At 51.2% G+C, this 50,150-nt stretch carries 49 protein-coding genes; 28 read left to right on the forward strand and 21 right to left on the reverse strand.

Features of this window, described 5'->3' with window-relative positions:
• Positions 1 to 153: 153 nt before the first annotated feature.
• Positions 154 to 663 carry a Crp/Fnr family transcriptional regulator gene (locus DFR42_RS27365; RefSeq protein ID WP_110258254.1) on the reverse strand — a complete coding sequence of 170 codons (510 nt, stop codon included), beginning with the start codon at positions 661 to 663 and terminating at the stop codon, positions 154 to 156.
• Positions 664 to 869: 206 nt separating this feature from the next.
• Entirely contained in the window at positions 870 to 1,793 is a 924-nt protein-coding gene (locus DFR42_RS27370) for an AraC family transcriptional regulator (protein ID WP_110258298.1), read from the reverse strand.
• A 276-nt stretch (positions 1,794 to 2,069) separates the two neighbouring features.
• On the opposite strand from DFR42_RS27370, the gene DFR42_RS27375 reads away from it, so the two are divergent.
• The 7 genes from DFR42_RS27375 (at position 2,070) to DFR42_RS27405 (ending at position 9,190) form a co-directional block, all read left to right on the forward strand.
• The gene (locus DFR42_RS27375) at positions 2,070 to 2,528 is read left to right on the forward strand and encodes a (2Fe-2S)-binding protein (protein WP_110258299.1); all 459 of its coding nucleotides are present in this window, start codon (positions 2,070 to 2,072) and stop codon (positions 2,526 to 2,528) included.
• A gap of 14 nt (positions 2,529 to 2,542) precedes the next feature.
• Positions 2,543 to 4,789, forward strand: a complete 2,247-nt coding sequence (locus DFR42_RS27380; RefSeq protein ID WP_110258255.1) for a xanthine dehydrogenase family protein molybdopterin-binding subunit — start codon at positions 2,543 to 2,545, stop codon at positions 4,787 to 4,789.
• Positions 4,790 to 4,822: 33 nt separating this feature from the next.
• The gene (locus tag DFR42_RS27385) at positions 4,823 to 5,869 is read left to right on the forward strand and encodes an XdhC family protein (protein ID WP_110258256.1); all 1,047 of its coding nucleotides are present in this window, start codon (positions 4,823 to 4,825) and stop codon (positions 5,867 to 5,869) included.
• A 229-nt stretch (positions 5,870 to 6,098) separates the two neighbouring features.
• Positions 6,099 to 7,655 carry a tyrosinase family protein gene (locus DFR42_RS27390; RefSeq protein ID WP_110258257.1) on the forward strand — a complete coding sequence of 519 codons (1,557 nt, stop codon included), beginning with the start codon at positions 6,099 to 6,101 and terminating at the stop codon, positions 7,653 to 7,655.
• 2 nt (positions 7,656 to 7,657) lie between these two features.
• Entirely contained in the window at positions 7,658 to 8,404 is a 747-nt protein-coding gene (locus tag DFR42_RS27395) for a copper chaperone (RefSeq protein WP_110258258.1), read from the forward strand.
• A gap of 98 nt (positions 8,405 to 8,502) precedes the next feature.
• On the forward strand, positions 8,503 to 8,718 hold the full coding sequence (locus tag DFR42_RS27400) for a VF530 family protein (protein ID WP_110258300.1): 216 nt from the start codon (positions 8,503 to 8,505) through the stop codon (positions 8,716 to 8,718).
• 232 nt (positions 8,719 to 8,950) lie between these two features.
• Positions 8,951 to 9,190, forward strand: a complete 240-nt coding sequence (locus tag DFR42_RS27405; protein WP_211324435.1) for a hypothetical protein — start codon at positions 8,951 to 8,953, stop codon at positions 9,188 to 9,190.
• A gap of 402 nt (positions 9,191 to 9,592) precedes the next feature.
• Here DFR42_RS27405 and DFR42_RS29570 read toward each other — a convergent pair whose 3' ends face one another.
• Positions 9,593 to 9,808 carry a hypothetical protein gene (locus tag DFR42_RS29570; protein WP_110258261.1) on the reverse strand — a complete coding sequence of 72 codons (216 nt, stop codon included), beginning with the start codon at positions 9,806 to 9,808 and terminating at the stop codon, positions 9,593 to 9,595.
• Between the two features lie 23 nt (positions 9,809 to 9,831).
• Between DFR42_RS29570 and DFR42_RS27420 the strand changes: the two genes are divergently transcribed.
• The gene (locus tag DFR42_RS27420; RefSeq protein ID WP_110258262.1) at positions 9,832 to 10,461 is read left to right on the forward strand and encodes a hypothetical protein; all 630 of its coding nucleotides are present in this window, start codon (positions 9,832 to 9,834) and stop codon (positions 10,459 to 10,461) included.
• Between the two features lie 172 nt (positions 10,462 to 10,633).
• Positions 10,634 to 11,344 carry an SMI1/KNR4 family protein gene (locus tag DFR42_RS27425; RefSeq protein ID WP_110258263.1) on the forward strand — a complete coding sequence of 237 codons (711 nt, stop codon included), beginning with the start codon at positions 10,634 to 10,636 and terminating at the stop codon, positions 11,342 to 11,344.
• 45 nt (positions 11,345 to 11,389) lie between these two features.
• Here the strand turns inward: DFR42_RS27425 and DFR42_RS27430 are convergent, their stop codons facing one another.
• The 5 genes from DFR42_RS27430 to DFR42_RS27450 form a co-directional block, all read right to left on the reverse strand.
• A complete protein-coding gene (locus DFR42_RS27430) occupies positions 11,390 to 11,917 on the reverse strand; it encodes a hypothetical protein (RefSeq protein ID WP_110258264.1) in 528 nt (175 codons plus the stop codon).
• Positions 11,918 to 11,956: 39 nt separating this feature from the next.
• A complete protein-coding gene (locus DFR42_RS27435; RefSeq protein WP_110258265.1) occupies positions 11,957 to 12,433 on the reverse strand; it encodes a hypothetical protein in 477 nt (158 codons plus the stop codon).
• A gap of 198 nt (positions 12,434 to 12,631) precedes the next feature.
• On the reverse strand, positions 12,632 to 13,411 hold the full coding sequence (locus DFR42_RS27440; RefSeq protein WP_110258266.1) for a hypothetical protein: 780 nt from the start codon (positions 13,409 to 13,411) through the stop codon (positions 12,632 to 12,634).
• A 76-nt stretch (positions 13,412 to 13,487) separates the two neighbouring features.
• The gene (locus DFR42_RS27445; RefSeq protein ID WP_110258267.1) at positions 13,488 to 14,705 is read right to left on the reverse strand and encodes an energy transducer TonB; all 1,218 of its coding nucleotides are present in this window, start codon (positions 14,703 to 14,705) and stop codon (positions 13,488 to 13,490) included.
• Positions 14,706 to 15,026: 321 nt separating this feature from the next.
• Complete coding sequence (locus DFR42_RS27450; protein ID WP_110258268.1) at positions 15,027 to 16,655, reverse strand: SulP family inorganic anion transporter; 1,629 nt, start codon at positions 16,653 to 16,655, stop codon at positions 15,027 to 15,029.
• 1,033 nt (positions 16,656 to 17,688) lie between these two features.
• Here DFR42_RS27450 and DFR42_RS27455 point away from each other — a divergent pair.
• Positions 17,689 to 18,663, forward strand: a complete 975-nt coding sequence (locus DFR42_RS27455) for a DUF535 family protein (protein ID WP_211324436.1) — start codon at positions 17,689 to 17,691, stop codon at positions 18,661 to 18,663.
• Between the two features lie 62 nt (positions 18,664 to 18,725).
• Here DFR42_RS27455 and DFR42_RS27460 read toward each other — a convergent pair whose 3' ends face one another.
• From DFR42_RS27460 to DFR42_RS27475, 4 genes are all read right to left on the reverse strand, one after another.
• Complete coding sequence (locus DFR42_RS27460; RefSeq protein ID WP_146218989.1) at positions 18,726 to 20,075, reverse strand: hypothetical protein; 1,350 nt, start codon at positions 20,073 to 20,075, stop codon at positions 18,726 to 18,728.
• A gap of 276 nt (positions 20,076 to 20,351) precedes the next feature.
• Positions 20,352 to 21,266, reverse strand: coding sequence for a hypothetical protein (locus DFR42_RS27465; RefSeq protein ID WP_110258271.1), 915 nt, complete (start codon positions 21,264 to 21,266; stop codon positions 20,352 to 20,354).
• A gap of 14 nt (positions 21,267 to 21,280) precedes the next feature.
• The gene (locus DFR42_RS27470; RefSeq protein ID WP_146218990.1) at positions 21,281 to 22,360 is read right to left on the reverse strand and encodes a hypothetical protein; all 1,080 of its coding nucleotides are present in this window, start codon (positions 22,358 to 22,360) and stop codon (positions 21,281 to 21,283) included.
• 114 nt (positions 22,361 to 22,474) lie between these two features.
• Positions 22,475 to 23,125 (reverse strand): NBR1-Ig-like domain-containing protein, encoded by a 651-nt coding sequence (locus tag DFR42_RS27475; RefSeq protein ID WP_110258273.1) that lies wholly within the window; start codon positions 23,123 to 23,125, stop codon positions 22,475 to 22,477.
• A gap of 455 nt (positions 23,126 to 23,580) precedes the next feature.
• Here DFR42_RS27475 and DFR42_RS27480 point away from each other — a divergent pair, with 455 nt between their 5' ends.
• The gene (locus tag DFR42_RS27480) at positions 23,581 to 27,621 is read left to right on the forward strand and encodes a response regulator (RefSeq protein ID WP_170133719.1); all 4,041 of its coding nucleotides are present in this window, start codon (positions 23,581 to 23,583) and stop codon (positions 27,619 to 27,621) included.
• A 124-nt stretch (positions 27,622 to 27,745) separates the two neighbouring features.
• Positions 27,746 to 28,690: a diguanylate cyclase gene (locus tag DFR42_RS27485; protein ID WP_110258301.1), complete on the forward strand. Its 945-nt coding sequence runs from the start codon at positions 27,746 to 27,748 to the stop codon at positions 28,688 to 28,690.
• 153 nt (positions 28,691 to 28,843) lie between these two features.
• Here DFR42_RS27485 and DFR42_RS27490 read toward each other — a convergent pair whose 3' ends face one another.
• Both DFR42_RS27490 and DFR42_RS27495 read right to left on the reverse strand, forming a co-directional pair.
• A complete protein-coding gene (locus tag DFR42_RS27490; protein ID WP_110258275.1) occupies positions 28,844 to 29,257 on the reverse strand; it encodes a hypothetical protein in 414 nt (137 codons plus the stop codon).
• Between the two features lie 82 nt (positions 29,258 to 29,339).
• Positions 29,340 to 29,666 carry a hypothetical protein gene (locus DFR42_RS27495; protein WP_110258276.1) on the reverse strand — a complete coding sequence of 109 codons (327 nt, stop codon included), beginning with the start codon at positions 29,664 to 29,666 and terminating at the stop codon, positions 29,340 to 29,342.
• Between the two features lie 424 nt (positions 29,667 to 30,090).
• On the opposite strand from DFR42_RS27495, the gene DFR42_RS27500 reads away from it, so the two are divergent.
• Both DFR42_RS27500 and DFR42_RS27505 read left to right on the forward strand, forming a co-directional pair.
• Positions 30,091 to 30,429, forward strand: a complete 339-nt coding sequence (locus tag DFR42_RS27500; RefSeq protein WP_110258277.1) for a hypothetical protein — start codon at positions 30,091 to 30,093, stop codon at positions 30,427 to 30,429.
• A gap of 73 nt (positions 30,430 to 30,502) precedes the next feature.
• Entirely contained in the window at positions 30,503 to 31,153 is a 651-nt protein-coding gene (locus DFR42_RS27505; protein ID WP_110258278.1) for a site-2 protease family protein, read from the forward strand.
• 108 nt (positions 31,154 to 31,261) lie between these two features.
• Here DFR42_RS27505 and DFR42_RS27510 read toward each other — a convergent pair whose 3' ends face one another.
• From DFR42_RS27510 to DFR42_RS29575, 4 genes are all read right to left on the reverse strand, one after another.
• Entirely contained in the window at positions 31,262 to 31,744 is a 483-nt protein-coding gene (locus DFR42_RS27510) for a hypothetical protein (protein WP_110258279.1), read from the reverse strand.
• 79 nt (positions 31,745 to 31,823) lie between these two features.
• Entirely contained in the window at positions 31,824 to 32,156 is a 333-nt protein-coding gene (locus tag DFR42_RS27515) for a hypothetical protein (RefSeq protein WP_110258280.1), read from the reverse strand.
• A gap of 415 nt (positions 32,157 to 32,571) precedes the next feature.
• The gene (locus DFR42_RS27520) at positions 32,572 to 33,015 is read right to left on the reverse strand and encodes an ExbD/TolR family protein (protein WP_110258281.1); all 444 of its coding nucleotides are present in this window, start codon (positions 33,013 to 33,015) and stop codon (positions 32,572 to 32,574) included.
• Between the two features lie 5 nt (positions 33,016 to 33,020).
• On the reverse strand, positions 33,021 to 33,272 hold the full coding sequence (locus DFR42_RS29575) for a hypothetical protein (RefSeq protein ID WP_211324437.1): 252 nt from the start codon (positions 33,270 to 33,272) through the stop codon (positions 33,021 to 33,023).
• 67 nt (positions 33,273 to 33,339) lie between these two features.
• Here DFR42_RS29575 and DFR42_RS27525 point away from each other — a divergent pair, with 67 nt between their 5' ends.
• From DFR42_RS27525 to DFR42_RS27535, 3 genes are all read left to right on the forward strand, one after another.
• Positions 33,340 to 33,804, forward strand: coding sequence for a hypothetical protein (locus tag DFR42_RS27525; RefSeq protein WP_146218991.1), 465 nt, complete (start codon positions 33,340 to 33,342; stop codon positions 33,802 to 33,804).
• A gap of 149 nt (positions 33,805 to 33,953) precedes the next feature.
• Complete coding sequence (locus DFR42_RS27530) at positions 33,954 to 34,556, forward strand: DUF4240 domain-containing protein (protein WP_110258283.1); 603 nt, start codon at positions 33,954 to 33,956, stop codon at positions 34,554 to 34,556.
• 208 nt (positions 34,557 to 34,764) lie between these two features.
• Positions 34,765 to 35,061, forward strand: coding sequence for a hypothetical protein (locus DFR42_RS27535; RefSeq protein ID WP_110258284.1), 297 nt, complete (start codon positions 34,765 to 34,767; stop codon positions 35,059 to 35,061).
• A gap of 210 nt (positions 35,062 to 35,271) precedes the next feature.
• Here DFR42_RS27535 and DFR42_RS27540 read toward each other — a convergent pair whose 3' ends face one another.
• Positions 35,272 to 36,270: a LysR family transcriptional regulator gene (locus tag DFR42_RS27540; RefSeq protein ID WP_110258285.1), complete on the reverse strand. Its 999-nt coding sequence runs from the start codon at positions 36,268 to 36,270 to the stop codon at positions 35,272 to 35,274.
• A gap of 245 nt (positions 36,271 to 36,515) precedes the next feature.
• Here DFR42_RS27540 and DFR42_RS27545 point away from each other — a divergent pair, with 245 nt between their 5' ends.
• Positions 36,516 to 36,797 carry a DUF4148 domain-containing protein gene (locus DFR42_RS27545; protein WP_110258286.1) on the forward strand — a complete coding sequence of 94 codons (282 nt, stop codon included), beginning with the start codon at positions 36,516 to 36,518 and terminating at the stop codon, positions 36,795 to 36,797.
• A 261-nt stretch (positions 36,798 to 37,058) separates the two neighbouring features.
• Here DFR42_RS27545 and DFR42_RS29580 read toward each other — a convergent pair whose 3' ends face one another.
• Positions 37,059 to 37,223, reverse strand: a complete 165-nt coding sequence (locus DFR42_RS29580) for a hypothetical protein (RefSeq protein ID WP_211324438.1) — start codon at positions 37,221 to 37,223, stop codon at positions 37,059 to 37,061.
• Between the two features lie 597 nt (positions 37,224 to 37,820).
• Between DFR42_RS29580 and DFR42_RS27550 the strand changes: the two genes are divergently transcribed.
• From DFR42_RS27550 to DFR42_RS27565, 4 genes are all read left to right on the forward strand, one after another.
• Positions 37,821 to 38,171: an energy transducer TonB gene (locus DFR42_RS27550; RefSeq protein WP_170133720.1), complete on the forward strand. Its 351-nt coding sequence runs from the start codon at positions 37,821 to 37,823 to the stop codon at positions 38,169 to 38,171.
• Positions 38,172 to 38,264: 93 nt separating this feature from the next.
• Positions 38,265 to 39,125 (forward strand): SpoIIE family protein phosphatase, encoded by an 861-nt coding sequence (locus DFR42_RS27555; protein WP_110258288.1) that lies wholly within the window; start codon positions 38,265 to 38,267, stop codon positions 39,123 to 39,125.
• Between the two features lie 232 nt (positions 39,126 to 39,357).
• Entirely contained in the window at positions 39,358 to 40,164 is an 807-nt protein-coding gene (locus DFR42_RS27560) for a hypothetical protein (RefSeq protein ID WP_110258289.1), read from the forward strand.
• A gap of 51 nt (positions 40,165 to 40,215) precedes the next feature.
• On the forward strand, positions 40,216 to 40,962 hold the full coding sequence (locus tag DFR42_RS27565; RefSeq protein WP_110258290.1) for a carbon-nitrogen hydrolase family protein: 747 nt from the start codon (positions 40,216 to 40,218) through the stop codon (positions 40,960 to 40,962).
• Here the strand turns inward: DFR42_RS27565 and DFR42_RS29050 are convergent.
• The gene (locus DFR42_RS29050) at positions 40,955 to 41,335 is read right to left on the reverse strand and encodes a hypothetical protein (protein WP_170133721.1); all 381 of its coding nucleotides are present in this window, start codon (positions 41,333 to 41,335) and stop codon (positions 40,955 to 40,957) included. The genes DFR42_RS27565 and DFR42_RS29050 overlap by 8 nt on opposite strands.
• 386 nt (positions 41,336 to 41,721) lie before the next feature.
• Here DFR42_RS29050 and bufA2 point away from each other — a divergent pair, with 386 nt between their 5' ends.
• From bufA2 to DFR42_RS27600, 6 genes are all read left to right on the forward strand, one after another.
• Complete coding sequence (bufA2, locus tag DFR42_RS27575; protein WP_110258292.1) at positions 41,722 to 41,991, forward strand: BufA2 family periplasmic bufferin-type metallophore; 270 nt, start codon at positions 41,722 to 41,724, stop codon at positions 41,989 to 41,991.
• A 74-nt stretch (positions 41,992 to 42,065) separates the two neighbouring features.
• Positions 42,066 to 42,908 (forward strand): MNIO family bufferin maturase, encoded by an 843-nt coding sequence (gene bufB / locus DFR42_RS27580; protein WP_110258293.1) that lies wholly within the window; start codon positions 42,066 to 42,068, stop codon positions 42,906 to 42,908.
• Between the two features lie 36 nt (positions 42,909 to 42,944).
• Entirely contained in the window at positions 42,945 to 43,709 is a 765-nt protein-coding gene (locus DFR42_RS27585; protein WP_110258294.1) for an HvfC/BufC N-terminal domain-containing protein, read from the forward strand.
• Positions 43,710 to 44,249: 540 nt separating this feature from the next.
• Complete coding sequence (locus DFR42_RS27590) at positions 44,250 to 46,268, forward strand: prolyl oligopeptidase family serine peptidase (RefSeq protein WP_110258295.1); 2,019 nt, start codon at positions 44,250 to 44,252, stop codon at positions 46,266 to 46,268.
• A 172-nt stretch (positions 46,269 to 46,440) separates the two neighbouring features.
• On the forward strand, positions 46,441 to 48,099 hold the full coding sequence (locus DFR42_RS27595; RefSeq protein WP_211324439.1) for a hypothetical protein: 1,659 nt from the start codon (positions 46,441 to 46,443) through the stop codon (positions 48,097 to 48,099).
• A 104-nt stretch (positions 48,100 to 48,203) separates the two neighbouring features.
• Positions 48,204 to 49,901, forward strand: a complete 1,698-nt coding sequence (locus DFR42_RS27600; protein WP_110258297.1) for a hypothetical protein — start codon at positions 48,204 to 48,206, stop codon at positions 49,899 to 49,901.
• The last annotated feature ends 249 nt before the right edge of the window (positions 49,902 to 50,150 follow it).

Consider the following 50,150-nt stretch of genomic DNA (forward strand, 5'->3'; position numbering starts at 1 on the left):
ATTTGGACTTCTCCTCTGTGAACTGAATCGTTTCATCACTCTTCAGTTTGGCACATTTGATGCCGTAAGGGGAGGAGTCCATTCCATTGCCCTACTGCTATCTCTTTTTTGTCATCGCCGTGCATTTGTATTGTGAAGAGAGCCCTCAAGCATTCACAAAAACTCCACCAGTTGCCCGCTCACACTGCGCAGGCGCTGGCTCATGAGTTTGGCCAGCCGGGCCAGGATTTGTACTGCCAGCGCAGGCTTTTCGCGGATGATGCGCTGGTAATTATTCCTGGTCAGCAAGAGCAGCGTACAGTTTTGTGAGGCGATGCAGGTGGCTGATCGCTTTTCACCGTCGATGATGGACATCTCGCCTATGGTCTTGCCATGGCCTACCGATACGATGCGGTGCGGCGTGCCGTCAAGGTCAGTCTTGACAATCCCGATTTCGCCCTTGACCAGGAAGCCCATGTAGGAACCCGATTCACCTTCCCTGAAAATGGTCGTGCCTGCCGAGACTTCATAGCATTGCAGATAGGCCGCCAGGGCTTCAATGTCTTTCCAGTCCAGGTCAGAAAAAAGCTGGGATTCAGCAATCATGTCGCACATATCACGCGACTGAAAGGTCGTGCCAGCGCCGACGAGACGAAAACCTTGCAATGCTTGATCAGGATTCATTTTTCACTCTCCAACATGTTACGCATGGTAGTGACTGATAGTTTATCGCAATCAGGGCAGCAGTGATAGCTGCAGTGATGGCCGCAGTGATATCAGCAGTGACAGCAACATGGCTGGCAAGCACTTACACTGCAAGTGATATGAAATTTCCAATTATCAGTTTGTCATATTCAAGTTTGTGGGTTGCGTCTCTCTGGAAAGCGCTCTCACATCGCCAGCCGCATACGCCTGATATCGCGCAATGGTGGCTCGCCAAACAGCCGGGTGTATTCACGGCTGAACTGGGATGCGCTTTCATACCCTACCCGTATGGCGGCGCTGCTGGCGTCGATGTCTTCGATAAGCATGATTTGCCTGGCGTTTTGCAGGCGCAGGTGCTTCAAATATTGCAGGGGGCTCATGCCTGCCACGGTGCGAAAGTGCAGCCGGAAGGTAGACGCGCTCATGTGGGCCTTGCTGGCCAGCTCATCAATGGCAACATCCTCGGTGTAATGCTGTTTAAGCCAGGTAATCACTCTGGCAATTTGCTGGCCTGGCGAACCGGCAGTGACCAGGTGGCGCAATACCGGGCCGTGCTCGCCATTGAGCAGGCGCACGATGATCTCTTGCTGTATCAGCGGTGCCAGCATGGGGATGAGTTGCGGTTCATCCAGCAGGCGTACCAGGCGGGTGATGGCATCCTGCAAACCCTCCTCCATGGTGACGACGGACATGGCCAGCGATGTCGTGGCTTTCAAGGGCGCTGCGAATGTCATGCCAGCGGCGCACTGGGTAATGGCCAGGGCATCAAGCATCAGGTACATGCCCAGAAATGGCTGTGTGCTGCTGGCAGAGGTCACATAAGACACTACCGGTAAATCGACCGAGGTGACCAGGGATTGCCCTGGCACATAGTCAAATACCTCATCCCCCAGATTGACGCGCTTGCTGCCTTGCACAGTGACGCCCAGCCCCAAGCCATAGAAGCAGGGCATGGGGTCAGTAACCTTGCTGCGCCTCACCATGATGAGGCCTGGCACCTGTGTGATGCAGTCACCATCCGCCTGCAGGATCTTGCCAACCAGCTCAGCCAGTGAGGGATGAGAAGGGCTTGACGAATGATTTACTGCTGTCTGCTGTGTGCTCTGCATGATCTTGCTGCGTGATTTCTGATTATCGTAGCCTACCATTTCCAGGGCAGCGATTTCAATTTCTGCCGGGCATTCATCGAAATAGGCAAGAAATGCGTTGGATCAGGCAAACGCTTTATGGCCGGTAGAGCTGACAATAGCCGTCAATTGAAATATAGCAGCGGCAACCAGGATCAAGGCATGGCCGCCGTCATTCACTTGTTACCACGCTGGCACCACGCCGGCATCAACCACACATCGTCACCCCCGCATCATCAGCCCACATTGGAGGTTTTCATGATCAACTCAACTATTAATGGCAAGAATACCAGCGTCGATGTCGCGCCCGACACGCCTGTGCTATGGGCTCTGCGCGATACCCTGGGCCTGACCGGCACCAAGTTTGGCTGCGGTGCCGCTTTGTGCGGTGCCTGCACCGTGCATTTGAACGGCCAGGCAATACGCTCTTGCGTGACGCCCATCTCTGCCGTTGCTGGCCAAAAAATCACCACCATCGAAGCCATGAGCCAGGACAAGGTTGGCAAAGCAGTGCAGGCCGCCTGGGTCAAGCATGACGTGGCCCAATGTGGTTACTGCCAGAGCGGTCAGATCATGAGCGCCACTGCCCTGCTCAAAACCAACAAGAAACCCAGCGATGCCGACATCGACAGCGCCATGGCGGGCAATATCTGCCGCTGTGGTACCTATGTGCGAATCCGCGCTGCCATTCATGATGCCGCATCCACCTTGGCCTGATCAGGAGAACCAACATGCATTTTGAAGCCCGTTTGAATGAACTGCCACGCCATTTGCAATCCCTGTTGCAATCCACCAGCCCGGCAACTGGCGCAACTGGCCTGAGCCGCCGCAGCTTCTTGAAGATGGCAACTGCCAGCGGCTTTGCGCTGGGTTGCTACCCCATGCTGGCAACTGCGCAGGATGCTGCCGCCAAAGCCCCCGCTGGGTTGAAGCCGACAGAGCAGCCCGGCGCCTTTGTCCAGATTGCCAAAGATGGCACGGTCACAGTGACGATTAACCGCCTGGAATTTGGCCAGGGTGTGCAAACCGCCTTGCCGCTGATACTGGCAGAAGAGCTCGATGCCGACTGGAGCAAGGTCAAGTATGCCAATGGTAATAACCACCCTGCCTATGTCGATCCGGCATTTGGCATGCATTTGACGGGTGGCTCAAATTCCATCGCCCATTCTTATACCCAGTACCGTGAACTGGGTGCGCGCACCCGTGCCATGCTGGTACAGGCTGCGGCAACGCAATGGGGTGTTGATGCCTCAGCCCTGCGTACAGAAAAAGGCGTGGTCGTTGGGCCAGGCGGCAAAAAACTGACCTATGGCGAACTGGCTGAAGCCGCCATGAGCTTGCCTGTGCCAGAAAAAGTCGTGTTGAAAGACCCAAAGTGCTTTAAGCTGATAGGCAAACCCACAGGCCGCCTCGATGCCAAAGCCAAATCGACTGGTACCCAGGACTTTGGCATTGATATGCACCTGCCTGGCATGCTGACTGCTGTTGTCGCACGGCCACCGGTATTTGGTGCCAAACTCAAGTCTGTCGATGATGCGGCAGCCAAAGCCATCAAGGGTGTCAAGGCCGTGGTACGTGTGCCCGTAGATCGCGGCGGCGAAGGCGTGGCCATTATTGCGACTGGCTATTGGCCAGCCAAGCAGGGGCGCGATGTGCTGAAGCTGGAATGGGATCTGGGCAGCGTAGAAAAAGTCGATAGCGTGAAACAACTGGCCAGCTATAAAGAATTGGCCAAGCAGCAAGGCGCATTGAAGTACAACGACGATGTATCAAAAATCGCCACAGCGCCACATAAACTGAGTGCAGAATTCAGCTTCCCTTACCTCGCCCATACCCCAATGGAACCTTTGAACTGCACCGTCTCCATCAAGGCTGACAAGGCAGAATTGTGGATGGGCACGCAAATGCCCGGCCTGGATGGCTTTGCCGCTTCCGCCGCGCTGGGTTTGAAGCCAGAAAACATCGCCATCCATACCCAGATGGCCGGTGGCGGCTTTGGTCGTCGTGCCATTCCTAGCAGCGATTATGTGGTGGAAGCCTGCCATGTCGCCAAGGCAGCAGTCGCCGCTGGCCTGGATGCACCAGTGCGTACGCTGTGGAGCCGTGAAGATGACGTCAAGGGTGGTTACTACCGCCCCATGCATGTACACAGGGCAGATATCGGTTTTGATGCCCAGGGCAATATCCTGGGCTGGGACCATGTCATCGTCGGCCAGTCCATCGTCAGCGGCTCGCCATTTGAAGGCATGATGGTCAAGAATGGCGTCGATGCGACCGCCGTGGAGGGCATGAAAGAGCCGTATGACATGCCTATGCGCCTGTCTGTCCATCACCCGAAAATCAATGTGCCGGTCTTGTGGTGGCGCAGTGTGGGCTCTACCCATACCGCCTTCGTCATGGAAACCCTGCTTGATGAAATTGCCGAAACCACCAAGCAAGACCCGGTGGCCTATAGACTGAAACTGATGGGTGACAAGCATCCACGTCATAAGGCTGCGCTGGAGCTGGCGGTTGAAAAATCAGGTTACGGCAAAAAGAAATTACCTGCAGGGCGTGCCTATGGCGTGGCAGTGCATGAGTCCTTCTCGTCCGTCGTTGCCTATGTGGTGGAAGCATCCATCAAAAATGGTCAGCCCAAATTGCACAAGGTCACGGCTGGCGTGCATTGCAACCTGGCTGTCAATCCCAAAACCGTGGAAGCACAGGTGCAGGGTGCGGCACTGATGGGCTTGTCGATGTGTCTGCCAGGTGCAGCGATTACGCTCAAGGATGGTGTGGTCGAGCAAAGCAATTTTGGTGATTTTGTCGTGCCACGCATTACCGACATGCCGCTGGTTGCCGTGCACATCGTACCTAGTGCAGATGCGCCAACAGGCATGGGTGAGCCTGGCCTGCCAGCGCTGGCACCAGCCTTTGCCAATGCCGTTGCCAGGGCGGGTGGCAAGCGCTGGCGTGAGCTGCCTTATAAACAAGTATAGACAAGCTAAGCTCAACCCAGTTAAGGTCAAAGCATGGAAAATCTCGATACCCTGGTCTTGCGCACGGCGCTGAACTGGCATGCGCAGGGCTTGCAAGTCATGCTCGTCACTGTGGCGCGCACCTGGGGTTCTTCACCACGCCCGCCGGGGTCGCTGATGGCGATCAACGGGCGCGGTGAAACCGTGGGCTCGGTATCGGGTGGCTGCATAGAAGATGATCTTATCCACCGCATCCGGGAAGAAGGCGTGCAGGCCGTCTGCGCAAACAACCTGCCGCTGGTGCTGCGTTATGGCATCTCGGCAGACCAGGCACACCGCTTTGGCCTGCCATGCGGTGGCACGGTAGAGTTGGTGCTGGAACCAGTCGCGGCACATAGCCGCCTTAATGAATTGTTGCTGGCCTGCGAACAACGCCGCTGTGTGGAACGCACACTGGATTTGCAGACTGGCCATGCAAGCCTGCAAGCAGGTCAGTATGATGGCTTGCCCAGGCTGGATGAGCACAAACTGGTCACTTACCTCGGCCCACAGGCACGCATCATCGTCATTGGTGCCAGCGATCTCTCGCGTTATTTATGCCAGTTTGCACTCAGCCTGGGTTTTGCCGTCATCGTCTGCGACCCGCGTGAAGAATACCGCGCCAGCTGGCAATTGCCGGGGGTAGTCGTCAGCCAAGAAATGCCGGACGACCTGATACTGCGCCTGCAACCCGACAACCGCACCGCCGTCATCGCACTCACGCATGACCCCAAGCTCGATGACCTGGCACTCATCGATGCCCTGCAATCAAATGCCTTCTATGTAGGCGCCATCGGCTCACGCCGCAACAGCCAGCAAAGACGCGAACGCCTGCACGTCCATTTCGATATCCCTGAATCTGCCCTGCAAAGCCTGCATGGACCAGCGGGCCTGTACATAGGCAGCAAGACCCCGGCAGAAATCGCCCTGTCCATCATGGCAGAAATTGTGGCGCTCAAGAATGGCATCGTACAGCCAGCAAGCACACCTGTCGTGCTTGGCAAGGCAATCTATGAAAACCAGCCACAGCAAGAGATGAACAGCGCCGTCTGCGCCATCTGAGCAGGTAGCTGCTCATCTTTGACTCTATCTCTTACTCTGTCTCTTGTTGCGGCATGATTTTGCCTGGCCTGCATTCTTCCTGAATGCCCTCTCCTCCTCTACTGCATATCTCCAGCCCATCCATACCCTGCGGCAAGATCATGTCATAAATAAACAATTGACAACAGGTGGGCAATGTTGCAATATTTTATAGCAATTTTTGCATGCTTGATCATCTCAAGGAGGATGTATGACATTTGAACGCAAGGACGTATCAAAACTGGGTTCTGACTGGAACGACACGCTGGTCTGGTATGCAAAGGCGGTGGGCAAGCTGCAGGAAAGGCCGCTGGCATCGCGCACCAGCTGGCGGTTTCTGGCGGCCATGCATGGCTTTAATGAAGAGCTCTGGTCTGCCCATGGCTATTACAGCAGTGGCGAGGCCTTGCCTTCACAGAGCGACAAGGCCAGGTTCTGGGACCAGTGCCAGCATCAGAGCTGGTATTTTTTGCCCTGGCACCGTGGTTACCTCGCCTCATTTGAAGCCATTGTGCGCAGTGCCGTGGTTGAGCTTGGTGGCCCGGCTGACTGGGCGCTGCCTTACTGGAATTATTTTGATCCTGACTCACGCTCTGTGCCACCGGCTTTCCTGCAAAAAACCATGCCTGATGGCTCACCCAATCATTTGTATGTCGAAGCCCGCTATGGCGATGGCGAGGGCAACTTCATCATCCTGCCTGAAGATATCTCGCTGAATGCCCTGAAAGACCATGCCTTCGTCGGCGGCAACACAGGTGGTCATCCCGGTTTTGGCGGGCCAGAAACCGAATTTTGGCATGGCAAAGGTGTCAACGGTCATCTGGAGTTTGACCCGCACAATACCGTGCATGGCCTGGTGGGGGGCACTGCCGATCCGGCACATCCAACCAACCGAGCCGCCTACGGCCTGATGTCCACCCCCGCCACCGCCGCGCTCGACCCCATCTTCTGGCTGCACCATGCGAATATAGACCGCCTATGGGAAGTCTGGCGCAAGCGCGATCCGCAAAATCTGGACCCCGACCAGGAAACCTGGCTCAAAGGCCCGGTTGACCGCAAGTTCATCGTACCTGACGCCGATGGCGAAGGCATCACGTTCACCGCTGCGCAAATGCTTGATACCACGGCCGCGCCCTTGAACTACACTTATCAGGACACCAGCGACCCGCTGGCTGGCAGCACGCGCAAAAAAGTCAGGCTGACAGGCTTGCGTCTCCTGAGCGATGCGCCTATGGTGAATTTTCTGGAAAACAAATCAGCAGGAGGCCAGGTGGCGACAGAATTATTGGGTGCCAATGCCAGCACCATCAAACTGGCAGGCGGCGTTTCGCAAACCAGGGTAACGCTCGATAAAGCCAGTGCAGACAAGGTCAACAATAGCTTCGAGAGCGTCAAGCTACTCAGCGCCACACCCAGGGAGCCAGACCGCGTCTTTTTGAACCTGGAAAACATACGCGGCAAAAATGATGCTGCCGTCTTCTATGTCTATGTGAATGTGCCCGATGGTGACAAGCCGCAAGACCACCCTGAGAACAAGGTCGGTGTGCTGTCGCTGTTTGGCGTATCCGACGCCAGCAAGACAGACAGCCCGCATGGTGGCGCAGGCATCACCCAGGTGTTTGAAATCACCGGCATCGTCGATAACCTGCATCTCGATGAAAACCAGCTCAGCGATACCCTGCAAGTGCAATTCGTCCCACGCAATACCATCAAGCCTGAGCACGACATTACGGTAGAACGCGTCAGCGTATTCCGCGAAAGTCTCTAAGCATGCTGCCCGCCATCTTGCGCGCGGCACTGCTGAGCTGTCCCCGCCCCCTGCTGTTGATCAGCATGGCGGGCTGGCTGGGTTTGGCTGCGCTGCAATTTGGCGTGCGCGTGCCAGAATACTGCGGCAACCTCGCCAATATAGACCTGGCTTATCTCGCCAATATCGGCGATCGCCTGGTCTTTGTCTGGCACACCACGTCAAAGCCCGCCATGATGGCCAACTGGCTGCTGATGCTGCTGGCCATGATGTCACCCCTGCTCGCACAAGAAATAACTTACCTGTGGCAACGCAGCCTGGCACGCCGCCGCCTGCGCGCCTTACTGCTGTTTGCCATCGCTTATTTACTGATATGGAGCCTGGCAGGTGCATTCATCATGCTGGCCTCACTGGTGTTGCGCCTGGCCACAGGCGACATACGCTGGTGCTTTGCCATATTGCTGGCACTTGCCCTGCTATGGCAAATCAGCCCCGCCAAACAATATTGCCTGAACCGCTGCCACAGCCGCCCCCGCCTCGCCGCCTTTGGCTGGCAAGCAGACCGCGACAGCCTGCGCTATGGCCTGCAAGCCGCCTTCTGGTGCGGCGGCACCTGCTGGGCCTGGATGCTGGCCGCCACCGCCGCTGGCCCCGCCCACTTCCCCTTCATGTTGATCACCTCAGCCTGGCTCCTGATCGACCGCCAGGCCCCTGGCCGCGTACCTGCATGGCAATTGCCCTACAGCCTGCGCTGGTACCGCCCCGCCTGATACCACCCACGCAGCCCCGGTGATATCATCCGTATCACCGAAGAACCACCGTGAATCTGAACAGGATCACCAAAATGAGCACCAACGAGAGCACCAGCATGAACACACCAGCCCCCCGCAGCCTCAACGGCATCACACTGGAAAAAATCCTCGAACAACTCGTCGCTTATTATGGCTGGGAGGAAATGGGACAGATGATAGACATCAACTGCTTCAAGAGCGACCCCAGCATCAAATCCAGTCTGAAGTTCTTGCGCAAGACACCATGGGCACGGGCCAGGGTGGAGGAATTGTATTTGGGGATGCCGGGGTGAGGCGATATGTTGCCGTATCCAATAGGCTATTGATCATTGCATTAGTTTGATGTAAAACCCACTGCTCACAATTATTGGAAGCTGATTAATGTTTATTAGTATGATTTTTTGGATGTGCGTGATTATTCTACTCAGCGAATTAATCAATAAATTTATCATTAAAGCGCGATTTCTAAACGGCGCATATATCTACATCATGTTTCTTGTAGTCGGGCTTTCAACGCACATATACATGATTAATGAATTTTCACGAGATTTCCAGGCTATTGGCGCAGCATTAGGCGCAGCACTTTTCGCTATAAGCATTGCGCTCTACTTTGGCTTCAAGTTCAGAAAAGAGAACCCGTTCTCATTTCCGAGCATTCTGTGGACCAAGAAAGAAACCATTTCCAAAGAAGAGAAAAGAATATCTCAAGAAAAAGCGGGAACACCAGCCTGGGCGCAGACGAATCAAGATGACGAAACCGCGTAGTGCTTGTTAGCAGCCCGAGCAGGTATTTGTGCAATGAATAAATGTAGCGATAAATAAGTTCTTCAAGGTAAAAATGAAATTAAGAGTTCGATCTAAAGATCTGTATGTCGTCGCCTTGCTTCTTGTTATCAATGCCGGGATTTTTGGCTTGTTGGAAAAGTTTATTCAATCAATTTTGTTTCTCGCTTTTTCACTTTATTTTTACTACTCGGCAAAAAAACTTTCCAAACAGGAGCGATGCGATCTGAAGTACGAAAAAGATCGATCTGATACTTAAAGGAACAAGTAAGGAGCGCAGAATGGCCCAAGCGCGTAGATACAGTTATCCCAGTCAAGCGAAATGCAAGCTAGTATCGAATGGTTTTCCGGATTTCAAAACCCCAAAAGATTCTATGGTTCCCGTCAAGTTTTCATTACGACGAGATCAGGATTAAAGTCAGTTTTGTTCTTGAACAAGGTAAAAGCGATTCGTAATATTTTACGGGCGATGATCATCATGGTGGCCGTTGAGGGCCAGCCAAGTTGCCGGTAGTGTTGGTACGCGGGTGCCCATACCTTTGATTTTGCTGCGGCCATAACAGCGTTAAATAGCAAGCGGCGCAACGTAATCGTACGCATGCGGCTAATATTGGGAACTAAATGTGAATGCGTTAATTAAAGATTGGACTAAGTTTTGTACTGGCAAAGAGAACTTTGATAAATCACACTTTGCTACTCTTTTTTCGCAAGATTTGGATGATGAGGAGCTCAAGGAAATTTTTAGTTTTTTTCCTTCAATGCAATCCATGGTCGAGCGACTAAAGAAGCTTAAAAGCGCAGGTAGCTTGGAAAGAGGGCCATATTTCTTGCCAAAAACTGTAGCTATGCCAAAGGATTTGATCGAGTTAGTTAAGCTTGATGTAAAAAATCAGTTGCTTCTCTGCGACGAGCTAGGCAATGAGAAGCTGTGCAAAAAAATATTGCACGCAAAGATAGAGTTTGTCGATGATAAACATGTCATTGAGAAATTCAGAAATAAGAATAGTTTAAGCGAGCAGGTATTTGAACTAATAGGAGATTACATCGGCGAAGTGAGTGTTACTGATGCCAGGGTAGATGCATTGGAAGAAGCCCTTTATGGGCTGGCCGCTAACTATTATCTTGCGTGGTACATCATGGCGCCTGTTTTGAAGTTGAGCATTGATTTCGGAAGTTATTTTAATGTATGGCGTAATGGGGGAATTTATGTGATTGTAGAAGGGAAAATATTGATATCATCTATTAAATTGTGATGTATTGCCACTGCCCTGTTCTGCCCTCGTAGTACGCATGTCATGCCGCAAATAACGAAAGCTTATAAGCACGCTCCACAGTCATCGCTTATCCATCTCAACGTGATTGCAATGAATGCGTTATTCGGCCTCATCAAGTAAGCCCGATGATCAAGTAGCAGAGATAATCCCCATGAAAAATATATTGGAAGAAGTTTCCACACTCGCCCAGGCAGCCCACATAGAATTGCCGCCCATCTTGCAAGCACTATATCGCGATGGCCTGACCAGTTATGGCAAAGACAGGGCGGACTGGCAAGCCAACTGGGAACACTACATGCTCGGGGCACCGCCCGCGCTGGCCAGCAGCTATGATTTTGAATGGCTGGATGCGGAAGCTATTGCAGAAACCATCAAGGGCTGGCTGCACCCGCAAAGCCAGAACGGCCGCAGCTTTTTCCCTTTTGCCCAGTCTGGTGCAGGTGATGTATTTTGCCTGACAGAGCATGAGGGTGAATGCGTGGTTGTCTATATCTGGCATGACTCAGACGCGCATACGATAGAGGCATTTTCATTTGCTGATTTTATTTATTCAAGACTGGTCACGGCGATGGCGGACATGAGTCACCTGCTTGATGACTTATCCAGTGCCGCCAATGCCAGACTGTGCCTGCTGGCCGATGTGCGCAGGCTAACAGCATACTTGCCCGCTGAGGATGCAACGCGTTTGCAGGCTTATCTTGAACGCCCGGTAATCGAAGTTGAAGTGAACCATGGTCGCCACACTGAGCACGTGCCTTGTCTCATCACCGATGAAGAATATAAGCAGTTGATGCAAGGAAAACGTGCGAGCGAGAGCTGGCCAGTAAATATACTTGCCCGATGGCTTGTCCAGTCTGCGTAGAAACTATTCTCCTCTGCAGGAGTTGCCCTTGAGCGGTTCTCAAGCTTACGAAGCTAGCTTGCCAGCAACAGTCTGTATAAACGCCTCTACATCTGCCTGTGGCCCATCACCAAAATTGAGGTGGTTGCCATCGCCAGCCCATTCGCAGAAAACTGTCCTGGGCGTGCCATCCATATTGGTGCCACATTCCAATGTGAAGTAACGCACGCCTACATCTTCTGGTGGCAATTCGCTGCCGCCATGCATGAGCACGACGGCGACATAGTGAGCTTCTGCGATGGCCCTGGGTTCTGGCATGTTGAGTATTACGGCTGGATACTCATGGATACGGCAAGTCATGACCTTGACATCAGCGACACTGAGCTCACTGGATGGCTGTTTGACGTGTTTGGCGCAGACACTCCACATCCAGGCCAGATAGGGCTCTTGCTCTTCAGAGGCAATGATAGAAAAAAACTGCAGGGGGTCATCAGCACTCACCTGGCGTACGCACTGGTGGGCAAACATATAATGCTGCTCGCGTGGTTCGCTGAGCATGCCTGTGGATGGGTCTTTCTTCTTTTTCCAGAACATGATTGTTCCTCTACATTTGTGTCTGCATCAAGCTGCTACTCACATTGCCAAAGTCTTGTGATGCAAATAATTACGATAGGTGATCTTGAAGCCGTCGATATCGCGTTTATCGTCCTGTATCAGGAGGTCGCGCACTTCGTAAGCGCCATCTTCAATTTTATATACCCAGAAATCGAGGATGACTTCAGGGTGGTCTTGCGAGACGATGGAGACACCTTTGCCACCCCCGATGATGTTGGAATATTGATAGACCATGAATTTGCCTTTCAATATTTTCTTGTCCAGCGCCAGGCCATCAAGTACCCTGGCGGCCCTTTCATCGACGGGTGAAACTTCATCACGATGGCTGGCATAGGTATTGAGAAACTTGCGCAAGTAAATCACTTCGCCAGTTTTATAAGACTGGCCGTATTTGGCCAGTTGCTCTTTGCTGAGCACCAGTTCTTTGGGTGCCTGTGCATGGCCGAGCAAGGGAAACAGAAACAGGGAGAGCAGGAAAATTTTACGGATTTGCATGGATACTTTCGGTGTTTTTTTTATTATAAGCGATGGCACGCAGACAGTACCCCGGTTTGGCACGCAAGAAGCTCAAGCTGCCTACAAGCACTAACATCCGGCTAGCTAGCCTTTTTCGTCATGTGCCTCCCGTGCCATGGTCACCACCTCATCGACACTGAGTTCACTGAAAAACCAAAAACAGCTCATAAGTATCTCTTAGCGGGCATTGTTGACTTGCGTATCGTCAAGCTTGTCGTCAGCCTTATGTTGAGAAGTCCGGTACATCCATTGCAAGGAACAAAAAAACAAAGGAAACCACGCGGCATGCATGAATTCTGTATACCAATACAAAAATATTGATATGGTCAGCAAGGAGGAAGCTGCGCCGTGATTAGTATTCTCTGTCCGCTTTTTGGGAAACGACAACAAGACTGCCCAACATAACATGATGAGAAAAAACGGTCCTGCGAAAGCGGGATTCTGCAAACCACGCGACCCTGGCAATAAAAAATCCGAGTCTGCTACGTAATACCATAACATCGGCGTACCAAGAATGGCGACGGCTACCCATGCGAAGAAAAAGCCGTCTTGTTGATTTGCAGGTTTTACTATCGCAGTCTGAGCTATTGTGCTGCCGGGTGGCTCGCCCTCATCTCTTGCAAGAGTACTCAATAGTCCGAGCCCAGCACCCATGATGATCAAGCCACCCGCGCGGTGGAACATCGCATACGTTTGCAGTAAAAACCCGATGGTTAGTAATGAACACCCCACACCGATGATGTTTTTTCTTGTCTGCCTCTTTGGCATGGAAAGAAGGGCTGCACAGAAAAATATGATTAACAGGAATGGAGCTGAGTATGCAAAATTTTGCAGACCACGAAAGCCATGCATAAAATAATCTGTCTGAAAAAAATAGTACCAGACAGGTGGTAGCCAGACCAGCAGTGTCAGCAACCAGGCGATGATGAGGACTTGTTTGTGCTTGGATATCTGCATCAGAGTATTTTATTTTCTAGCACCGCATGGTGGTGCAATTGATGTTGAAGATTCATGCTGATTTTTTTCTTGGGCGCTACATGCAGCTTGATAACTGAGCATCTTGTAGCGGCTGTCTTTCTTCAAATCTCAGTCGATAAAAAATCACACGTACTTCCACAGCACGACCTGTGGATTTACTTTTAGAAAAACTGAGGAAGGGGCCGCTACGGCGGGCGATACTGAGGGCAGCCAGGTCCAGGTCATGGTTGCCTGACGATGCTTCAAGCTTTATGCCATCTCCTTTTACATAGATGCTGCCATCTTCCTTAATCGGAATGGAGACGTAGGTCTGGCCCTGGAGTTTCTTTTCGTGCATCGGTGGGAAATTACTGGCGATATAGCTCTCGATTTTCTGGCTCACCGCTTGATAATAGCTGGCCAGCTCGCTATCCTTGGTTGAGGGAGTGACATAGATTGTTCTTACCTTGCGGCCAAACTTTCGTGTCTCAAGAAACTCTGCATTCAGCAATGCCTGCCAAAAAGGCAGAAATACCGTGCTCGCGTGAAAGAAATCTGGATCAGAGCGAAAGAACACAACAATAGCGAGCAAAGAGGCAGCCGCGCCAGATCTGGCATTGACTGTGTGTTTTGCCGGGAAAGACAACAAGACCGCCCAGAACAACATGATGAACACCAAAGGTGCAGCTACAACAAGGTCTTGCAAACCGCGCATACTGCGGAGAAAAAAATCCTTTCCGCTCAAGAATACCCAAAACCAGGGCAAGGCAAGCATGATCACACTAGCCCAGGCAACCAAGGCGCTTAGTGTTTTCTTCATAGGCGCTTTTTTGTCGCCTTGATCAGGTTCAACTGCTTTGCTGTCTGTCTGCCCAAATTCACTAGCTACCAAGGTATGCAATAAGGCAGCCCCTGCAAGCAAAAAAATGAAGCTGGCTGCCAATGACAAACTGGCATAGGTTTGCAGCAGCAAGCCCAGAGTCAGGAATGAACTCGCGGCTCCGACTATGTTTTTTTCAGTCCTGTACTTTGGTATCGATAAAATCACAGCCCAGGCAAGTACAAGCAGCAGGTAATACACCGAATCCCAAAAGTCCCGTAAACCATAGGCACCCAGGGGAAAAAAAGCTGTCTGAAAAAAATAATGCCAGACAACTGGCAACCAGACAAATATGGTCAAGCCCCAGACGATGGATAGAATTGATCTGGTTTTATTTAACAGCACGGGCTTCCTTATCTGATAATGCTGGCTATTATGCATGCTTGCCATATTACCATTATTGACTTTGATCATATAGCCAACCTGACCACATTCACATCATGGCAAATGCCTGCTTTGCCAGCGGAAGGCTGCTACGACTGCCATGTTCAAGGCTAAGGCTGCTCTTGCAGGTAGCAATTGCCGTTAGGTAGGGCGCATTGCAATGCGCCGCATGGGGTGCAAATTTTGCAGGCATATATCTTTGCCGTGTTCTGCGTTGACGCGTACTGACATGCCTTGAGATACTGCTTAATCAGGAAAATTTCCTTGTCGTGAATGTTATTTACATGCGGCGCATTGCAATGCGCCCTACTTTACGGCTGCGCTTGTTTGTCTCTGTTTTGTCCTGCAAATTTACCCCTTCGTCGCAAGCACCTCCCGTGCCATGGTCACCACCTCATCGACACTGAGTTCACTGAAGCTGCCTATGTGCAGCTGGGGTATCTCTGCTCTTTCGAGCACGATGCGGCTGGCGAATTTCAGGCGGGCCAGCATGAGCTGCTTGTTTTGCAGATGCAGGGTGGCGCAAAAATCTGTGATAGCTTCTATTGTGGTGCTGTCGAGGTCGGGGGATTCTTCCAGGCTCATGACGATGACCTTGGCATCGCTGGCGAGGGTGTATTGCTTGGCCAGGTTCATGGCAGTTTCTGCATTACCAAAGAACAGGCCGCTCTCTGGTCGCAGGATGAGTACGCCGGGTATGGTTTTAGCCTGGGGATAATTGACGAGGCTGACGAAGTCATGGCCACCGTTAAGGCGACCCAGTACCGAGATGCTGGTGCTGGCCAGCCGACGCAAGAGCATCAGCAAGCTAAAGCCGATGGCGGCCAGCAACCCGTCCAGCACGCCCAGCAGGAGCACGGCTGCCACGGCAGCAAGGGCGACGAACCTGTCCCTGTGTAATTTGAAGTAAGGATAAAACGCCGATGGCCGCAAGGAATGGCTGACGGCATGGATGACAATGGCTGCCAGCACGGGTGCGGGTGTCAGGGCAATCACTGGCAGCAGGGTCAGCACGATGAGCAGCAAGGCGGCGGCTGCGGCCCAGCCCGCCATTTTGCTGTGTGCGCCATTATTTTCATTGGCGGCAGTGGCAGAAAAACCTGCGCCCACGGGCATGCCCTGGAACAGGCCTGACAAGAGATTGGCCGCCCCCAGCGCCAGCAAATCGCGGTTGGGGCTCACCATGTCGCCATGGCGTATCGCAAAATTACGGATGGCGCTATACGATTCTGCGTACAGGATGAGCAGCATGGCGATACTGAGTTCGCCTATGCGCAGGTATTGCACATAACTCAGATCTGGCAGGCTGGGTGCCAGCAATTGCAGGTCAATTGTGCCAACCTGCGCCACGCCATACTGTGCCAGGCCCAGACCTTGTCCGGCCACTATGCCTGCCCCCAGTACCAGCAAACCGGCAGGCAGATAAGGCAGGCGTGCCAGTGCAAACAAGAGTATCAATGCCGCCATGCCAACCGTCAGTGATACCCAGTTCCAGCTAGATATCCTGGCCAGCAATTCATAAGAAAAACGCAGCATGTCAGTGTGTTGTACATGTACCCCGACCACATGGGCAAACTGTTTGATGATAATGACTGCCGATAAACCAAAGGCAAAGCCGCGCAGCACTGGCCTGGCAATAAAATCAGAAATGCTGCCCAGCTTTGCCATCCCGGCAAAGATAAAGAATAGCCCCGTCACTATCACCACGCCCGCAGCCACCAGCATGCGCAAACCCGTATCCCCATTAGCCATGGCGGCAGTGGCCGATGCCAGCACCGCGGCAGAAGACGAGGTAGCAGCAACGATGGCAAAACGGCTGCTACCCAATACGCCATAACAGACCAGGCCAGCAAACACGGCGACGATGCCTGCCTGCGGTGGCAGGTTGGCGATGCTGGCATAGGCCACGGCCTCGGGCAATAACAGCCCTGCCAGCGACAAACCGGCGATGATGTCTGACCAGGCCCAGGCTTTATTCATGGTGGCTTAGTTGATAAATTCGTGAATGTGCGCGAGCGCATTTAATTTGAAATAAATGATTTATCCATTTATTTCAGAAGACCCTGAAGTATAAGCTGCAAGACGCAGGAAAGGGGGGAGACTATGTCTGGTGCAGCGGTTTTGTTGAGATTGCCAGGTAGTGCCATGGCGTATCGGCGATTGCTCAGTGCCGGAGATATGTTTGAATATAAAAGCAAAATCGGCGGCAGAATCCCGGCACTTGCTACTTTTCTTTATCAAACCCCACAACATGCAAAACCAACAGCGCAACGCCCATGATGATGCTGGCAATAATGTCGGAAGTGGAACTTGTATACGGCAAGATGAAGATGCCATACAAAATACAGGCACATAGGATGGCAATGCAAACGCCAGTGAGGATTTTCTTGAAACTTGTCATGGGGATGTAAGCAAGAAAACTGCTATTGGTCACACACAAGTACGCTCAAGTACACAATCAGCCGCAACAACATCTTTATCTCACCAGGCCTTCAGCTGTGCTGCCAGGCCTGGGCAGATACTGGCAGACATCAAAAATATTGCCAACAAGAATCATATTATTGCATAAATACATTTTTAAAATGCAAAATATATAACATCTTCATCATACTCCATGCGGATTTAATTTGTGCAAGCGTTCGAAATGTACGCCCGCCAGGCAGTTAGCGACGGGCGTTGGCTCTTGGCAGCCAATTTTTTTCGTATTTTCCCCTCGCGAAATTGCGCGCTGTTTTTGCTGCGCAGTTCCATTTATCTTGCTTTGCATTACTGACAAATATTGATACTTTGCGTTACAAAGCGCGGCAAATTCAATAAAAACCCGCTAACTTCTGCTTGTTTTTAAGACCACAGACCAAAAATTCTTGCAATGAGAAAACAAGAAAAAAGTCATCTCCTGACAATATCTTACAAATTGTAGACAATATGATTGCAAAATTTGACTTGCCAATATATTTGATCACCTGATACATTGGGTTACATGTATCTGCAAAACGAAACAAATGGTGCAATGGTGAAGAGTTTGAATTGGCGGGGATTATGGGCTGCTGGCCGTGTGCTGCTGCCTTTAGCGAACAAAAGGCAGCCAGCCGCAGTTGGCCTGATGAGCAGTTTGCGCTGGGCTTTGCAATTGCGGCTGGGCGATGAGCACAGCAATCTCAAAAGCAAATGTCTGTTCTTGCTGCGTAGCGGCATGCAGCCTGGCGTCAGCCTGCGCTGGTATCACTATCTGCACCAGACTTACTTGCGCAAGGCCATACCGGCAGACCTGAGTTTGTTTGATGCGGTACACCGTCCTTTCTTTGACCGGCAGATTTGCAGCGCATCACGCCTGCGTTTGCTGCGCAATCACTTCCATTTATCCGCCCAGTTACTGGGCCAGCAACGCGCCCGCGAAGTGCTGGCAGGCAAGACGCTGGAACTGGCCAGGTTGCAAGGCAAGAACCAGGAAGATTATCGCATCAGCCTGTTTCGCAGTTGTGCCTTCAAGCGCGAAGGCGGCCTCAGCCTGGGTTTGTTCCAGGATGGCCGTTTACTGCAATGCCTGAGTTTTTCTTTCGATCATAAAGACCGGCAACTGATACTAAGGGTTGGCGGCCTGCAGTCTTGCAAGCAGGATGCCCGTGCAGCCATACGTGCCTGCACCAAGAGCCTGCACGGCATACAGCCGCGCCTGTTGCTGATAGAAGCTTTGCGCAGCCTGGCACGCGCCTTGCACTGTGCTGACATAGAATGCATCGCCAAAAAGAACCATATCTACCAGTCCTGGCGCTATCGTTTCAGCAAAACCATACGGGCAGAATATGATGGCCTGTGGCAAAGCGCAGGCGCGCAGGCGCAAGCCAATGGCAATTACTCGCTGCCTATGGACAGCGAAGACACGCCGCTGTCAGAACGGCCATCGAACAAGCGCAGCGAGTACCGCGCTCGCGACATACTGACGACTGCCATGCGCGATGGCATACGGCAAAATCTGGCCATGGTCTGAGTAGTAATGGCCGGAGTGAGCACTGCCCTCCTGGAAGGGTAGACGCAGGCTGGTATGAAGCGCTAGCTTAGCTTTTTACAGGATTCCATTTCTTTACTACTCAGTTTACTGCGAAGAATTATTTTTGTTTTTTGACTAAAATTTGGTGCAATGAGCAAATCAGGAAACTTGCCTGTATTTTCCTTGTTGATTTGCTTGCCCAAGTCCGCAGGGTCGGTACCCAGGCATTTTTTGAATGCTGCCTTATCCACTCCGGCGAGCTGATATATTTTTTCATTGAAAATTCCGATACGCTGCCCCGCCTCTTGTTTTACAAGAAAGATGAGAAATTTTTCAGACACCTGCAACTGAGTTATCTCTTTTTTTTCTTCCTGGCCTTTGTCTTCACTGCCAGTCTTACTTTTCACTGACACAACATGACGAAAAAAAACGGGGCCATCATATTCGCGGATAATATTGTTGTCTTCTGCTGCGCTGTTACTGGCCGATGCTGATAATGAGGCTGATATTGAGGCTGCAATGACAGGGGGTGCATTATCTTCAGGATCTGCTTCGAAAATGCGGGTGTTCGATGCCGATGCTGGAACCGGGGGTTTTTCGGGTGTATGCACATATTCGGGCGATGTATGGTTGCTGGTCTTTGCTTTGTTCATCAAAAATAAGGCGATAAGAAACAGCGTCACGACCAACAGGATAGAGGCAAGCAGTAAAAGATTTTCGCTGATGGAAAAACCACGGATTTTTCTTTTATCGCTGCGTTTGTCTGTCCGGCCCGGTTCTATCTGCAATCCCTCAAATCTGTCGTCTAAGCTTGGATCTGGCAACTTTTCCGGGCTTTGTCCTTTTGTTCTTAAGCGGTATTGCAGCTCATCTATGGTGGCATCGAGTTCGTTGAGATGTGCCTCATCAATCTTCCTGGCATCCCGTTCTTTTTTCAGAAGACCGTTACTCAGATCAAGTTCTTTTTTAGCTTTTTCGAGTTCTCTCTCTGCCTCAATTGCACGGAGGGCATATTTTTTTGCTTCGTTCGTGGCCTTTTGCAAACTGAGTTCCAGTTGCTTGCTATGTGAACTACGCTTGCCCATGCCTTTGACGATGCCGACTTTTTCTCCGCGCAAAAGTGGTGCAAGAAAGTGTTCCAGTTCTTCATCCACATCGACATAAGCAGATATGGTGCCATTACCTGGCCTGATTGCGGTTGCGGCTGGCAGGTAAATTCTGGCGTCAATATTGCTGGCATGTTGGACCAACTGGCTCATGACTGCTGGCAACCACTCGTCAGTGATGCTGGAGAAGCTGGCGATGGAAAACTGAAATAGCGGTGCCTGGTCAGCCGACAGTGCGTCAGTACGTGCAAATATTTTTCCTGATTGCTCAAAAAAATCAAACAGTCTGGAGAAAATTGTCCACAACTCACCGACTGCCAGGGGTGTCAGGCCTGGGTGGATAATGGACATGCCAAAGTGCGCATTGGCCCTGCCACCGCTGCCAATGAAACGGTAATTGACATAACTGAACATCCAGCCACTGGCGGTAGGCTCGATGAACAGTATCTCTGGCGGCTGGCTACTGGCCTCGACGTAATAGGGCCGGACGAATTCAGTCAGTGACACAGGCCAGCATTCCTGACCTGTGGTGACACCAAACACGGCAACTTGCATGGATTGCGCTTCACTCAGCATGGCCGCTCAAGCCCAGAATTTCCACCAGGGGCTGCCGACCAGCAGGGTCAGCATGGCCTCGGTGAGCCTGGCTGGATATTCATGCGCAGGATGGGCGCGGTATTCAGTGTTGGTCTTGACATCCGTCTTGAAGGTACCACTCCAGTAAGGGATGATTTTTTTGCCCTTGATCGGTGAGTTACGATAAGCGCTGGCAGTCTCGGGAAATTTTCCACCGGCACTGAATGCTTTATTTGCACATTCAAGTTCAGTCATGCCCGTCTGCATAACAGGGTCGTTTTTTATCTTGGTATAGAGCAGCAAGAAACGGTCGCGGCCAGGCTTGACTTTTGCACGAATAAATTCAGAAACAGCCTTATCATAGGCAGCCATCTTGCTAGGGTCGCCGCCAAACATATCATGTGAGAATACAAACAAATACACTTTATCGTGCGAACGTTCAGCCAGGTCACTTAGATACAAGGGGGAAAACAAGCCTTGCTCAATGGAGAAATAATCTTCGCCTGGTGCCTCCAGGGCAATAAATAACGGTCTTTCATTTTGCTTGGCGTTGATGACAAAATATTCGCTGGTAGACCCTATATAGGTTTCACTGGCCGCAATCTTTTCCAGGAATTGATTAGTCTGGTTTCTGTAGCCTTCCGGCACATGTTGCAAAATGTCGGGCAGGGGCAGCCAACTGAAAGCATGGCGCGTGGGGATATTGCCAGCCAGTTTGTGAGTACTATAGGCAATCAGACTGCCCAATATCGCCGTCTTGCCAACATTGTGAGGCCCTACCAGCATGATCAGGGGTTTGTCATGCGGCAGGTTGAGAACGCGTCGTTTATCCAATTGTGCGGCATTGGGGGCCTGCGATTCTTTGCTTACAGTTTCATCCGGGCTGACGAAGGTGGGTAGTGCGCTTTTTTCCAGATTCATGATTTTATCCTTCATTAATATTCGCGGCGGTCAAGCAGACCGAAGTAAAAAAATACGGCAAAGGCAAGTTCAAACACCACACCAAACAAGATTGCCCAGCGCACCTTGCTGGTGCTGACCACGCCACCTTCTGAGCGGTCTTTACCTGCCCAGACTTCGCCCCAGAAATAAGGCAGGCTATGCAGCTCTACACTGGGTGGTACTTCGGGATAGGGAGCAACATCGCTAGCCTTGCTTTGCCCTATGACGGACTTGAGCAAGCTGACCCGCTTGGCCAGATCATTGCGAATGGCATAGGCACGTTTGAGCAGGCTGACGATGGTTTTTTCTGGCTCTGGATTGAAATCTTTTTTCATCAGTGCCAGGTCAGCCAGCAGTTGCTGGAAATCTGCACTGGTCAGCTGGTCGGTAATTTCTTTGCCATAGACGCGTTTTTCGACGATGCGCTGGTTCTTGATGGCCCTGGCCTTGGCTTCAAAATCATCCATCGCACTTTTGCTGGGGACACTCACTCCGTCCCTGCTTGAATTGAAGTTCAGCGTGACGCCTCCCAGGCTGCGTTCCAGTGCTTTTTTCTTTTGATCAAAGATGACGCCCGTGCCTGGCCGGTCGAGATTTTTGGCTTCACTGATGGTGTCGGCCAGCCTGGCCTCCACTTCGGCATTGAGGTTGTTGACGGCTTTGCTGATGATGGCATTGGCGTCGGCATTGACTTGCGAAAGATCACGGTATACTTCATTGACTTCCTGCTCACGCATGGCATTGCTGGTCATGCGGAAGTAAACGTTATGAATGCTGGCAGACATACTCACAATGAAGGCAAACACAAATATCAGAATGCCGGAGACAAAACGCAAGGCCTTATAGTTGACGTATTTGTGCTCGGCAAAGGCTGACTTGGCCATGGCCATGCCTGCAGCCCCCAGTCCCAGCATGAGTATGGCTGCCAGAAAGGCGAATATTTGAAAATAGAGACTGGCAGACAACTGCCTGGAAAGTGATTCTGTGGCCGTCCAGACCAGCCCTGTGCTGGCGACAGCAACGGCCAGCAATGAAAAACGCTGATTGGTGGTGAGGTCTTGATAATGCATCATTTTGCTATTCCCCGTTGGCGGTGCTTGCACCGATTTTTATGAAACTGGCACATCGCCAGAATGCTTTTGTTGACTATCTGCGGCGATGGTCCGGGCAATCGCCGCCTGACCTTTCTATACTGCGATGACGCTGACACAGCATCTGAGACCTTCCAGCTCAGGAAAGCAAAGTTGCCGGTTTTCATCTACCATCTTCCAGTAAGACACCACCCATGCAGGCGAGGATGGCGCGACGAAATCCATTTCCAGCAAAACCGACTGGCCCGGCATGGTGCTGGGAACAGCTATCTCGGTGCGGGCCGGTGTCAGGGAATAATTGAGGGCAATATAGTCGTCCCCCGATTTGCGGTACACCTGCGACACCTGGTCCAGACAAACCAGCCTGCGCCCTACCCAGGGCTGCTCACCCTGATTGGCGATTTCCCATTGCTTGGTAAACCTTTGGCCTATGGCCACCATGTCGCCATCCGGATAATTGACATCGCGGATAAAGCGACTGGCATCCTTTTTCTTCTTGCGTAACCAGTCCCCGCGCGTTGGCGCAGTAGTCCCGGCCAGATACTGGCTGACCAGGTGGTGCGGGTTATGGTCCAGCGCATACGCCAGGCTGGCCAGCGTGCGTATGGTGGGATGCAAGACTTCTCCCGCCATGATCTTGAGCAAGGCATTGCGGCTGATCTTGGCCCGCCGCGCAAGCTCTGAGTCACTGACATTTTGCTTGCGTGCTTCTTGACGCAGGAAATTGACCAAATCCAGACTACTCATAAGCTCCCCATTTATTTCATTATTTACATGTCTAAATTGTAACGAAACGAGCTTTGTCGAATTTATTCTTTTAACAATCTTTTAAGTATTTGACATGACTTATAAAAAGTTTATCAAGCAAGCTGTAATCTATAGTTGGCAATTTGCGAGGGATTTTGTGTTTTTTTAATTATTTTTTAATAACTTCTCAGAGCTACGCCCGGGATCTTGTGTTTTGCATGCGGGGAGCTGATGGAGGCTGGATACTCAGGTTTTCTGCTGCCGTCTGGGGAAAGCTTATGGAGCCTTTGGTGCACAGTTCCAATTCTCAGAGGACGCTTCACTGCAGCCACATGACCAGCGCCTGCAAATCAAGCCGCTCATACCAAAAACCCCACACTCTTCCACATTCCCTTACAATTCTCATAAGAATATCGTCTAAACTTCCATATCACCCCTTACCGGAGACCCGCCAGATGAGCGTCCAGCAGGAGCCACACTCTGCCGTCAGGCTCTTAGTCATGACGGGCTTCTGGTATTTCGTGCTGGCCGTGGCAGGCATTTTGCTGACGCCGGGGGATGATCCTATTGCCACGCTGTGGTATGCCAATGCCCTGGCAGTGGCCTTTATGTATGAACAGGGACGCAGGCGACAGGGGCAGATGGTAGTGCTGGTGGCCGTGGCAAGTTTTGCAGCCAATATGCTGACGGGTAGCAGTGCAGCGGTGGCAGGCATGTTTGCCTTTGCCAATTGCCTTGAAACCGTGCTGGTCAGCTATACCATACGCCAGGGTGACCTGGCCCGCGACTTTGACCGTTCTGGCAGCCAGTTGCTCAAACTCATCTTGCTGGGTTTTTTCCTGCCCTGCGCCTGTAGTGCCACCTTCGTGGCAACGCTGATGGCCTGGGATGGCCAGGCTGATTTTGGCCGTACCTTTACTAACTGGTATGTCAGTGCAGCACTGGGCCAAACCCTGATTTTCCCTTTGCTGCGCCTGGGAATGCGACAAAACGCATTTGCCAACTGGAGCGCAAACTGGCTGCGCTTTACCCGCTTCACCCTTACGGTGCTGCTACTGGTCATGCTGGGTTTAATGTATCTGCCCTTCCCTTTCATCTATGTGCTGGTGGCACTGAGCTTTGCCGCTACCAGGCTGACCTATGAAGAATCACACTTGTTGCTGGTGCTGGTCATCACCAGCCTGGGGTTGATGATTTCTTTTGGTCAGATCGCTTCACCCCATGATTTTCCTGACTGGAAAATCGTCTTGCTATACCTGCCTATACTAATGACAGCCATCCCACCCATGCTGCTGTCGACCAGCATGAATGAAAGCCGCCTCAAGGAAGCAGCGCGCCTGCAGGCATTGCAGGAGTTGGCACATAGCCAGGCCAGCCTGCAAGCCACCATCAACCACATGCCTGCCATGATCAGTTATTGTGACAGGCAACTGACGATGCGTTTTGCCAATGAAGCCTTCCTGCAGTGGTTTGGTTTTGCGAACACCAATATCAAGGGCATGCCTGTGCAAAAAGTCATCGGTGAGGCCGTGTATGCACAAAGCAAGGCCCATATCGAAGCTGCACTGGCAGGCGAACCACAATTATTTGAACGCACCCTGACAGGCCAGAATGAGCAAAGACGTTACCTGCTGACTTCCTACGTGCCGCATGTCAGTCATGGCGAGGTGCATGGGATCTATGTGTTTTCTACGGATATCAGCCCGCTCAAGCAGGCGCAATTGCAAGAGCAGCGCACCCAGGCCAGGCTGCAGAGCCTGTTTGCGGCAGCCAGTGAATTTGCCATCATCTCTTGCGATTTGCAGGGCACGATACGCTTTTTCAGTCACGGTGCAGAGCGTATGCTGGGCTATGCCGAGGCCGAGATGGTGGGCCTGCACACCCCGGACATCATCCATCTTGATTCTGAAATGCTGACCAGGGCAGCATTACTGACGGCAGAACTAGGCTATCCTGTACAAGGTTTTGAGGTGTTTGCCGCCAAGGCCAGGCTGGGCGAGGTGCAGGCCCAGCAATGGACTTATGTCCACAAGGATGGCAGCCATATACCAGTGAGCCTGGTCATCAGCGCGGTGCATAATGAGGCGGGCCAGATTGATGGCTTTCTGGGTATTGCCATCGATATCAGCCGCCAGCAACAGCTCGAAGCCTCGCTCATAGCAGCGCGTGACCAGGCCGAGATGGCCAGCCGTACCAAATCAGAATTCCTGGCCAATATGAGCCATGAAATCCGCACGCCCATGAATGCGGTGCTGGGCATGAGTTATTTGCTGGGCAAGACCGAGCTCAACGCCGATCAGCGCAATTATCTGGAAATGATACGCTCGTCCGGCCAGTCTTTGCTGGGCATCCTGAATGATATTCTGGATATTTCCAAGATAGAGGCAGGTCGCATAGAGTTGTCGCCCACCCGTTTTTATCTCAAGGACATACTCAGCGCCCTGGCCAATATGATGTCAGTCAATGTCGGTGAAAAGCAGCTGGAATTATCGATGGGCATAGACACCGCCGTCCCCAGAGAGCTGATAGGCGACGCCCTGCGCCTGCAACAGGTGCTCATCAATATCACAGGCAATGCCATCAAGTTTACCGAGCAGGGAGAAGTATCGCTGCTGGTACAGCTGGCGTCAGAGGATGGGCAAGGCGGGCAGGCCGGTCAGGATGCCGGCAGCCTGCTGGTACAGTTTATTATCCGCGACACTGGCATAGGCATGTCGACAGAGCAGATCAGCCGCATGTTCAGCGCCTTTGAGCAGGCCGATGCCTCGACTTCTCGCCGCTTTGGGGGCACTGGCCTGGGGCTGGCCATCTCTAAACGCCTGGTCGATTTGATGGATGGCGATATCCAGGTGAAAAGCCAGGAAGGCCAGGGCACCGAGTTCATCGTCAGCGTGCCCATGCAGGCTGCCCCTGCAATGCCGCTGCCAGAAGAGAATTGCCAGCCTGCCAGCTTGCCTCTGGCCGACGGCAGGTCACGTAAAATTCTGGTGGTGGATGACAATGCCACCAGCCGCAGCTATATTGCCAAAACCATAGAAGCCTGGGGCTGGCAGGCAGATACCGCCAGTTCTGGCGAGCAAGCCTTGCAAAAAGTGCGCGAGCGACTGGCGCAAATGACTGGCCCCGACTATGATTACTGTGCCATTCTGATAGACTGGCACATGCCCGGCCAGGATGGCCTGGCCACCCTGGCAGCCATCAAAGCCATACTAGCCAGCCAGCACATCCCCCTGATACTGATGAGTAGCGCCTATGACCGTAGCGCCCTGAATATGGATGGCAAACCCGACGCCCCCGATGCCGTACTGCTAAAACCAGTGACTGGCTCCAGCCTCTACGATGTGCTGCAAGAAACCAGCCGCCATCTGCAGCAGCCTGCTGTGCTGTCCACTGCTGCGCCCGGGAATATGTCCACGACGACGCAACATAGTGTCGCGGCAGTACCAGGCACAGGCAGTTTTGCCGGCAAACAAATCTTGCTGGTGGAAGATAATTACTTCAACCAGATCGTCGCCACCAAGATTCTTGAGCAGACCGGTGCTGTCGTTAAGCTGGCCAATAATGGCAGCGAAGCAGTAGAAATCATGAAAGGCGCTGCCGGGCAATTTGACCTGGTGCTCATGGATGTGCAAATGCCCATCATGGACGGCTGGACAGCCACCGGGATTTTACGCAAAGAACTGGCCATGACTCTGCCCATCCTGGCCATGACCGCAGGCGTCATGACCAGCGAACGTGAACGCTGCCTGGAAGCAGGCATGAATGACGTCATCTCCAAGCCCATAGACATAGATCAGATGCTGGCCGCGCTGGCGCGTTACCTGTCGCCCGCGTCTGCCGCGTCTGCTTCTGCAACTTCTGCCACAGCCAATAACGAGGTCGCGGCTACCAGCCTGCCCGACGTGAGCCAGCCAGCCCCCAGCGGTGCTTTTGACCCCTCCAAACTCATGGCACTGGCCAAGGGCAACCCCAACCTCATCAAAACCCTGGCTGGCGTGATACAAAACATGATCAACCACGCCACGCAAGACTTCCAGCAAGCGATAGCCCACTGGCAGCAAGGCGATGCCCAGCAGGCGGCACGTACCCTGCACACTTTGCGCGGCAGCATAGGCACTCTGGGCGCGAAGGATTTTGCCCAGGCTGCCCTGACGCTGGAAAATGCCATCAGCCAGCAAGACCAGGCACGCATCCCCGCCCTGCTGGCAAATGCAGAACAACAACTGCAACTGACCATCACCAGCGTACAAGCCTGGTTGCACGCGCATGACGCCAGCACTGCGGCATCTGCCATCCCTGCCAGCCAGCTTCAGCCCGAGCAATTACAAGAATTCAAGACCCTGCTGCAAACACAGAATATGAAAGCCAGCGCCCTGTATCAGGAATTGCAAGCCAGTTTGCAGCAACACTGGCCGCTACAGCGCCAGCAAGCCATGCAGCAGGCAATGCTGAGCCTGGATTTTGCCGCTGCACTTGATGTGCTGGAGACGGCCTAGGGTCAAGCGATAGAAAACAGTATCATGACACTGAAGCGAGAAACCAGAGTCACAAAATTTGATGGCAGCCCGCATCACAAATGCTATCCTGAGAAAACATACGGCAGCAAACACTGACACTGACATGGCCACACTTAAATATCTGGCATCCCTGACAAATAATCAAGAGTTCTTGTCACGCCGCCCGCGCATACTCATCGTTGATGACCAGGTCATCAACATCCAGACCCTGTACCAGATATTTGCTGACGACCATGAAGTTTTTATGGCCACCAGCGGCCAGAAAGCCCTGGAGTTTTGCCGGCAAACCCCGCCCGACCTGCTCTTGCTCGATGTCATGATGCCAGAGATGGACGGCCTTGAAGTCTGCACCCGCCTCAAGCAGGAAGAACTGACAGCCGACATCCCCGTGCTGTTTGTCACAGCCCAGAACGATGCTGGTGAAGAGTCACGCGCCCTGCTGGCCGGTGGCATGGATTTCATCAGCAAACCCGTCAACCCTGACGTCGTGCGCGCCCGCGTCAAGACCCATATCACCTTAAAATTACAGCATGACCTGCTAAAAAAACTGGTCTTCACCGACCCGCTGACAGGCCTGGCCAACCGCCGCAGCTTTGATAATTCTTATGACAAGGAATGGCGGCATTGCCAGCGCTATGGCAAATCCCTGGCTATACTCATGATCGATATTGATTGCTTCAAACAATATAACGACCATTATGGTCACCAGCAAGGCGATGTTTGCCTGGCCGCTGTCGCCGCCTGCCTTGATGCTGGCTTTCGCCGCCCGCATGATGTGGTCGCCCGCTATGGCGGCGAAGAATTTATCTGCCTCATGTCTGAATGCGAACTCGGTGCAGCAATCAGCAAGGCTGAATCACTGCTGGAAGCCATCGTCGCCCAGGCCATCCCGCACATTACCTCCAAGGTAGGCGAGATCGTCACCCTCAGCATAGGCGTCGCTGCTACTGTGCCTGGTAACAGCGAGGACAGGGCCGCCCTGGTTGCTGCTGCCGATGAAAAGCTGTACGTCGCCAAGCAGGCAGGGCGTAACCGGGTTGCCTCCTGAAACTGGCGGGACAGAGTCCCTCTGCCTCACCCGCAATGCGCGCACAAAGAGGCATATTCAGACAGCACAAAAAAATCGACGTGCTATCCAAATTGAATAACACGTCGATCTTTTTAAACGCAACCTGCATTACCAGGTTGCTGGCTTAGCGGCTTATTTCGATGCTACTGGCGTTGCAGCTGTGGTTGCGACTGGCGCTGCTGCCGGTGCTGCTACCTTGACATCGTCCGCTTTCTTGTCTGTCTTCGCATGTTTTTCATGCTTGCTATGTTTCGTATGCTTTGCTGCTTTTTCTGTTGCTGGCTTGACTTCTGCTGTCACTGTTTTCACATCTGTTGCCTGTGTCTTCACCTCTGCTACCGGTGCTGGTGCTGGTGTTGCAGTTGCAGCTGTAGTTACTGCAGCGGCCTTCACTGCCGGTGCTGGCGTGCTTGCAACAGCTGAAGCAGATGCCACTGCAACCGGTGCTGTGGCAGCAGCTGCCTTGGCTGGAGCTGCCGGGGTTTGTGCAAATGCACTACCCATTAATACGGTGGAAGCGATCAGTGCGGTCATGAGCTTGTTCATTTTTTATATCCTTGAAGTAGTGCGTAGAGTTTGGTTTTTTCCGGCAGCCAGTGCTGCCGGTATTTATGTAATGAGGTAAAACTTATTTCGAAGCTGCGCTGGCAGAGGCAGAAGCAGAAGCTGCTTTCACTTCTTTCTTGGCATGTTTCTCATGCTTGGCTGCTTTAGCAGGTTTCGCTTCCGGTGCAGTTGCCGGCACAGAAGCTGCCGTAGCAGTAGCACTGGCTGATGCAGGAGGTGTGATTACTTTGATCGCTGGTGCAGGCTTGGCGACGCTGGCAGCAGCCGCAGCAGATGCTGGTTTGGCGGAAGCGGAAGCAGTGGAAGCACTGGCGCTGGCTGGTGTTTGTGCAAATGCGCTACCCATAACAACTGTGGAAGCGATGATGGCGATGATCAGTTTGTTCATGATATTTCCCTATTTATGTTTGGGTTGCTGGTTTAGTTTGCTTGCTTGTTTTGCGTTTCGTCTTGTACTTCATTTCTGCTTCGTAGTCATGCTACGTAAGCCAAAAACGCCGCCCGGATACTTTGCGTTGACGCAAAAAACCACACGACATGCAGCTTAGTGTTGTTGTTCTAAACGGCATGTCATCTGTCAACCGTTTGCCATGCTCATGCGTTACGCGCGTAGGTAGAATAAAAAAATCAAGATTTCTCACCGCAAAATCACGAAAAAACAAAACGACGCCTGCTGCATGCATAGCGTCGTTTTGTTTTTTATAGAGTGCTCATAGCACCACTTTACTACCCTGACCCAAAAAGTTTTACTTGCTGTGAGAGGCATGCCCTTTACAATACGGCTAACGAAAATCATTGAGAAAGCAAGCCATATGGCCAGCATCTTCATCCACGAAACTGACGCCAGCAAACTACAACAATTCGACGTGGAGAATCTGGATGACTACAGCCATGTCTGCATGGATGAGTTGCTGACACTGGATTTTGAAATCATGTGCCAGGGCACAGGGCAGCGCTGGTGCCTTGACCAACCTTTCATCTATGACGAAAGCAATGGCCTGGTCTTGTGTCTGTTACATCCAACGGGGCTGGATACCGTATTGAGTTTGCCACCAGATGAAGATGACATACGCGCAGATGACATGGACAAACTGCGCCGCTTTATCAACGTGCATGGAAAACAGCATATCTTCGAACTGTCGACTTTTTGAATACTCAAATGCTGTATGGGCCACGATGCAAAGCAAGTAGTATCCCCTTAACCGCCATTGAACAAGCACCGTCATGCTCAATTTTTTCATCATCCTTGTCATCTGCAATCTCCTCCATTTGCCGACCATAGCAATAGCAGGCTGGGCAGCGGGTGTCGAGGTTCAAAAGATTTCCCTGGGTTTTGGGCCTACACTATTGCAGCGTAAGAATGTCGTCGTGAAACTGATCCCATTGACAGGCTACGTCCGATTTCGCGACACGCGTAATATGGAATTCTTTGATGGCAATCCATCCCGCACATTTGATCGTCTGCCCGCATTGCAACAGATCCTGGTCGCTCTGACTGGCTGCGCGATACAACTTGCATTGGCTTTTGTTATCCTCGGCCAGAGCGCCCTGACAGACTTCCTGGCCCTTTTTGAACAGTATTTCATGGGTGCGCTATCACCTTTCGAACTGGCACCCAGCCTGCTGCACGATGCCTATCGCCTGATACAGACCACACCCTTCTTTACATTGCTGGGCATCGTCGCCGCCAAGATGGCCGCTTATCATTTATTGCCACTGGCAGGTTTCAATGGCACACAGATCATCACCATTTTGGCGCAACGACTGGGGCTGGATAAATTCGCACCGCAATCCGGCTTTGGTTTTATTGCTATACTGAGCCTCGCCAGCGTAGCATCCTGGTGCATCGCCATCATCGAAGCCATTAAGCGCTAGTAAAAAATACCCTATGCTACTACAAGAAAAACGCCGCGCGATCTCTAATGATTGCGCGGCGCTTCTTATTTCTTAACTACTACCCAGCGTGTAACTACTTTGTAAAAATTATTTTACAGCAGGCGTTACTGTTTTCGTTGCACCCACAGTTGCTGGTGTTGTCGATGTCACTGGCGTTGCCGACTTCGCGACCACCTTGACAGCATCTGTATGCGCTTCTGCTTTCAGTTCTGCTTTTACTTCAGACTTTGCCTTCGCATGTTTTTCATGAGCGACATGCGTGGCTTGTTTTTCATGCTTCGCCACTACTTTCTCAGCACCACTCGTAACATGTTTCACTTCAGTGGCTGGTGTAGCTGTAGTCACTGCCGTGGTCGGCGTAGTTGGCGTTGTCTGTGCTGCCATCGCAGTAGTTGTCACCGCTTTGGCCGCAGGTGCCGTCACTGCGACTGGGGCTGGAGCTGCGCTTGTTGCAGCAACTGCTGGCGTTGCCGCTGGCGTCGCTTTTGCAGGTGTGGTGGCAGGTGTTTGTGCAAATGCGCTACCCATAACAATAGTGGAAGCAATCAAAGCAGTCATCAGTTTGTTCATTTTTAAATTCCTTGCAGATAAGTGAGTAGTATTTTTTCCGGCAGCCCATGCCGCCGGAGTATTAAATTATTAAAGCAAATTACTTCGATGCTGCGCTGGCAGAAGCAGAGGCCGATGCTGCTTTGACTTCGGCTTTTTTAGCTTCTTTCTTAGCGTGTTTTTCATGCTTGACAGCTTTTTCTACTGACGCTGCTGGCTTGGCTTCTGCTGGCATCGCTGGTACAGAGGCCGCAGCGGAAGCAGATGCTGCCACTACTTTAGTTGCCGGAGCAGATTTCGCCACGCTGGCCGCAGCAGCTGCGCTTGCTGGTTTGGCAGAAGCAGCAGTAGCGCTGGCGCTAGCTGGAGTCTGTGCAAATGCGCTACCCATAACAACTGTGGAAGCGATGATGGCGGTGATCAGTTTGTTCATGATATTTCCCTCTTTATGTTTGGGTTGCTTACTTGGTTTGCTTGCTTGTTTTGCGTTTCGTCTTGTACTTCATTTCTGCTTCGTAGTCATGCTACGTAAGCCAAAAACGCCAGCCAGATACTTTGCGTTGACGCAAAAAAACCACTTTGTAGTGGCTTAGTGTTGTCGTTCTAAACGAAGGGGATGTTGTCAACCGGAATGCCTGTTGCTGCGTTACGCGCGTAGGAAGACTGGACAATCAGCCTTACCAGGTCAAGATCACAGGATGGTATTCAAGATTTTTTCGCCTGAAGCGAATGAGAAATGTTGCTGCCAAATCTGCGCCTGCGCTTCATCTGCAGATGTTTGACAAAATGTGTGACGAGATGTGTGAGGCTGACATACCCCCAAAAAGCTCGCAGCAAGATAGGTATATTCAGAACAACAATGCCTTACCAACCACACCCAGATTTGTCACACCCTGGCGTTGTGCCGATGCCAATACTGTCATTACCTGATGATAAGGCGTGCCCGCGGTGGCACTGACATACACTTCGTGGGAGTTTTCTGTGCGGCTGGCCAGTTGCCGGAAATACTGATCCAGTTGTGCGTGCGGCAATGTCTGGCCATTCCAGTACAGCTTGCCATCGGCATCAATTTCTACATTGACGACTTCCGGTATCGGCATGAAACTACGACAGACAAGCAGTTGCCCATAGTCGACGATATGCCGATTCGGCGGTAAGTTCATCAGCAACATCATGATCAAGGCCAGCAACAGGCCTATCATGGGCGTGTTGTCCAGGCTCATCATCAGTTCGGGTTCTGCATTAAGTTTGCTGGACAGGAATTGCATGACGCCCCCTTTGCTTGTGGTCATTCATATTACACATATTCAATACCTGTTGCAAAATTTCCTGGCTGAAAATATCGCATCATAAATACCAAGCGCAGAAGACAAATATTCGGTAAAGTTGATCCATGCAATTTTTTCTGCTGATGTAGCACCAGTCTGTCGCTGGCTCTTAACAAAACCTGGCTATACATGATGCTGGCGGACATGCTTTGATGCCGCCCGATGCCTTCATGAAAAGCCGTGTATAGTTTTGCACTTGCAGCAAAAAGTGCAGTCGACAATGTTTGGTTATACTGTGGCAAAGTTTTTATTCGCACCCTGGTGCAGGCATCTTTAGAGGCAAGGAATATGAAAATTTATTCTGAAATCATCGTTCTGTTTGAGCACGTCGCCATGCCTGGCGAAGATGATTTTTGTCCGGCTTTCTGGCAAGCAGAAGAATTTGATTCAGATGGTGATTTCTATGGCGATGACGTCGTCAAGGACTGGACCACGCTAAAACTGACCAAGCATTATGCAAATGGCCGCAATAGCGACTTCCAGTTATATGTGCACCGTGAAAAAAGCGGCGACGCTGCTCATGAGCTGGCACGCTATATCCAGCACCGCAATGACGGCCACTACAAAGAAAAAAAACAAGTGCAAGACGCTAAAAACCTCTGCGTGGCATCGCTGCAAATCAAGGCGACTTCGCTGGAAGACTACCGCGAATTTTTACGCACCGTGCATTTTTTCCTGGAACATACCGGTGGCATAGCGGCCAATGTGGGCGGCTTTGATGCCTGGGATTTCAAGACGGAGTTTGTGGATTGATGGTGCTGAGGGTGCTGAGGGTGCTGAGGGTGCTTTGCTAAGTACCCTCTTACTTTTACCTGTCTCATCATAGCTTGCCCCTCCCCACTATCCCGGATTATCGGCGCTGCTTTACAATGGCGGTACGATAAACAATCAGCAGCACCTTCATGAATGATCAGGATTTCTGGCAAATCGTTGCCAAAGCAAATCATACTGCACGGTATCAGCGCTTTCGCGCCGAAGACCTGGAATACCATCTCAGTAAATTACCCCCTGAACGCATCGTGGAATTTGATATCCACTTCCACAAGCTCGTCAGGCAAGCAGAAATTGGTGATGTGTATGGCGCAGGCTGTCTGTTGCATCATGACTATATGTCTGACGATAGTTTTTTATATTTCCGCTATTGGTTGATTTCTATGGGACAGGTCGCCTATGAACAGGCACTGCTTAATCCGGACAGCATGGCGATGCTGGAAATTGTCCATGACCGTGATGGTAGTCCTGATGTTACTGACGAGTCTTATTGTTACGCTATCTACGATGCTTATGAAAAAGTAACTGGCAGAAAAATCTTTGATGCTCCCATAGAGCGAGAAGAAAATAAGAACTCAGTAGAGCCTGAGGATTTCAACTGGATGGATTACACCCACGTCAGTTTGTCAGAAAAGTTTCCCCTGCTGTGGAACAATTATCTGAACAGCCAGCCGGATCGCGAAACGGCGTATAAGACATTTACTATCAGTAGCGAGGGAATCGCTGGGGAATAGTAAAGCCCTGAAGCCCCTGCACTTTAGTCACCCTACAAGCTTGATTACGTCTGATTTTCCAGCCCCCAATTTTAGAAAAAGCATCAATATGGATGAGCTCAATCGTATCTCTGCATTGCCAGATGAAATGGAGAAACTCCAGTTAGAACATGAGTTCACCTGCATTATTGAAAGAATCAACTCAGTATCATAGAAAACTGGGGATGATATGCTGCTATTTGCATTATTTGAATTGGCTGAAAGGCAGTGGCATACCTACTTGCCATTATCAGAAAAAATCAGGCAACAACTTGATGTGCTAGTTCTGAATATATGGTCAAAAACATCCCTGACATCAACTGAAGCACTCATCGGCGTCATCGCCAGGCTAGGATTGTCGGAGGCATATACCAAGTTGAGGTTGACTGACCCAGGTCAACTATCCCCAGAAGTCAGTACAGAAATTGCTTCGGCCATTGTAGAGTTTGGAGACACGGTTGATGACCCATATTCCGGCCTGAAGTAAGGGTTAATCTCAATGGTCACTGGTGTTGTATTCTCAAATAAAATTTTTCGCTAACAGATAAATTCGCAAACCAGCAGGCACAAAAAAAACGCCACGGAGGGGAAATTCCGTGGCGATAACAATACCAAAGGAGACACTACCCGCATATAGTAACTAAATTGTGTTACGCAAGCATGACCAGAAAATTTTACACTTGTCTGTACACCCGCCTTAGCCTGTACGCACCTTACCAGGATGGGCGATGCCCAGTTCCCTGAGTTTTTCTTCATGGATGCGGAAGGGGCAAGTGCCCAGCCATATGTCTTCTTCCGGATGCGGGAACTTGCTGGCAACGAAATCGACAAAGCGCCTGACCTTGGCTGACAACTGGCGGCGGCTGGGGTAGACCATGGAAATCGACACAGCACCAAAACAATGTTCAGGGAACAGCCTGACCAGGCGGCCTTGTGCCAGGTCATCATCAATCTGGAAAGACGTACGCAAGACCAGGCCCATGCCAGCCAGGGCACAGGCACGCAATACGTCGGCATTATTGCTGATGACCTTGCTCTGTATGGGGATGGCGCGGTAAGAGTCACGGCCTATACGCTTGTCAAAGGCCATCCAGTTATCGCGTAAAAAATCGTAATTGAAATTGAGACAGCGATGGCCAGAGATGTCTTCTGGCGTCGTAGGTGTACCATGTTCTTGCAGATACGCCGGTGAAGCACAGAGCAAGACTTCTGAGGTAGCCAGCTTGCGTGAAATCATGCTGCCGTCTATTTTTTGCAGATCAAGATAAAAACCAACATCGATGCCCTCTTCCACCAGATCAACATGGTGGTCGGTGATCTTGATGTCGAGCATGACATCAGGGAACTCTTTGGCAAACTCGGGCAGCAAGGGTGCCAGTTGCGCTTTGCCGAAATGAGGCACAGAATATACGCGCAAAGTGCCACTGGGTTTTTTGGCCGCATACGAGGCGATGGCATCGGCGTCGTCGATGTCGCTCAATATGGCGCGCACGCGGTCCAGGTAGACCATGCCAGTCTCGGTCAGCGACAATTTGCGGGTAGAGCGATTCAATAAACGCGTCCCCAGGTGGCTCTCCAGATCCGCCACATAACGGGTTACGACTGCGTTGGACATATCCAGCGCATCTGCCGCCTTGGCAAAATTACCCAACTCCACGACCTTGGCAAAGGTTCGCATTGATTGCAATCTGTCCATTTTCAAGCCCCTGATTGTTCCTGATTCAGCAATAGTATATTCCCATTTTAGAGCTTTATTGTTGAATCCGAAAAGCCTACACTTCTTTCCATCGGTGCAGTGCAACATCAAAACCCGCTCTACACCGCGCCACTGACATTAGCTTGCTTTAGTTGTTATCGGAAGTGAAATTTCACTTCTCATGACAATTATGCAATAATGTGAGGAAGGCTTACTCTGAAACTTACTTATTGATAGGAATTATCATGAATGCGAAACAACTCTTTTTGGCAACCAGCCTGACATTTTTGACTGCTGCTTCTGCCTTTGCCGCCGATACTGCACCTGCACAAAAAACCCGTGCTGAAGTAGTTGCTGAACTGCAAGAAGCCCGCGCCAATGGCGAAGAAATCGGCATGGAAGGTTTCTCCTGGTATCCAGCACAAAAAGCAGCACTGGTAAAAGCCAACACAGAAACACGTCTGGCAGCAGAAAAAGCCAATGCTGACAAAGTAGCGGCTAAAGCGCAAAAGTCAACACAGAACTAATTGTGTTGCCTCACCAGGCCAGGTAATAGCTGGCTGGTGAAATGATAAAACCCGGCGATCCTTGATTGGCCGGGTTTTGTTTTTTTGATTTCAGGAAGACCTTTCAACACAGATGTCTTAAAAAGACCTTTCAACACAGAGACACAGAGGTAGCACAGAGATTCACAGAGAGATTCACAGTGAAATTCGGTGTTAACTCCGCCTTTGTTGTGCTGATCAATGCACCGCAATCCCCATCTTCAACAAGCAGCCCCCGCCTCGTCATGCCAGACTTGATCTGGCATCCAGCGTCGTTATGCCGTGTCGCCCGCATAACCATGAATGCAAAACAGTAAGTACAAATCTCAGTAAAAACACGCAGACCAGTATGCGAGCAAAGCCGCTGGATGCCGGATCAAGTCCGGCATGACGGGTTTGAGATTGCATATAAATCACGCAATACGAGCCCGCTGGACCTTTGTTTTGCTGCTTAATGCACGGTTACATCCACCGCCCGCAGTTAGCCCCCGCCTCGTCATGCCAGACTTGATCTGGCATCCAGCGTCGTTATGCCGTGTCGCCTGCATGACCATGAATGCAAAACAGTAAGTACAAGTCTCAGTAAAAACACGCAGACCAGCATGCAAGCAAAGCCGCCGGATGCTAAATCAAGTTCGGTATGACGGGTTTGAGGTGGCTGGTTTTAAACAGATGGTGTGTGTGCAAAGGCTAAACGGCGACAAAAGCATAAAAATATTTCTCATTCCAACAAAAATATTTTTTGCACCATCATGACTATCCACTCCTGTAAACACCGGTTTGGCCGCTATTTTTGCACTGCCATGGAGAGTTTCTGGCACTTTCAAAAGCACCCTGCGCACCTGAATAATGCACCGCCAGCATTATGCTTTTGGCGAATAACACCTATATGATTTTTTGATTTTCCCCAGCACTCAGCGCCACGTATATTGTAGTCATCCGCCCACCTCAAGGCTGTCGCAGCCACAAGCAGCGATGCCAGTTTATATTTTTCAGGAGTTCATGATGACCCCACAATTTCGTCTGTATGCCATCGTCACCACACTGGCTTTTGCCCTGGTCACTATCCCCGCCTTTGCCATGGATGCCAGCCAGGCCTTTGTTGCATCCGGTTGCGATGCGCCCTCTTATGACCAACGCACATTAACAGATGAAGTACAGGGTCAGGTCAGGCTCAATTTTTTGCTGGATGAAAAAGGTGACGTGGTCGATGCTAAAATCACCGGCACCAGCGGCTTTCGTGTGATCGATAAAGAATCCATGCGCGCCTTGAAGGCTTGCCGTTTCAATGTGGGTGTCAATATGGGCATCACAGCGGGCTGGAATAATCTGGCCTTTGTCTGGAAGTTGAAATAAGCAAGCGCCTCAATTCTTCCTGCTGAGCTTTCTGTCAAAGGCGCGTTCCAATGCTATATTCTGGCTTCAGAATATACGCAGCGGAACAGCGCCTTGAACCAGACCAACATCACCTCCCTTTCCACCGCAGCCACTGACAAGTCTAACGAAGACCTGGTAGCCAGCCATCTCCATGCCGATGGCACGCTGGATGTACTGATGTTTGATGGCGCCAGTTCGGTATCAGACCAGCATTATCTCGATAAGCAATGCGGTGACCCAGCCTGGTTTGTGCAGCAGTTTGCAGCCGCGCTATTGCAAGTGGCGACACCTGCCATCAAGCAGGCTGACAGCATGGAACTTGCACTGCATACCCTGCATGAGCAACACAGCAAACTCTTGCAAAGCACCACCATGCCGGTGTATGCCTACCCAATTGCAGCCTTGACCTGGCTACGCGTACACGCCAATGGCAAGCATGCCAGCATCTATGCCCTGGGTGATTGCAAAGCCTTCCTGCTGGATGCAGAGGGCAAAGCCAGCGAGCTTGATCCCTATGTCAACCCGCAAGAAGGCATACTCAAAACCGCGATAGAACAGTTGAAACAGGAAGGCCTGGATGAACAGGCCCGCTGGGCCAGGTTACTGCCCATGCTGAGAGAACGCCGCGTCGCGCAAAATTTGAGCGAACACCCCTCCATACTCTGCCTGTATCCACAAGGCCGCTTTGCCGCCCGTGAGTACAACATCCCACTGGCCGCATCAGGGCATCTGCTGCTCATGACGGATGGCTTTTACCGGCTGGTTGACAGCTACCATCTCTACGACGACCAAAGCCTGATGCAAGCCTGCGCCAGGCGTGGGCTGGATGCCCTGATGCAGGAATTGCGTACGTATGAAGCGGGCAAGGCCGGTGGCATGACGGTCAAGAAAACGGATGATGCTTCGGTGGTAATGCTGCGCCTGGGAGAGTGAATTTATATTTCGTGATGCAAAAAAATGCTACCTATGACTATGTCACGCCCGCATAAAACTCCTCCAGATTGACAGAAGCGATGAATGCTGCACCGCTGCACCGCTGTGAATCACGCGACAGAGCAAGTTCCATTCGTCAGTTGAAAGCACTAAAAACACATGCGATTGCGCTGTGACAAACATACCCGCATACTAGCATTTTCGTTTACTGACCTACACCAGGGAGAACATGATGGGTGGTCGATCCTACATTGTTATAGGGCCAGATGCAGAAGAACAAATGGCACGCTTTCGAAGCTTTGATGGTTATGTCGATAAGCACGTTCGAAGTCTGGACATCCTACAAGAAACTCTGGAAGATTTTGCGGCTTACCAGTCTGGTGCCTCAGCTTCAACATCCTTGAGTTTTGAGAACTATGTAAGCGAGCGTCGAAGTTTAGGAAGAATACTGAAGCCAGGAGAAACACCAGATCTTTTGGGTAAGGATAGATTTGGCTGGGTACGTGTGGATGATGCAGGCAAGGTGAGTGAAATATTTCATCGTGACAGGCCAAATAGTTTTTGGGTCAACTGGGGAGTACTGGTAACTTCCTGGAAACTTAAACCCGGCATTGCTGCAACATCATCTATTGCATCGGAGAGAATATCTGGAACGAGCACACCGGGCTATACTGGCAGTGCCTTGAAAGGGGAAATCGATTGGCAAAAAATGCGGAGTGACATAGCAATGGAGGCCGGTGAATATTGGGATCTATCAACAGCGGGCATGCCCCTGCCTGTACATACCACGCTCAGATATACAAAGCCTCCCCAACACAATGTCCTTCAGTATCCCCGCGAGAAATTTGTTCAGATAAATGTTGATATGCTCATCAATCGAAGTGCGCTGATTATAAATGGCAAGATAATAGATGATCAGGATTTTAATGGGTGGGAAAACATCACTTCAAAAAATGAAGCCTGGTATCGCTATCTGAATGAACTCATTGACTCACTCCCTGATGACACATTAATGACAGATGTTTATACACGAGATTAGTCATAAAAAATGTCTGTCAACGATTACTCAGCAAAGTGAGTTCAATCAATAATGAACAAGAACACGCTCCGCATCGCCGCCTTCCAGCGTTCCCCTGTTTTTGACGACCTGCAAAAAACAACAGCACAATTACAGGCTGACTTGCGCTGGTGCCGGGATCAGGACGTGGAGCTGGCCATCTTTCCTGAATCTTATTTGCCCGGTTATTCCTCAGATGCAGCAAGCATAGCGCAGCGTGCTCTGGCCACAGACGGCGCAGCCTTCCAGCAAATGCTGTCAGACTTGTCAGCATTTGAGACTGACATCATTGTGGGATTTTTTGAGCAGGCTGCAACGGGCATCTGCAATTCTGCCGCTGTCATCCGGCAGGGTAAGTTGCTGGGCACCTATGCCAAACAATATCCCAATGAACGCGGTGTCGTGGCGGGGACTGCATCGCCTGTATTTGATCGTGCAGGATTTTGCTTCGGTATCAATATCTGCAATGACGCCAACTACCCTGAATGCGCAATGGCACTCAGGCAGCAAGGCGCTGGCTTGTTGTGCTATCCGCTAAACAATATGCTGGCACCCGCTACCGCAGAGAAGTGGCGTAGCAAAAGCCTGGATAACCTGCGCCAGCGCGCTATTGACACTGGCTGCTGGGTAGTCTCTTCTGATGTGGTCGGCATACATGAAGACAAGATCAGCCATGGTTGCACCTGCATCGTTGCGCCTGACGGCAGCATCGTCGCCAGTGTTGCTGAAGGAGAGGCTGGAGTGATCGTGTTCGATATTCCTGCCTCCTCCTTTATATAAGTAGCAGCAACAAACCGGGCAAGAACATCAGGCTCGTCAGCATGATTGCACTACGCCGCCATTTGTGAGATCGGGATGTGCTGGAAGAGAAAAAGAACCATAAGGCCCATCGTGTGACGAAGCCAACAAGCAAACCTGCATAAGCCAGCACGAGGATGAACAGCAGCAAGATGATATCAAGACTGCCATTACCGCCTGCCCCTCTGGTATTTGGAATAGCCATTAGCAAGGCCGTGACCATGAGCACGATCAACACCGTGACCGCGACTGGCCCCGGGCGCAAGCTGAGTAAAATTGCGAGGGCAAACCCCGATGCATACGGCAAGAAAAAAAAGCGCTTAAAAAAGTATCCATAGATGCTGTGCAACCTCACGTCATAGAGCCATCAGAATGCCATGCGCATGTGAAGTGGGTATGCAGTCTGCATGAAGTGCAAGACTTGCCTGAGAGCATTTTTGTAAGCGCGGCTTTAGCCGCGAACAGCCGTAGCCGTGCCTGGCGATGTCTGTTGTAGCGGGCAATCACGTCTGAAGCCGCTCCTGCCGGAGGTTTGAATGGCCTTGAAGTGATGAAACAGATATATCTCTAAAAAAAGAATTTTAAAAATATTTAAAAAGATGTGTAAGTAATCGGCAATCCGCCCGACTGATGCTTAAGTTCAGCTTGTTGATGCGTATTGCAGAGCGGGTAACGAACTTGGTTTTACTTTCAATCGCTTTTAATTACCTTCACTTATTTTAATTTTACGGAGAACACATCATGAAAAAATCTATCCAAACTGGCGCAATGATCGCTGCTGCAGCCGCTACCCTGGCTTTGTCTGGCTTTGCCATCGCTGGCACCAGCACCATCAGCGCCGCTGATAAAGTACATTGCTCAGGCATTAATAGCTGCAAAGGTACAAGCGACTGCAAGACAGCAGAAAACGCCTGCAAGGGTCAAAATTCCTGCAAAGGCCATGGCTTTGTAGCAACAGCTGCTGGTCAATGCCTGGCTAAAGGCGGCAAGATCATTGATCTGGATAAATAATCCAGCCTGATTGATGAAATGCGCTGGCTCTCAAGGTCGGCGCATTTTCTGTTTTCACTTTCAAAGAATTGATCATGACAAATCCCCTCACCTCTTCCAGCTTTGGCCTGGGTCTGCGCACCGAGCATTATCTGCCCATACTGGCTGACAAACCGGCAGTGGACTGGTTTGAGATTTTGTCTGAAAACTATATGGTGCCCGGTGGCAAACCACTGGCCATGCTCGATGCTATACGTGCCGATTATCCGGTCGTCATGCATGGGGTGTCGATGTCCATAGGCACGCCCGATGGCCCGTCGGCAGAGTATCTGCATGACTTGAAGAAGCTCATCGACAGGGTGTCACCGTTGTGGGTGTCTGACCATATTTGCTGGACAGGTGTGCACGGCAAGAATATGCATGATCTTTTCCCGCTGCCGTATAACGAAGAAACTATCAAACTGGTCGCAGGTAATGTGCGCCGCGTGCAGGATGTTCTGGGACGCAGGCTGGTGCTGGAGAATGTATCGAGCTATCTGCAATACAGTAGCGACAGCATGGCCGAATGGGAATTTGTTGCCGCCATTGCCGAACAGGCAGACAGCATGATCTTGCTGGATGTGAATAATATCTATGTCAGCAGCGTCAACCATGGTTTTGATGCAATGGAGTACTTGCGTGGCATACCGCTTGGCCGTGTGCAACAAATCCACCTGGCGGGCCATAGCAACCATGGCACACATATCGTTGACACCCATGACCAGGCAGTGGCTGACCCGGTATGGGATTTATATGCGCAGGCGATACGCCGCTTTGGTGCCGTGCCCAGCATGATAGAGCGGGATGACAATATCCCGCCGCTGGCAGAACTGGTGGCAGAACTTGAACAGGCGCGCCGCATCAGCAGCAGCATCCTGTCACCTGCTTTGGCTGCATAAATGGTTGCATAAGTGATTGCATAAGAAAGTTAGACGATGAACGCCACACAAAACCTGCAGTCAGATTTCCAGCAATTTATTCTGGGCCAGCAAGATGCGGGCAGCATGCACAAACACCTGGCAGTGACGCCTGGCCTGGGGCCTGATGCTCGGCTGGATATTTATTACCAGGCTTATCGCCTGCGCCTGCGCGATGCCTTGTCCGAGGCTTACAGCAAGACGCACGCCTATCTTGGTGATGAGATGTTTTATGAGGCATGTGCGACATACATCGCCGCCCACCCTTCCCATTATCGCAATCTGCGCTGGTTTGGCGATAACTTTGCAGCGCAGTTGCGCACACAGTTTGGAGAACACCCGCAAGTGGCTGAGCTGGCGCAATTTGAATGGGCGCTGGGCCTGGCCTTTGATGCGCCTGATCATCACGTCCTCGCACTCACTGAGCTGGCGAGCGTCAGCGACTGGGAAACGGTAGGCCTGCGCACCAGCAGCTCATTGCAATTCATCCCCATGCGCAGCAATAGCGTCGCCATCTGGCTGGCCCTGAGTGAAGAGCAGACGCCACCTGCACCAGAATACACGGAACAGGCTACTACCTGGATAGTCTGGCGCAAGCAGTTGCAGGCAAGCTTCAGATCGCTGAGCACAGCAGAAGCACAAGCCCTGCATGGTTTAAGCCAGGGCCAGCGTTTTGCCGATGTGTGTGAACAGGCGGCAGAACATAATCCAGAAATAGCCAATGAGATAGGCGGCTGGTTACAGACCTGGGTAGTCGATGAATTATTGATGGGAGTAGATTAATATACAGAAAAGCAGACCCATCCACCGAGCCAGGCTTCAAGCTGATTTGTCATCCATGGATGAGTTGCTGCACACAGCATACTCATCGCCATACAGCATCAACATCAATCCCCAAACCCGCTGCCGGAACTGCATTACCTCCTTTTGCCGGGCTAAGCTAGTACAATGAAGCCAGAAAAACATATTTTCGCTACTGGTATCAGATACTAGAACTCATTTCATAAATAGGATGAGTGCGAACAAGGCGATTTGGGATGCAGTGCAAGGCGTGGCCCGCTGCTAAGGCTGGTGCCTTAGCGAGGGGCGCAACGCTGCAATGCGCCCAAATCGTCAGTTCCCGAAGGGTTTGCCTCATTGCGTGGGCTGGACTGCAGGTGTTGACAATTCGACTCGTTGTCAATAGACGAAGCTATTGACTGCCTCGTCCATAGTTTTACCATTAGCCAGCCCACGTTATGAGGCAAACGCATCTCACCCTATTTATGAAATGAGTTCTAACCTTCATTGCTTGCTTCAGGCAAGCCACGCTTAAATTAAAAATTGAACTTCAAGAGAAAAATCCGCTATGTTGCCATTGCAGGCTTATTGACTGCTGGCGTTTTGCTTATGCTGGCTTTGCTTGGCGATCCCTTTTTTTATCTACACCAAAGCATCGCTGCGCCTGTTATTCGCTTATGGATAGAGAAACAGAATCAAGCCAGCATGAATGCGCTGGCGAATGTGTCCATATCAAATTCCAGCCTGGTGGTGATGGACAAAATCGCATCTGATGCAAGTGTAAAGAAACGCTTTGTCACGTCTGCGGCTTTTATCAGTAGTGATGACTTAACTTCGGGATGCCAGTTATTCGTCATGCAAAGCCCGGCGGCGCAAGGCCAGACCATTTCTACCCGCTCTTTACAAAACACTGACAACGGCGTTTGCGATCAGCAAATTTCTGGTTTTCATTTCTCGGATGATGACAAGCAGCTCGTCCTGGAATTAAAGCACGTCCTGACAGAGGCGAGAGAGATTATTCTCTATGCACGTTCAGGTGAAAAATATCAGCTCACCAACCGGGTTGCGGGGCGTCTGGTCAGGCCCAGGTCGTTTACTGCGGATCATGCGATTTTATTTTATGACACGTCTGAAATGCGTGACAGAAGCTGTGTGATTATGCAGTTGCAGGATAGCGCCTGGAAATGCGCACTAAGCAAGGCTGATTTACCAGCAAATGCACCAGGAACTGCGGTAGCGATGTTCAGGGCCAGAAATACCAGGCAGTCTTGGGTGATTATCTCGGCATATCTCCATGACGCTGGCAAGGTATATCAATTTGACTCAATCAAGGGACGCAGCAGGTTCAGGGATACCGGTATAGATGGAGTAGATCAACTGGCGGCAACGCATGAGGGATTTATTTACGCGGATTCGATTCCATCAGATGAATTAAAAACTGCCAGAAAAATTCGATTGCAATTGTACCTGCCCGATCAGGCTATTAACAGCTTGTTGAGTGCAGCAGAAACGCAATTGGACTGGTCAGGCTACGGTTCTGGTGCATTTGTCTTGCTCAGGGACCACTCTGGAAATAAATTATGGGCTGCCAATGACACTGGTCTGCAGCAACTGCCATTAAGTCCCAGTTTGCAGCAAGAAAAGCAGCTCGCGCTGAGTAATCTGCATTACGGAATGCAGCCCCGTGTCAGGATAGAAAACGAAGCTGGCGAGAGTAGTGATGGCTGGATAGATGCACGGGGTAATTTTGTAGAACTTGCTTACAGCAAGTTCCCCTTTGAACTCAGGATAGAAAAATTTTTAGCGCAGAGCCGTGACGGCACCCTTGTGCCCTGCACCTGGATAGCGAAGAAATCTTCCGCACAGGCCATACCCGGCATAGTGCGTGTCTATGGCGCTTATGGTGCCGTACTGAAAGGCGAAGTCGATGCACTGTCAGCAGCAGTGCTGGAAAATCAGATTGGCTATTTGCTGGCGCATGTCAGGGGTGGCGGCGAGCAAGGCAAGTTTTGGGAAAATGCAGGCAAAGCCAAAAATAAAGAAAATACGATTTTTGATACGCAGGCCTGTATGCAGGCTGGCATGGAGAAGCAGCTCATCCAGAAAGGAAAGATTCTTTTGCAGGGTAGCAGCGCTGGCGCCATACCAGCCATGCTGACTGCATTGCGCAATCCTGATGTGGTGGCTGGTGCATGGCTGGATACGCCTTATCTGGATGGCTCAGGATCACACCATAATCTGCCAGAAGATAATGAAGAATATGGCGATGTGGCAAAAGAAAACGAATTCAATCAGCGAAAAAAACTGACCCCGTATTTGCAACTGCTGACACCTGGCCAGTCCAGCGGCCGCTTTCTTCTAACTTGCGGTGCGCAGGACAAGATTACCCCTGCCTGGCACTGCACCAAGACACATGCAGCAATCAAGCGGTATCCCCCAAACAAAGCATCATTTCTCTGGGTATCCAATACCACGCACTTTATTGGCAATCCCTACTCTGTAGAGGAAAGAGATAAAAACAAAATCGCGCTTCAGTTTATTCTCGGCACACTACAAAGGTAGTAGTCGCCTGCAGGTATATCGCCGTCCAGACATTGGCATCTTCCTCTATGGCAATTTCATTAAGCTGTAAAGTACTGAAACAATTTGACACAATTCCTCAGTCAATGATTTAATCCATGCTTTGCTTTTTGGCGACATCAGTGCCAGTTCTTCTATAACAATAATTAGCATGATGGAATTTGACACTACTCCCCCTGTCCCCTCTTTGCCCCATGGTGCACCTGGCGCTGCTGGTGGTCAGCAAGCTGAACAGAAAACTCCGTTTTTACACTTGGCCGATTTGACACCACTGGACAGGCAAGACATCGCCGCCCTGCATCCCAGGCAGTTTCATAATCCACAGCTGGGGCTGGAATTGTATGCGCCGGGTTCCTGGCGTGAAGTAAAAAATGCCCGCACTATTCAATTAATGGATTCATTGACAGATGCGCGGCTGGAAGCCAGTGGCTTTGCACGCGCCCAGGTATCGATAGAGCAATGGGCAGCCATGCGCCTGCCTATCTTGCAAAAAGAAATGCCTTATCTGCAGTCATCTGGCGAACCCTTCAGTATGCAGGGTGAAAACTGGGCGCAGCACATACAAGGGCTTGTTACCGAATACCGTGGACGTGCCAGTGGTGAAGATGAAGATACCTGCGTGATGATCTGTTGCATGCGCACAGATGAATTGCTGTTATCGGTGACGATCACCGCCAGGGCGTCGGTCTATGATGCCCAGCGCAGTGTTTATTTCTGGATGCTGGGCCGCGCACATATTTGCCGTCCCTTACTGGCGATGCAGGCTGCCAGCGCAGCCAGGAAGCTGGCGGGCGCAGATACCAGTAATGCCAGCCAGCTTGCCGCTGACATGGCGAGCGCACGCAATGCCATGCCCACCAATACACCGGGTACGGGATCAGGCAACAGAAAAAATGGCGGCAATGGTGGCACGATGTCTGATGAAGATAAAGAAATAGGCTACATCGCCAGCGGGCAGCGCATGCTGATGGTGGGCATACTGCTGTCATTCTTCGTGAGCATCTGGGTGAGGAACATCAAGTCTCTGGACCGCATGGATATCTTGATCCTGTTGTTCTCTTATTCGCTGACGTGCAGCACCGGGCTGTTTGGTTTTTTCCGTATGGCCAAGGGATTCGCCTGGTCGGGCCTGCAAAAATTGCTGATGTTTATTCTGGCCTGTATACCGTTTGTGAGTTTATTCACTTACCTGTATATCAATTTCCTGGCTAACAGACGCCTGAAAGAAGAAGGTTATCGTGTCGGCCTGCTTGGTGCGCGGGATGCCATACCAGATAGTAATCATGACATTCGCAAGCTGCTGATCATATCCGTCGCCATCTGCCTGCTGGCTTACGGCCTTTTCACGCGTATGGATGCGCGGGAAAAAGACCCGCCGCTGAAGCAGTTTTCTCCCATAGGCCAACGGTATAGCGTGATGTTCCCTGGCGTGCCGCAAGTACAAACGGCGACCGGCAATGCATTCAATGCATTTTCTGTTGGCATGCAGGCTTATTATCTGGTCTCGGGCAAGATTTACTATGGTGTAGCGTCCTTCCATTGGTTTGCAGCACCAGGCAAAATGCAAGAAGCCCTGGATAAGCTGCAGGAAGAAGTTGCCCGCGTCAAAGACTTGCAAATTCTTGAGCAAACACCGCTGTATCTTGACAATTACCCTGGCCGCAGCCTGCGCGTAAAAAACAAGGAACTGGTCGGACGTATTGATTACTACGTCGCAGGAGGAACTGTGTACGTAGTCCAGGGTTTAGGTTCCGGCGCAGAAAAAGATAATCGCAAGATCAAGGAATTTTTGGAATCTTTCCATTTGAAATAAGAACATGTCTGCATGCAGCTATATCGAAAGCATAGTGCAGGCATAAGCATGGCTTTGAGGCATCTGTTGCAACGCGATTGCTGTAAAAAAACCAGAGATTACATATGACATTTGACGCACAAAACAGGAACCCGTCTGCCTCTCCTTTCCCGGAGATCAACCTCAATCCAGCCGAATTGAGCCTGGAAGACTGGGATAAACCTGTCGCGAAAAAACCCCAGCCAGTTGCGCAGGCACCTGTGCCGCCGCTTCCGTCCAGCCCGGGTGAGTTGACCGGGCATGCCATTTCCAGCCTCAACCCCAAAGAATTTCACAATGCCAATCTGGGTCTGGAATTTTATGCCCCCGGTAGCTGGAAAGAAGTTAAAAACAGCCGCTCTTTACACTTGCTGGACCCGATTACCGGTGCAAAACTAGAAGCGAATGGCTTTGCGCGTGACAATACCCCGATAGAAAAATGGGTGGGCATGCGTCTGCATATCATCGACAAGGAAATGCCTTACATGAAGCAGGTAGCCAAACCCAGCATCATCAAGGGTGAAAACTGGGGCAATCGCATCCAGGGCATTGTGGCCGAATACAAAGGCATACAAACTGGCGATGAAGAAGAAAGCCACATGCTGATTTGCTGCATGCGCACGGACGACATGCTGGTCTCTATCGCCATCACTGCCAAGGCATCCGTGTTTGCCGCCAACCGCGCTGTGTATAACTGGATTTTTAGCCGCACTGACCTTGGCATGGCCATGGCCACCGTGTCTGGCAGTGCAGGTAGTGCAAGCAGTTCACATAGCAGCAGCTCCGGCAAACGCACCGCAACTGCTGGTAGTGGTAACAGTAGCGGCGGTGGTCGCAATGGTGGCGGCAGTTCTGCAAGCAGCAGAGTACAGTTTGCGCATAATGACGGCGGTGGCGGAGATTATTATATAAGCCGCCTCGCCATAGGCCAGCGCCTGATTATTATGGCCATCCTGCTTAATATTACACTGACCGTCTGGGTCCAGAGTGTGGAGTATAGCAACCGCGCACAAGTGTTGATCGCTTTTGCTGGCCTGCTGATAATCATTTTCATGAGCGTAGTTGGCTTCTTCCGCCTGGCTGGTGGTTTTGGCTGGTCCGGTGCCAAAACAGTCCTGATGCTGCTCTTGTCCTTTGTCCCCCTCCTGAATCTGATCATGATGGTGATCTACAACATCAAGGCCACGGCCCTCATCAAGGACGAAGGCTATAAAGTCGGCCTGCTGGGTGCAAAGGACGCCATTCCTGACGATAACCATGACCTGCGCAACATCATCCTGCTCAGCCTGGCTCTCACCGCATGTCTGTATGCCGCCTCAGGTAGATTCATCAAGGCAGAAAAAGAAGAACCGATTGCAGAATTCTCACCACCCGATCATCGCTACAGCATCAGCATGCCCGGCACACCGACAGAACAGGCCGCACCAAAGGAAGCAGGCGTTTTCAATAATCACACCTACGTACTGCACGCAGGCAAGATGCAATATGCCGTTACTTCTTTCGATCTTGAAACACGGCCAGCAGATACCACCTACTTCCTGGACGCACTCAAGGAAGGCATGGTCGCCCAGGGCAAAGGCAAGATCAATATTTCGGACGAGAAAACCATAAGAATAGAAGGCAATCCTGGCCGCAGCCTGATGATGACGGACTATAAATCGGCCAAGCAAGTAAATTTTTTCCTGGCCGGAAAAACCGTCTACATCATCGAAGCTGGCGCCCCGCTGAGTCAGCAAAACTCACCCAAAATACAGGCGTTTTTTGAGTCTTTTCATTTGAATTGAGGGTACGCTGCAAAACCGGCATGCGGCCATCCAGTCTTGCATAAGCCATTCGTGGCTGAAGCCGCCTCTACGAAGATTTTGCTGTTTTTAATTGAGCGCCGTGCACGGCACAGATTATTTGCCCATGCGTTGCGAGACCCATGCGGCGCATTGCAATGCGTATATGGACTCCTCAGGAATTGCAAGTTTTTGTTGTTTCGGCTTAAGTTCAACTGCTCGCGTATATCCGGCTTCTCAATTGGGTACCGT

It is taken from the genome of Undibacterium pigrum (assembly GCF_003201815.1).
Classification (GTDB): domain Bacteria; phylum Pseudomonadota; class Gammaproteobacteria; order Burkholderiales; family Burkholderiaceae_D; genus Undibacterium; species Undibacterium pigrum.

Coding starts and splice junctions, on each gene's coding strand:
- DFR42_RS27530 (WP_110258283.1), top strand. CDS start 33,954: ATGAATGATCAGGATTTCTGGCAAATCGTTGCCAAAGCAAATCATACT.
- DFR42_RS27385 (WP_110258256.1), top strand. CDS start 4,823: ATGGAAAATCTCGATACCCTGGTCTTGCGCACGGCGCTGAACTGGCAT.
- DFR42_RS27520 (WP_110258281.1), bottom strand. CDS start 33,015: ATGACCACAAGCAAAGGGGGCGTCATGCAATTCCTGTCCAGCAAACTT.
- DFR42_RS29580 (WP_211324438.1), bottom strand. CDS start 37,223: ATGCAATCTCAAACCCGTCATGCCGGACTTGATCCGGCATCCAGCGGC.
- DFR42_RS27430 (WP_110258264.1), bottom strand. CDS start 11,917: ATGTTCTGGAAAAAGAAGAAAGACCCATCCACAGGCATGCTCAGCGAA.
- DFR42_RS27565 (WP_110258290.1), top strand. CDS start 40,216: ATGAACAAGAACACGCTCCGCATCGCCGCCTTCCAGCGTTCCCCTGTT.
- DFR42_RS27435 (WP_110258265.1), bottom strand. CDS start 12,433: ATGCAAATCCGTAAAATTTTCCTGCTCTCCCTGTTTCTGTTTCCCTTG.
- DFR42_RS27470 (WP_146218990.1), bottom strand. CDS start 22,360: ATGATGCATTATCAAGACCTCACCACCAATCAGCGTTTTTCATTGCTG.
- DFR42_RS27380 (WP_110258255.1), top strand. CDS start 2,543: ATGCATTTTGAAGCCCGTTTGAATGAACTGCCACGCCATTTGCAATCC.
- DFR42_RS27490 (WP_110258275.1), bottom strand. CDS start 29,257: ATGAACAAGCTCATGACCGCACTGATCGCTTCCACCGTATTAATGGGT.
- DFR42_RS27495 (WP_110258276.1), bottom strand. CDS start 29,666: ATGAACAAACTGATCATCGCCATCATCGCTTCCACAGTTGTTATGGGT.
- bufB (WP_110258293.1), top strand. CDS start 42,066: ATGACAAATCCCCTCACCTCTTCCAGCTTTGGCCTGGGTCTGCGCACC.
- DFR42_RS29570 (WP_110258261.1), bottom strand. CDS start 9,808: ATGCGTACGATTACGTTGCGCCGCTTGCTATTTAACGCTGTTATGGCC.
- DFR42_RS27395 (WP_110258258.1), top strand. CDS start 7,658: ATGCTGCCCGCCATCTTGCGCGCGGCACTGCTGAGCTGTCCCCGCCCC.
- DFR42_RS27425 (WP_110258263.1), top strand. CDS start 10,634: ATGAAAAATATATTGGAAGAAGTTTCCACACTCGCCCAGGCAGCCCAC.
- DFR42_RS27600 (WP_110258297.1), top strand. CDS start 48,204: ATGACATTTGACGCACAAAACAGGAACCCGTCTGCCTCTCCTTTCCCG.
- DFR42_RS27545 (WP_110258286.1), top strand. CDS start 36,516: ATGAATGCGAAACAACTCTTTTTGGCAACCAGCCTGACATTTTTGACT.
- DFR42_RS27535 (WP_110258284.1), top strand. CDS start 34,765: ATGCTGCTATTTGCATTATTTGAATTGGCTGAAAGGCAGTGGCATACC.
- DFR42_RS27585 (WP_110258294.1), top strand. CDS start 42,945: ATGAACGCCACACAAAACCTGCAGTCAGATTTCCAGCAATTTATTCTG.
- DFR42_RS27450 (WP_110258268.1), bottom strand. CDS start 16,655: ATGAATAAAGCCTGGGCCTGGTCAGACATCATCGCCGGTTTGTCGCTG.
- DFR42_RS27485 (WP_110258301.1), top strand. CDS start 27,746: ATGGCCACACTTAAATATCTGGCATCCCTGACAAATAATCAAGAGTTC.
- DFR42_RS27525 (WP_146218991.1), top strand. CDS start 33,340: ATGAAAATTTATTCTGAAATCATCGTTCTGTTTGAGCACGTCGCCATG.
- DFR42_RS27480 (WP_170133719.1), top strand. CDS start 23,581: ATGAGCGTCCAGCAGGAGCCACACTCTGCCGTCAGGCTCTTAGTCATG.
- bufA2 (WP_110258292.1), top strand. CDS start 41,722: ATGAAAAAATCTATCCAAACTGGCGCAATGATCGCTGCTGCAGCCGCT.
- DFR42_RS27510 (WP_110258279.1), bottom strand. CDS start 31,744: ATGAACAAACTGATGACTGCTTTGATTGCTTCCACTATTGTTATGGGT.
- DFR42_RS27365 (WP_110258254.1), bottom strand. CDS start 663: ATGAATCCTGATCAAGCATTGCAAGGTTTTCGTCTCGTCGGCGCTGGC.
- DFR42_RS27595 (WP_211324439.1), top strand. CDS start 46,441: ATGGAATTTGACACTACTCCCCCTGTCCCCTCTTTGCCCCATGGTGCA.
- DFR42_RS27505 (WP_110258278.1), top strand. CDS start 30,503: ATGCTCAATTTTTTCATCATCCTTGTCATCTGCAATCTCCTCCATTTG.
- DFR42_RS27400 (WP_110258300.1), top strand. CDS start 8,503: ATGAACACACCAGCCCCCCGCAGCCTCAACGGCATCACACTGGAAAAA.
- DFR42_RS27550 (WP_170133720.1), top strand. CDS start 37,821: ATGACCCCACAATTTCGTCTGTATGCCATCGTCACCACACTGGCTTTT.
- DFR42_RS27515 (WP_110258280.1), bottom strand. CDS start 32,156: ATGAACAAACTGATCACCGCCATCATCGCTTCCACAGTTGTTATGGGT.
- DFR42_RS27370 (WP_110258298.1), bottom strand. CDS start 1,793: ATGCAGAGCACACAGCAGACAGCAGTAAATCATTCGTCAAGCCCTTCT.
- DFR42_RS27540 (WP_110258285.1), bottom strand. CDS start 36,270: ATGGACAGATTGCAATCAATGCGAACCTTTGCCAAGGTCGTGGAGTTG.
- DFR42_RS27560 (WP_110258289.1), top strand. CDS start 39,358: ATGGGTGGTCGATCCTACATTGTTATAGGGCCAGATGCAGAAGAACAA.
- DFR42_RS27475 (WP_110258273.1), bottom strand. CDS start 23,125: ATGAGTAGTCTGGATTTGGTCAATTTCCTGCGTCAAGAAGCACGCAAG.
- DFR42_RS27500 (WP_110258277.1), top strand. CDS start 30,091: ATGGCCAGCATCTTCATCCACGAAACTGACGCCAGCAAACTACAACAA.
- DFR42_RS27390 (WP_110258257.1), top strand. CDS start 6,099: ATGACATTTGAACGCAAGGACGTATCAAAACTGGGTTCTGACTGGAAC.
- DFR42_RS27445 (WP_110258267.1), bottom strand. CDS start 14,705: ATGATCAAAGTCAATAATGGTAATATGGCAAGCATGCATAATAGCCAG.
- DFR42_RS27440 (WP_110258266.1), bottom strand. CDS start 13,411: ATGCAGATATCCAAGCACAAACAAGTCCTCATCATCGCCTGGTTGCTG.
- DFR42_RS27405 (WP_211324435.1), top strand. CDS start 8,951: ATGATTAATGAATTTTCACGAGATTTCCAGGCTATTGGCGCAGCATTA.
- DFR42_RS27375 (WP_110258299.1), top strand. CDS start 2,070: ATGATCAACTCAACTATTAATGGCAAGAATACCAGCGTCGATGTCGCG.
- DFR42_RS27465 (WP_110258271.1), bottom strand. CDS start 21,266: ATGAATCTGGAAAAAAGCGCACTACCCACCTTCGTCAGCCCGGATGAA.